We start from the raw sequence: 51,206 nt of genomic DNA, 5'->3' as shown, positions 1-51,206 counted from the left end.
TTCCAATAATGGGAAGGTCTGTTGTTTGAGCGACTTGGCGGATGAGTTTGAGGGCGACTGGAAAAACTGCAGGACCAGACATCCCACCCGTTCCATTGGCTAGGATTGGTTTTCTAGTTTTGAGGTCAAAACGCATACCGACAAGGGTATTGATCATGGTTAAGCCACTTGCTCCTGCATCTTCTGCGGCTTTGGCAATGGTGACAACATCCGTCACACTAGGAGTTAGTTTGACATAAACTGGCACATGGGAAGCTTCCACAGCTGCCTTTACCACTTCATAAGCCAAGTCAGGATCTTGCCCAATCAGAAGTCCATGATTACCGTGATCCACATTAGGACAAGAGATATTGAGCTCGATAGCTTTTACATTTGTCGCCTTGGAAATTCCTCGAGAAACGGCAGCATACTCTTGTTTTGAAAAGCCCGCAACATTTGCGATGATGGGAAGGTTTGGATATTCTCTTTCCAGCCAAGGTAACTTTTCTGCTAAAACAGCTTCTAAACCCGGATTTTGCAAGCCGATTGCATTGAGCATACCAGCAGGTGTCTCAGCTACCCTTGGAGTTGGATTGCCAAAACGGGGTTCAAGTGTCGTCGCCTTGATCATAATGGAGCCTAAAAGGTCTAAATCATAATACTTTGCATACTCTTGACCAAAACCAAAACAGCCCGATGCTGGTATGATAGGATTTTTCAAGTCCAAACCCGGTAGAGAAACTTGTAAGCGATTTGTAGTCATGACTTTCTCCTTATAACACAACTGTTCCTGTACGGAAAACAGGGCCATCTTCACAGACACGTTGACTGACTGTCTCACTATCTGGCACTTTTAGTACGCAGGCATAGCAAGCCCCCATCCCACAAGCCATACGAGATTCCAGAGATAGATAGGCTCTTGGATGATTATAAAATTTTTGATTGATGTACTTCATCATTCCAGGGGCCCCACATGAGTAGACGGCATCAAACTGACTATCCAAATCATTGATAACAACAGATACATTTCCCTTAATACCATACGAACCATCATCTGTCGTAACAAAAACCTGACCATATTGGGTCAATTCTGTTTCGAGAATAACAGCATCCTTGTTAGCAAAACCGAGGACTATTACTACTTTCACCCCACGCGCATGCAATTCCTTGGCTACCTCAAGTAAGGGTGGAACACCAATTCCTCCTCCAACGAGGAGAACTTGACTCTGATTGTCTAAATCAGACAAGTCAAAACCATTTCCCTGAGGTCCCATCACATCAAGAGTATCCCCCTGACTTAATGTTGAAAAAATGGCGGTCCCAGCACCCTCAATCCGATAAATAAGATGACACTGCTTGTTTGCCTTGTCAATAGACGAAATTGAAATAGGACGGCGCAAGAGATGGGCATCATCAGGCACGCGCAGATGAAGGAATTGGCCTGATCGCATGGCTTCAACCATCTCCCCTTCTAGGACTAATTCAAAGATTGCTGGCGCAATTTCCTCCTGAGCAACCACCTTCATGCATTCCAAACGAATGGCACCCATACGCTTTTTACATGTGGGATTCATGACTTTTCCTCCTTAAATTTAAGGGGACCAGATAAAGAAAAGACCTTGCTAATGCAAGGCCTCAGTCAGGTTAGGCTAGAACTCATGCGCACACTTAAAAAGTCCCCACAGAGAACCCCCTATCCCTTTTATCTGACACCTTGTGAGTCTCTCTGGACTCCCCTTAAAGGTTAAATTTGTATTAGTATACTCTTTCAAAGTAAAAAAGTCAAGTAGAAAACGAACATTCTACTTGACTGTACGGGATTATTTTTCACGAATGACTTCAACCTTGTAGCCATCAGGATCCTTGACAAAGTAATAGTTTGGTGGGGTTCCTGGTAGGCCTTTTGGCTCTGTAACCTCATAGCCTTTCGCGCTATGTTCTTGATGAAGTGCTTCAAGGTCAGGTGTACTGAGGGCGATATGGGCGAATCCATCTCCTACCACGTAAGGGCCGTGGTCATAGTTATAGGTCAATTCCAACTCGTAGTCGTCACCATCAAGTCCTAGATAGACAATGGTGAAGGCATAATCTGGAAAATCCTTGCGACGTAATTCTTTAAAACCAAAAGCGTCTTGATAAAATGCGATTGATTTTTCAAGGTTTTCTACTCGCAAGCAAGTGTGTAGCATTTTTGAAGCCATAGCTTTCTCCTTTATTTCTAAAAAGACTGGGACAATCCTGTTCCAGTCTTAAAAGTAATTATTTACCAAGTTTTGCTTTAGCTGCATCTGCAAGAGCTGTGAAAGCTGCTGCATCGTTAACAGCCAAGTCAGCAAGCATTTTACGGTTAACTTCGATTTCAGCCAATTTCAAACCATGCATCAATTGTGAGTATGAAAGTCCGTTCAAACGAGCTGCCGCGTTGATACGAGTGATCCACAATTTGCGGAAGTCACGTTTTTTCTGACGACGGTCACGGTATGCATAGTAGTAAGAGTTCATTACTTGTTCTTTTGCAGTACGGAACAAGATGTGTTTAGCTCCATAGTAACCTTTTGCTAATTTAAGAATACGTTTACGACGTTTGCGTGATACAACGCCACCTTTAACACGTGCCATGTTTTATTTCCTCCAAATATTTCCTAGAATTGTTTACTTACTGTTAGGCTATTATTTCAAGCGAGTAAGCATTGCTTTGATACGTTTGAAATCTCCTGAATGCACCATAGATGCTTTACGAAGATGACGACGTTGTTTCTTAGTTTTTCCGTGGAAACGGTGAGAAGTGTAAGCACGGAAACGTTTAAGTCCACCAGAACCTGTACGTTTGAAACGTTTAGCTGATGCGCGGTGTGTTTTTTGTTTTGGCATGATTTTTTCTCCTTTATTTAACTTTCTGACAATTATTTTTTGTCAGTTGCTGGCGCCAACTGCATGAACATTTGGCGTCCATCCATCTTAGCTCGTTGTTCGATGATCGCAATATCTTGTGTTGCTTCAGCAAACTCGGCTAAAACTTTTGCACCAATCTCTTTATGGGTAATCATACGACCCTTAAAGCGAATAGATACCTTAACTTTATTTCCTTTTTCAAGGAATTTACGTGCATTGCGAAGTTTTGTGTCAAAGTCACCCTTGTCAATAGTTGGACTCAGACGAACTTCTTTCACAGTAACAACACTTTGTTTTTTACGTTGTTCTTTTTGCTTTTTCTGATACTCAAATTTGAACTTACCGTAGTCCATAATTTTAGCAACAGGCGGTTTTGCTTGGGGTTGAATCAATACTAAGTCAACATTTGCACTATCAGCCAATGCTTGCGCTTCGCTGAGTGGCTTGATGCCTAGCTGTTCTCCCTCAAGACCGATCAAGCGAACTTCACGTACACGAATTTCATCATTGATGAATAAGTCTTGCTTTGCTATGGTTTTCACCTCTTTTTTATTATTAGAGAAAAACAAGAGCGGGCTCGTAATGATACAAGCCCGCACGTTATGATAGCGTTTCTTAGAAACTTTTCATCCGTAGGGCCAGGCAACTTGATGTCACAAGGCGAGAAGCTCTCACTTCTGCTTTTCTCAACTTTTATATGATACCAAGTTTTCTAGCCCTTGTCAAGATAAAAAGTCATTTTTTCAAAAAACTTTCTGTTTTCTTCTTGATGTCCGCATCAAAAAGAGAGAACCATTTCGGTTCCCTCTCTGTGTTAGTTTTTTCCTCATCTTCTGTATAGGAACACTAAGACCTATTAAAAACTTCCTTTTTACGTGAACTTCCCCATCTTTCGATAAATAGAATCCCCACTAACAAAAGGATAATCAGGCAAGGAAGTAAGACCATCCCCATACCCCAATTTAGATTGATATTATCAATTTGTTTAGGTAAGCTTCCAGATAAAATCTCTACTGAACGCAAGTAAGTAAAGGGAATCAGATGTGCAATACTCTGAAGAGGCTGGATCGTTTGGATACCAAACAATAAGCCAACAATCCCAATGAGGGAAAGAAAGAGGACGGGCATCTTTTGCTTGAAAAAGTAAGCAATCAAGTAGACGACTTCCACAATGACGATAAAGGCTAAGAAAGCTAAGAGCAAGCTAGGAAATAATACATCTTGTATCTTCCCAATAGTTACTTCTTGATTGGTTAAGCTATAGAATGGGTAGGGATAATCTAACTGTCCAAAACCACTTATCAGACTTCCCACTAGAAAAGAAAATCCACAGATTCCGATAAACAGCACGGTTACATAACTCACCCCAACTCCAAGAGAAGACAAGGCAAATGTCACTTTTGAAAAAGGATACAACTGAGCTGTGTCGAGATTATTTTGATATCTTTCTGCGAACAGTTGTGTTAGCATAAAAATAATAGCAATCACAAACAAGGTTGGGATGATAGCCTCTAAAATCCAGACAATCTGATCAATCCCGTGGGTCGGAAACTCCAAAGTATGTGCTTTTATGTTCAAGGGATACAGGGCTTGGTAAATCTTTCGTTGGCGGTCAACCGCCATTTTTAAGTCAGAACTAGCAGTCGGTTCCTTTGATAAAATTTCATAACTCTTCTCTATATCTTGCCACTGCAAATAGTAGGCTTCTTTCCAGCGTCCTTCTTTTAACAAAGCCAGAATTTCTTTCTTTTGAGTCAAAAGATTTTTTTGTATGTCTAAATTTTCTTTAGCAAATTGGTATTCCTCCGAGCTGGTGTCAGACATTTGGGAGAGTTTCGCTTCATTTTCATTGATGATTCTCTCATATTTTACAAGACGGATTTCCAACTCGCTCTCCAAGCTGTGTGAGTTTGCAGTCTGACTATTTAAATAAAAGGTAACACCAAGTACAGATGCAAATAAAAGTAAGATAATCCAATTTAAGCGACTTTTGAAAACTTTCTTTAACAAAAATAGGCTAATATCTTTCATAACGGAACCTCTTCTATCTGCCCCTGATGAATGGTTACGATGCTATCGCAAATCTCCATTAACTCCTCTTTGTAGTGGGAACTCAAAAGAACCAGCTGTTCTTGTCTATTGATTTGTGCCAGTCTATCAAAAAACTTCTGTCGATAATACTCATCTAAGCCATTTGTTATCTCATCCATGAGCCAGCATTTCGCCTGACTGAGAAAATACATGGTAATCACCAAGCGTTGCTTCATGCCTAAGGAATACTTGCGGATGGGAAGGTTGATATAGTCAGACATTTCCCAGTAGGCGATTTCATCCCCCAAGTTCAGGTCTGACTTCCAGATATTTTTTATGAGACGAAGGTAGTCCATCCCACTTAAGTTTCCATCCAGCCATTCAACGCTCTCATAATAAAATAAAGAAGGAGGGACTGCGATATTTCCACTACTAAGGGGAAGCAGCTTGCTCATAGCTCGGAACAGGGTCGTCTTTCCCGAGCCATTGATAGCAAGAAGGCCATAAATCCTACCTTTTTTAAAGGTGAAATCCGCATCTTGCAAGATGACTTGTCGCGTTTTTAAGGTAACATGAGTAAGAGTTAACATATCCAGCCCTCCTTTTTCTCACTCTTTAACGATTAATAGTTTCCTGTCTAGTAGTTAATAACCTCATAGCGAGCGTAGTTCCAGCTTCCACCAACTTTATACTCAGAATAGCTATAATAACGAGACCGTGACGGGATCCAAGCATATTGATGGTCGTGATAGTTGGTACTATATTCCCAAACAGTATTCCAATCATACCAATAACTTTTAGTAACTGTCACAGCTGCTTCACTGGACTGACAAAAACAATAGATGATAAACTCGCTAATAAAACAACTTTTGCTGATTTTTCATGTTTACATTGCATTTATATCACTACCCTTGAAAACACTTTCATTATATCGTTTTTCTCGGTATTATGCAACAGATTTTCAGTTTACTTCACCAATATATAACACTTTTCTTCCTAACGAACACTTTCGATTTGCCAACTATTCCATCCTTTAAAGCGAATAGCTCCGTTCTGATCTGTTCTATAAACTTTACTATTGATAGTTTCCAGTCGAGTCAAGGTTTCCTGATGGGGGAGTTTCGCACGATTGTTCTTGCCCATTGAGATGAGAGAAATCTCTGGGTTGAGTTTTTCTAGAAAAGCTGGATTTGATGAGGTTTTAGAACCATGTTGACCGACTTTCAAGACATCCACCTCTAAGTCAGGATATTGCTTTAAAAGATCCTTCTCTCCCTTCTCTTTCAAGTTTCCACTGAAGAGAAAGTGCTTATCCAAGAGTTTCCCATAAAGAAGGAGGGAATCACTATGACTTCCATCTCCAATCTTCCTTGGAGATAGGACTTCTAAAGAACCGCCAAAAATCGGTAAATTCTCCCCTGCTGTCACACTGCGTACCTTGGTTTGAGTCGCTTGTAGTTCTGCCACAAATTCTTTCTGTGTCAAACTTCCTTTTGATATTAAAATTTCTCCGACATGGAAAGCCTTGGTCACCTCCAGCAAATCACCAACATATTCCTTGTCTGTGTTGGTCAAGATCAGCTGGTCAATTTTGGCTACTCCGCGACTTTTTAGATAGGGAATCACGGTTCGCTGGGCATTGCTGGTCGTCGCCTTTTCTTGCCATTTTTCGATTTTCTTATCAGACTCTGCCTTGCCTCCCACGTCTATGAGAATGGTTTTCCCAGTTACATCCCGTAGGAAAATACTTTCCCCTTGCCCTACATCCAGCATGGTAATTTCATTTTCCAGTGGATACTTGGTCAAGAAAAAGAGCCCCACAATAAAGAGACTGAACCCTGCTAGTCTTTTGATGTTTTTCCTCATGTCATAGACCAAGGCTAATAAAACTAAGAGAAGAATCAAAAGCCATGCATTGGGTTGACCAAAGACCAGAGGCCTGCTTGCCAGCTGCGATACCAAGCGAATGATGTCCTCCAACCACACAAAGACAAAGTTAAACTGAGTGACTGGGTAAACAAAAGACAGAATGAATAAGATGGACAAAAGCGGTAAGAATACCACATCAAACAGAAAGGAAAAGACAAAAGTCAAAAGGATAGACCAAGGCTGAAATTCTGCAAAATAGAAGGATAGAATAGGCAATATTCCCAAAGAAATGACCAGACTTTCTCTGGCAACAGCCTTAAGCCCCTCCCCTTCTTTGCTTGTCATAGTCAAGATAAAAGCATAAGCGCAGGACAAGACCCCTCCAGCTGTCAAGAAAAAGTTGGGCATGGTGATATAGAGGACAAGCACCGTCAAGGCGAAGTTATCCAAACCCTTAACGCCATGTTGGGCCAGTAACTTTTGCAAGAGACTACGAATAACCGATGCTGAAAAACCTGTCAGACCTGCATAGATAAGGGAAAAGGGATAGGTCAGCCACTTCAACTTTTCTTGGGTCAAGCCCAATCGTAAGAGGAGTTTCTTAAAGGCATCCATAAAGAAGCCCACCTGCATACCTGATAAGGCAAAAAGGTGAATAATTCCAAGACTGGAATAGAGTTCATTCATCTCCTCAAAGTCCGTATCCAGATGTCCTAACAGAAGACCTGTCATATAGTTACGCATAGGGTCTGGAAAGTGCGTCTTGATCCAAACAATAGCCTTTCGACGTAAACTTGATAAATTTTCAGCTATATCCCAACTGCTAACCTGTTTAACTGACTGAATTCTCTTGATAGTCAGTGTCTGGTAAATCCCTAGAGTTTTCAGATAGACTTGGTAGTCAAAGCCACCAAAATTTCTCTGACCTTCTGGCTCGGAAAGTTTTCCTTCTAGTTCAATCTCATGAAGGTCTGTCAAGGCCTGAAAATGCTCTTTCTCCTCCTCGGACTGAAGTTTATAATAAACTTGGAAGGTACGGCCGTCAGCCTTACCCCGAAAGGACAGACTATCTCCATTGATCTTAATAGTGTCAGGCAAAATCCGAACCCTTTCAACAGAATCCACTAGGTTTTGACTAGCTTGTGTCTGTTGCCAAGTTTGAAACAGAAACCAAAATCCAAAAACTCCACAAATCGCTAGAACTTTTCCAGCAGATTTCCATGGAAATTGAAAAAAGAGGCAGACGAGCAAAAAAACAAAACCTAGCAGTGCGAGATAGGACGCTCCAAAAATGGCATAGTAAAGCCAGAGTAACAGAAAACTCAGATAGATTAGAGGAATAGGGGAATTCTTAATCCACTGTAACATAATCTTTTAGCTTTTCTATGGTCTTTGCGCCAATTCCAGAAACCTTCTTGAGCTCATCTACCGACTTGAATTTGCCATTTGCCTCACGATGGTCGATAATGTCCTGAGCTCGTTTTCCTCCCAAGCCTTTGACCTGCTTGAGTTCTTCCAGACTAGCTTTATTGAGGTTGACCTTCTTTTCTTTACTTGTCGAAGGAGTCGTTCCAGAAGCAGTCTGCTGACTAGCTACTTCTTCTCCCTTAGTCGGGACGTAGACCAGAGCCTCATCACTGATTTTCTGAGCTAGATTAAGTGATTTGCTGTCCGCTTCTTCTGTCAATCCACCCGCCTTCTGAACGGCATCGTGAACCCGACTGCCAAGAGGCAAGTCATAAATCCCTGGCGATTTGACAGCACCTTTGACATCTACTGTGATTAGATCTTGTTCAGGAGACTCTTCCTTTTCTTCCTTCTTGACTTCCTTTTCAGACGATGAATCCTTTGAAACGGCCGCAACTTCAGCCTGCAAATTTGTTTCTTTCACAGGTGTTTGTGAAGTTGGCTTTAGCAGGAAAAATCCGCCTAAGGCTAAACCCAAGCCAGCACAGATGACAATGATTTTATATTCTTTGATTTTCTCGATAATGACTTCCATTTTTTCTCCTCTCTTAACTTATTCGTAAGAGAAAGAAAAAACAGTCGAAAAATCTTTTCAACTGCTTATTTATTTGCAAAATAGTCTTCCTTAGTCAAGACATAATGAACCCTTGTGATAATTCGACCTGGTTCTTTATTATCCATTCTGGCATAGGGTTCTTCGTGGGAAAAACGCATACCTGATTTCTCCATGACCTTTCCTGATGCGGGATTGTCTTTGTCATGAAGGGCAGTCAACTTGTTCATTCCAATCTTCTCAAAAGCCAGTTCAATCACAGCACGATTGGCTTCTGTCGTCAATCCTTGATTCCAATATTTTTTATTGATAATGTAGCCAATGGCTGCCTTCTTAAGAACAGTATCGATCTTGTGCAAGTCAATGGTTCCGATAAACTTGCCATTGCTTTTTAGTTCGATTCCCCACCGTCCCAAGGGATTAGCCAAGTAGAACTGAGCGATGTTGTTCTTGGTTTCTTCTAAGCTTTGATTTGTTGGAAAAGTGTAGCGTGTATTTTCTCTGTCTGAGGCGTACTCAAACATAGCTTCTGCATCGTCCAAGGTTACAGGTCGGAGCAATAAACGCTCCGTTTCTATTGATGGATACTGAGCAAATTTCACAAATATTGATTCCATACTTTTTCCTCCATTAGAGCTTGATTCTCACTAGTCTAGCATAAATAAATTTGGATGACAAGTTTTTCTTGATTTTTGAAGCGGTTTCATATACAATAAAACCATCACATTTTTCATTTATGAACTGGAATGTGACAACTAAAACAATACCGTCAATTGAAAGGTAGGTTATCTCTATGTTAATCGGAATTCCAAAAGAAATTAAGAACAATGAAAACCGCGTTGCCCTCACTCCTGCTGGCGTCCACAGTTTGATCACCCGTGGGCATCATGTCCTCATCGAAACAAATGCTGGTCTCGGTTCAGGATTTACTGATGCGGACTATCAAAAGCAAGGTGCTGAGATTGTCGCTACTGCTGCTGAAGCTTGGGCAGCTGAGTTAGTCGTGAAAGTAAAAGAACCACTAGCTTCTGAATATGGCTATTTGCGAGATGATCTTCTCCTCTTCACTTACTTGCACATGGCCGCTGCTCCAGAATTAGCAGATGCCATGCTAGCAGCAAAAACAACAGGAATTGCCTATGAGACTGTCCGTGACTCCCTAGGTCACCTACCACTCCTCGTTCCAATGAGTGAGGTTGCCGGTCGTATGGCAGTTCAAATCGGTGCTCACTTCCTTACCAAACAAGCTGGCGGCTCTGGTGTCCTACTTGGTGGTGTACCGGGTGTTCCAAAAGGAAAAGTAACCATCATCGGTGGCGGTGTCGTTGGTACACATGCTGCCCGCATCGCCTTGGGACTCGGTGCTCAAGTGACTATTTTAGATATCAGTGCTAAACGTCTCTCTGTACTAGAAGAAGTCTTTGGAAACCAAATCCAAACTCTTATGTCAAATTCTTTCAACATCGAAGCAAGTGTGAGAGATGCTGATGTGGTGATTGGTGCAGTTCTCATCCCTGGTGCTAAGGCTCCAAAACTGGTGACAGACAAGATGGTCAAACAAATGCGTCCGGGATCTGTCATCGTTGACGTTGCCGTTGACCAAGGTGGTGTTATCGCAACAGCTGATCGTGTGACCACGCACGATGAGCCCGTCTATGAAAAACATGGGGTGCTCCACTATGCTGTTGCCAACATCCCTGGCGCGGTAGCTCGTACTTCAACCATCGCCCTAACTAATGTCACCCTTCCTTATATCGAAGCTTTAGCTGACAAGGGATTCCAAAAAGCAGTCACTGAAGATCAAGGCTTACGTGAAGGAGTGACAACTTACCAAGGTTACTTGACTAGTCTTCCAGTTGCCCAAGGGCTAGATAAGGATTACACTTCGATTGATGAACTTGTCTAAAGACATTAACTAATTAACACAGATACGATAAAGAGCAGCTTCATCTGAACTGCTCTTTTTGCTATTCTGTTTCTTCGTTCTTCTCTTCATTTTTAACTGGAGCTGGTTCATAGGCTCGGATAATTTGAGCGACAACTGGATGGCGAACCACATCCTTGGCTGAAAAATGAACAAAGTCAATTTGATGAATGTTCTTGAGCTTTTCTTGGGCATCAATCAAACCGGACTTGACATTTCGCGGCAGGTCAATCTGACTGATATCTCCATTGACAATCATCTTAGAATTAAATCCTAAACGAGTCAGGAACATCTTCATCTGCATGATGGTCGTGTTTTGCGCCTCATCGAGAATGACAAAGGCATCGTCCAAGGTCCGTCCACGCATGTAGGCAAGGGGCGCGATTTCGATAATTTCACGCTCCATGAGACGAGTCGTCTGGTCTTTTCCGAGAATCTGATACAGGGCATCATAAACAGGTCGAAGGTAAGGATCTACCTTCTCCTTGAGATCTCCCGGAAGAAATCCTAGACTCTCACCTGCTTCCACTGCTGGTCGAGTCAGGATAATACGCTTGACTTGCCCACGTTTAAGGGCAGTCACTGCCAAGGTCACTGCAAGAAAGGTCTTCCCTGTCCCTGCAGGTCCGATTCCAAAGGTCACATCATGCTGTTTGACACTGTCCACATAAAGCTTTTGACCCAAGGTTTTGACACGGATCGGTTTCCCAGTATTATCCTTGATGATTTCTTCTTCGTAAAGGGCGACAAACTTGTCGATTTCATCGTTTTTGACCATGCTAATAGCCGTCACCACATCTGGCGTCCCAACTGTCATCCCACGATTCACTAAAACCATCAAGGCTTGAATAACCTGACGGGCTTCCTCACAGGCAGACTCTTCTCCGATAACCTGGACAATCTCCGTACGAGCATGAATCACCACATCGAGCTCTTCTTCCATCAAATGAAGATGGCGCTCATTGGATCCAAAAAGATGAAACAAGTCATCTGGATGACTCAGTTGAATGTCTATTGAATGTTCCTTCAAATAAAGAACCTCTCTAATCCTTTTATTTCTTTTTATTATAGCAAAGAGAACAATAAAATACTAGCCTCATCTCATTGTCTCTAGTGTTCTAAGTATTCTTGCCAGATGGCGTCAAAGTCTCCTAGGTTAAAAGAGAAGCTGGCATACTCCTCCAAAAAGCGACTCACCTCATCAAAATCATCCGTGTGTTTTGGGAAGGCTGACTCTTCAAAAGCGAGGTCTGCTAGGATGGCTTTGGGACTGTTACTTTTAGGATTGCGCTCGGTCATGAGCCAAGTGTAAAATGATTTTCTCAATTCTTTCTCCTATCAAGAGTTTTTTGATGACACTTTTCTGATTCTTGAAAATTACTGAACTTAGCCTCTGATACGTAGTGGTTTATAAAATCTGTTTTCGCATCTGTATAGGCATCACGATTGTGTTCAAATTTTTTCCACAAATTTAGTTTTAATTCCTGATACGCTTGGGCGATATCTGGATGCTGGCAGAGATAATCTCTAAAATAGATCTCGTCATGATCTCCCGTCATTCGCAAATGTAGATGAAACACTTTCTCAGCAAATCCCTGCTCTGTATAGCCTTTATTTAGCGAAATCCTGTTAGGACTCTCCGACATCACTAGCCAACCATTCTTCACCAATAAATCCCTATCTCTTACTAAATCCTCTATTCTACCTACTTCTAGCAGAATATCAACGATGTTCTTAGCCCAAATATTAGGGATAGCAGTGCTACCGATATGTTCTATTCTTTTAATAACATTTGCACCTAATATTTTTTTCAGATTTTCTTTTTCCGATTCATACCAGTCTTTCCACTCTGACTTGTGCTCTACCAGAAAAATAGGAAAAAGTTGCCAGAGTTCCTCTAAACTCATTTCTTCAAGTTTCTTTATCATGTCTATAAGGCTTAAATCAACTCTGTACCAAACTGGTCTTGCTTGATTTTGCCAGCCTTCATCAAGCCACCGAGAGCTTTCTTGAACTGACCTTTAGAAATACCAAAGGTTGCTTTGATATCGTCAGGAGATGACTTATCATTTAAGGTCATGAAACCTCCATTGCTTTCCAAGTAGGTCAAAATCATCTGAGCATCATTTTCCAACATTTCAAAGGAACGTGGTTTGAGAGAAAGGTTCAAGGTGCGGTCCACTTCACGGAAACCAATGACCCGCGCATCTAACACTTGCCCCAAACGTGGCTCTGCGTAGCGCTCACTTGGGTGAATGAAACCAAGCATGTTATTCTCTGGCAGATAGACAAAGGTTCCTGACAGCTTGAGACGGTAAACAATGGCTGGCCAGTTTTGGTTCTGCATGTTGTTGTAGGCAGGACGAGCCAGACGTTGGAAATCTTCTTGATAAGCCAAGAGTCCCCAGATTCGGTCTTTCTTGTCCACTTCAAGGCGGATGTAAAGTTTATCACCCTTCTTAGGCCAGAGTTCCTTGAGCTCAGGGAGGATATCGAGTGACACAACGATTTCCTTATCAGGTAGACCGGTATCGACAAAGACACCCAAGTCCTTACGAACTTCCGTTACCGTTCCCCAGCCAAATTGGTCCTGAGTGGCAGTCACTTCTAGAGTAGTCAAGCGGAGTTTCTGCTTCATATCCGTATAGGCAAAACCTTTGACCGTATCCCCTACTGTGTGTTGACCTTCTTCCTTGGCAAGCGCATAGGTCTGACCATCCTTTTGCACAAAGTAAAAACGGTCATTTTCATCGATGATGAGTCCAACGATAAAACTTGCAAGATTTGTATTCATATTTCCTTCTTTCGAATAAAACTCAGCCAGCAATGCCAACTGAGTTTTTCTGTTTATTTTTAGACTTCCAAGATTTCTTTTTCTTTATTGGCAGTCATGTCGTCGATGTGTTTCACAGCGTCGTCTGTTACTTTTTGAATATCTTTTTCAAGAGTCTTCAATTCGTCTTCAGTGATTTCTTTTGCTTTTTCTTGCTTTTTAGCTTCGTCCATAGCATCACGGCGGATATTGCGGACAGCCACTTTAGCATTCTCACCGACCTTCTTCACTTCTTTGGCAAGGTCACGACGCGTTTCTTCTGTAAGAGCAGGGATAACCAAGCGGATCACAGAACCGTCATTAGCTGGTGTAATACCAAGATCAGAAGCGTTCAAGGCACGTTCGATGTCTTTCAATGAAGACTTGTCAAATGGTGTTACCAACAAGACACGCGCTTCTGGAATGGTAATTGAAGCGATTTGGTTAAGAGGAGTTTCGACTCCATAGTATTCTACGTGGATACGGTCTAGTAAGCTTGCGTTGGCACGACCGGCACGGATACCACCAAATTCACGAGCAAGTGATTGGTGAGACTGGGTCATTCTCTCTTTAGCTTTTTCTACAATTGCATTAGCCATAATTTTCTTATTCCTTTTCTTCGATATTGTTTGAAACTGTTGTTCCGATATTTTCACCAAATACGACACGTTTGATGTTGCCTGGTTGGTTCATGTTAAAGACAACCAAGTCAATGTCGTTGTCCATAGAGAGGGTTGAAGCTGTTGAGTCCATGATACGAAGACCTTTGTTGATAACGTCACGGTGGGTCAATTCTTCAAACTTAACGGCTGTCTTGTCTTTCTTAGGATCGGCATTGTAAACACCATCGACCCCATTTTTAGCCATAAGGATGGCATCCGCTTCGATTTCAGCTGCACGAAGGGCTGCTGTTGTATCTGTTGAGAAGTAAGGTGAACCAATACCAGCACCAAAGATAACGATACGGCCTTTTTCAAGGTGGCGAAGAGCACGTCCACGTACGTAAGGCTCAGCCACTTGTTGCATAGAAATAGCTGTTTGCACACGCGTATCAACACCAACTTGCTGCAATGAATCTGCCATTACAAGAGCATTCATCACGGTCCCAAGCATTCCTGTATAATCTGCCTGAACGCGGTCCATTCCTGCTTCTGCTGCAGGTTCTCCACGCCAGAGATTTCCTCCACCAATAACAAGGGCAATTTCGATCCCTAGACTATGAACTTCTTGAATCTCTTTTGCGATTTTTTGAACTGTTTGGATATCAATCCCTACGCCACGTTCACCTGCAAGAGCCTCACCTGATAACTTGATTAAAATACGTTTATACTTGGGGTTAGCCATTTTTACTCTCCTTTTTTTATCCTACCTATTTTATCACAATTTCTAAGATTTTTATAGTGCCATGAGCAATTCTTTCAAAAAAATTAGACAGTTAAAAACTCCTCTAAGTCCTTAAGGGCACGCTCTGCAATTTTTTCATAACGAGCCTTCTTATCACGGATACGCTCGCCTTCCAACTCCTTGATAATTCCGAAATTGACGTTCATTGGTTGGAAATGTTTGCTATCTGCATGGGTGATGTAATGAGCCAGACTTCCAATCGCTGTGGTCTCTGGGAAAATAGCTGCGCTTTCCCCCTTGAAAAGACGAGCGGCGTTAATCCCTGCAACTAAGCCTGAAGCTGCTGACTCAACATAGCCTTCTACACCCGTCATTTGACCAGCAAAGAAGAGGTTTGGCTGTTTCTTGGAACGATAGGTTTGCTCAAGAAGATTTGGTGAATCCATATAAGAATTGCGGTGCATGACACCATAACGAACAAACTCAGCATTTTCAAGACCTGGAATCATTTGGAAGACACGCTTTTGTTCTCCCCATTTGAGGTGGGTCTGGAAACCGACGATATTGTAGAGGCTACCAGCCGCATTGTCCTGACGAAGTTGAACAACCGCGTACGGTGTTTTAAATTCTCCATCACGAGGTCCTGTGTAGTCGTCTGGATACTCCAGACCCACTGGTTTCATAGGACCATAAAGCATGGTTTTAATACCTCGCTTAGCCATGACTTCAATAGGCATACAACCTTCAAAATACTTTTCTTTTTCGAAAGAATTAAGCGGAGCTTCTTCCGCATTGACCAAGGCTTCATGGAAATCCATAAATTCTTGCTTAGTCATAGGAGCGTTAAGATAGGCCGCTTCTCCCTTATCGTATCGAGACTTTAGGTAGACCTTATTCATATCGATGGTGTTGACATCGATAATAGGCGCTGCAGCGTCGTAGAAATAGAAACCATCACCATCATTAAGGGCATGAATCTTTTCAGCCAGAGCATCGCTGGTCAAAGGACCAGTAGCGACAACTGTAATAACATCTGTCGGCAATTCTGTAATTTCATCACGCACCACCTCAATCAAGGGATGGTTGGCTACTTTCTCAGTCACCATCTGTGAGAAACCATCTCGGTCCACCGCAAGCGCCCCACCTGCAGGAACACGTGTAGCTTCAGCAGATTCCAAGATGACCGAACCCAAGCGACGCATTTCTTCCTTGAGGAGCCCAACAGCATTAGTCAGGGCATCGCCACGAAGAGAATTGGAACAAACCAACTCTGCAAAATTGTCTGTTTTGTGCTGAGGTGTTGACTTGACACCACGCATTTCATAGAGTTTAACTGGAATACCACGCTCTGCGATTTGGTAGGCTGCTTCAGAACCCGCCAATCCCGCGCCGATAACATTGATATAAGATTGAGACACGACACTAATACCTCTTTGGGAGTGTGAAGACAAGATTCACATTGAAAAAGCCAATCGAACTTACGAACTTTCGAATTTCATGACTCAGGCTGAAAAAGTCCACAGGACTTTCCTCGCTTTCGAATTTCTAGGCTCGGGCTGAAAAAGTCCACAGGACTTTCCTCGCTTTCGAGTTTCTAGGCTCAGACTGAAAAAGTCGACAGGACTTTTTCACTCCCACAAATCTTTCTAATTTTTTCTTTTACTAGTATAACAAAAAAAGGGAAGAAGGCAAACTTCCCTATTTATACTCAATGAAAATCAAAGAGCAAACTAGGAAACTAGCCGCAGGCTGTACTTGAGTACGGCAAGGCGACGTTGACGCGGTTTGAATTTGATTTTCGAAGAGTATTAGTCATTTTCTTCCCAGTCGTGGTAGGCAGCGTAAAGCTGGCTTTTATTCCACTGGTAGAGTTTCGCAACTTCCTTTATGGCTTGATTTTTCTTCATACCTTGCTGGATACGAGCTTGGATTTCTAAGAACAAGTCCTCCTCGTCCTTTTCTTCCACATCCTGACTGGCACCTTCAACGATGAGAAGGCATTCGCCCTTGAGTGGCGTTTCAGCTATGCTTTCTAGTAGCTCTGAAATCTTTCCTCGTTGGTATTCTTCATAGATTTTGGTCAATTCTCTAACCAAGACTACCGAGCGGTCACCGTAGACCCCTAGCATATTTTCTAGCGTATCTGCCACACGATGAGGCGATTCATAGAAAATCTGAGTTTCTGGATAGTCTTTTTTCAAGTCGAAAAATTGCTTTTGCTGGCCTGATTTTCTCGGTAAAAAACCGTAAAAGATATGTGGTTGTGGTGCCAAACCACTGGCAATCAAGGCAGAAATCCCTGCAGAAGCACCTGGAACTGTCACTATTGCAATCTCTTCCTCGATGGCAGCCTTAACCAAATCATGCCCGGGGTCCGAGATACTAGGCAAACCCGCATCGGAAACCTGAGCAATACTTTGCCCCGCTTTCAAGAACTCAATCAAATCAGGAATTTTTTCCTTGGCATTGTGCTCATGAAAACTGATCTGCTTGGTCGAAATGTCAAAATGTTTGAGCAAAAGGCCTGTATTGCGCGTGTCCTCAGCCGCAATCCAGTCCACCTCTTTCAAAGTCTGGATAGCACGAAAGGTCATATCGTCTAGATTGCCAATCGGCGTTGCTACTAGGTAAAGCTTGCCATAGGGAGACTGCCCCTTAAAACTTTTTTGAATCTGCATGCCTACTCCCTGTACAACAACTCGTCACAGAACATACATTCCTCGTCCTGCTCTCGGCGTTGGCCGTAAAAATCATTACATACGTGAAAACCATCTTTATAGATCCGACGGACGCTTTCACGAACATGCTTGGCCTTGACGGGAGTATCTGCTTCCACCTCGCCCAAGCGTTCTCGCAACTTACTATTTTCCAAGCGAAGAGCTGTATTTTCCTCTACCAGGCTCTTGAGATTTTTCTTGATAGCTTCCACATCGGCCAAGGTCACCAATAACTGTTGGGAAAAATCGTCTAGCGCGTCAAATAATTCTTTTTTGTCCATAAAACAGCCCTTTCCTTTCTTTATCCTTTTTTGAGTTTATATTTCTTTCAAGACCAGATATTCCATGGCATTTTGAAAGCTGACATTGGCTTGCCACATTTTTCTAGCTTCTAACAAATCTTGTAGAATCATCCGTACTCTTGCTTGCAGAAGGTCCTGCCCACAGAGAACTTCAAAAATCCGTAAAACCTGATCTTGTTTTTCCTTGTCATCCGCCAAGTTGGCTAATTTAGCAACTTGCAGATAACTTTCTTTTTTCTTAGCTAATAACCAGGTCAGCAGGCGTTCACTTTCATCCACCAAGGTCCAAAAACTTGCCTGATTGGCCAACTTTTCTGCTTCAGCTCGCGATTGACTAAACTGGGCTAAAAGAGTCGCTTTTTTCTTGACTAGACCAGCTTGCTCTAATTGATGGATGAGTTTTTCTTCTTGCTTTTTAAAATGGAAAATCTGGGTCCGACTACGGATGGTCGGTAACATCTTTTCCTCATCGCTGGTCAAGAAGAAAATGTAAACTTCACTCTGGGGTTCTTCGATGACCTTGAGCAGAGAATTAGATGCGTTGGGATGCATTTTCTCCGCCTGCTCGATAATAAAAACCTGCTGCTGACTTTCAATCCCTGCTTGGGAAAACTGTCCCACCAATTCCCGTATGCGTTCTGTCTTGATGACCTGATTGACTGGCTTAATCAAGGTAACATCGGGAAATTCTTCCTGCTCAATCAGCTTGCAGTTTCGGCATTTCTCACATGGTAAAACGCCTACTTTATCCGTACAAAAAAGACTCTTAGCTAAAAATTGCGCCATTTCCAAGCTTCCAAAGAAACCCGAAAAGAGATAGGCGTGATTGAGCTGGTCTTGTTCTAGGATACGGACAAAACGGTCAAACTGGTCTGGCTGCCAAGCATTTAGTTGATCTTGTTTCATTTATCCAAGCCCATTCTGTCAAATAAGACAGCCTTGGTCGTTTCCACAACTTGCTCCAAAGGAAGACTCGCATCAATCTTGGCAATACGACTTCCTTCTTTATCCAGAAGAGAAAGATAACCTTGACGAACTTTCTTGTGCAAGTCTAAGCCTTCTAAATCCAAACGATTGACCTCGCGATCACTATTTGCAGCAATGCGAGCCAGCCCCTCTTCCACCTCAATATCAAAATAAAGTGTCAAGTCTGGTTTAAGGCCATCTGTAGCAAAGTGATTGAGCCAATCAATGGCATTGATATCTAAACCACGGCCAAATCCCTGATAAGCAACGGAACTATCGATGAAGCGGTCCATAATGACCAACTTGCCAACTTCAAGGGCTGGGAGAACTTTTTCCACCAAGTGCTGTCTACGACTGGCAATATAGAGAAGGAGTTCAGTCTTAGCATCCATCTGAGTATGACTTGGGTCCAAAATCACTTGACGAATTTTCTCCCCAATCAAGACTCCGCCAGGTTCACGGGTCGTCAGCACCTCTATTCCTTTTTCCTCTAAAATTGGGAGCAGAGCCTCTAAAACGCTGGTCTTGCCTGCTCCCTCTGGTCCCTCAAGAGAGACTAAAAATCCTTTTGACATGTCTAACTCATTTCTTTTTTTCTACCTTCTATTCTATCAAAAAAATAGGTTTTTGTGACAATCTTTTTGCGTCTTCTCCATTCAATCAACCATAAAAGAGGCTGGGAGTCATCCAACCTCTTATTTACCTAGTTCTCGTGTTCGTTTATAGGCTTGATGAACTGCGTCCATGACCGTTCCTCTAAAAGCATGTTCTTCCAGACTTGCTACACCAGCGATAGTCGAACCTCCTGGGCTACAAACTTGATCTTTCAAGACTCCAGGATGTTGCTGACTTTCAAGAACCATTTGTCCAGCGCCGACTACTGTTTGGGCTGCCAGTTTCAAAGCCGTTTCTCGTGGCAATCCTGTCTGTACACCCGCATCTGCCAAAGCCTCGATAAAGAGATAGACAAAGGCCGGTCCACAACCTGCAAGACCTGTCGCCGCATCGATTAAGCCATCCCCCAGCTCAACTAAGAGACCAGCCTTGGCTAATAATTGACAAAAGAGTTCACTGTCTTCAGCACTACAGTTTCCTGACATGGCATAACTAATCACTCCTTGCCCGATAGCAACTGGAGTATTGGGCATGATGCGAATAATTCGGTGGTGACTTGGAAGTAGTCTAGCCAGTTTTTCCAAAGTCAATCCAGCCGCCATCGAAATCAAAAGAATACTCTCTCTATTTTCAAGGATGGTCTGATATTGAGCCAGCAGTTCAGAAAACTGGGCTGGCTTTACTCCTAGGAAAATCACATCTGCTTCTGCAAATATTTCTTCATTGCTGGAAGCCTGACCACCGAAGTTGGCGATGAAAGCATCTACTTTTGCTTGACTACGATTGGCAAGGAGAATCTGAGCACCCGTCTTGGCCTGCAAAACAGCCTTAGCCAAGCTAGCACCCATATTCCCTAAGCCGATAAATCCAATCTTCATCTCTTACTCCCTTATCTGTCCGTCACCAGTAACCACATACTTGTAGCTGGTTAATTCCTTCAAACCCATTGGACCACGCGCATGCAGTTTCTGAGTAGAAATCCCCATTTCACATCCAAGACCAAATTGCCCACCATCAGTGAAACGCGTTGAAGCATTGACATAAACTGCTGCTGAATCTACTTGATCTGTAAAGTAGGCTGCAGCTTCAGCATTTTCCGTCAAAATGGCATCCGAATGATGGGTACTGTGGGCTTCAATATGCGCAACCGCTTCTTCTAAACTGCTCACAACCTTAACAGCTAGGACATAGTCTAAAAACTCAGTGTCAAAGTCTTGGGCCTCAGCTGCTTGACCTGAAAGAAACTGACTTGCTTTACAATCTAGGCGGAATTGAATCGGTTCCAGCCCAGCTTCTCTCCGACTTGTAACCAGAACTTGCTCCAAACGAGGAAGGAAACTTGCTGCCTTGTCTTCATGAACCAGTAAAACTTCCATAGCATTGCAGACAGAAGGACGACTGGTTTTAGCATTGTTGATGATGGACAGAGCCTTGTCCGCATCGGCATCCTTGTCCACATAAACATGGACAATCCCGGTTCCCGTCTCGATAACAGGTACGATAGCATTTTCAACCACAGCATTGATCAATCCAGCTCCTCCACGAGGAATGAGAAGGTCTAGATAACCCTTAGCCTTCATCATGGCATAGCTACTTTCTCGACTGGTATCTTCCACTAGTTGAATCACATCAGGATGAATGGTAGTCGTCTCCAAGCCCTTCTTCAAGGCTGTGACAATAGCATGAGCTGTTTGATAGGCATCCTTACCACTACGAAGAACAACCGCATTCCCACTCTTGAGAGCCAAGGCAGCCGCGTCAGACGTCACATTTGGTCGACTTTCATAGATAATACCAATAACCCCCATAGCCACCCGCTTCTTAGTAATAACCAAGCCATTTTCAAGCTGACTTGTTTCTAGGACTTCACCAACAGGATCTGGTAAAGCAACCACTTCACGAATACCAGTTGCCATTGCTTCTATACGTCCTGCATCCAAATAAAGACGATCCAGCATCACATCTGAGATTTTCCCCTTGGCTGCTGCCATATCAAGGGCATTGGCCGCTAAAATCTCCTCAGTTGCAGCCAATAAGTGATCAGCCATAGCTAGCAAGGCTTGGTTTTTCACTGCTTCACTTGCAGTATTGATTGATTTCTTAACAGCCTGTACCTGTTCAAATTGTTCTTGTGTACTTACCATCGTTCACCTCTAAAATTCTGTAAAGAGCAGTTGGATTTCAGGAGTGATGGAAATCCAGTCATCACGGTGAATCAAGACTCCCTTAGCTTTTTGGGAACGAAGCATATCTTCTAGGGCTGAGACGCCAAATTGGACACGTCCCTTTCCAAGAGATTGACCTGTTTCTTTATCTGCTACTGTTACAATATCGTGGTAAGAGAAGTTTCCTTCCACTTCTACCACACCCGATAAAAGGAGACTTTTCCCGTTTTTTGAAAGTGCCTCTGCAGCTCCACCATCTACCCAAATCGTTCCCTGACTTTGAGCATAGAAGGCCAGCCATTGTTTCTGGGTACGAAGTCCCTTCTCTTGCGCAACAAAGTAGGAACCATCCCTAGTTTCTTCAGCTGCCTCAATCAAGGCATCTGATTTCAAGGAAGAGCAGATATAGACCGGCACACCCGACTCCGTCGCAATAGTTGCAGCTTTGATTTTTGTCAGCATACCCCCAGTACCGTTTGACGAACCTGCTCCACCAGCCATATCAATAATCTCACGATTGATAGTCTCAATTTTCTCCAAGCGCTTGGCTGTTGGATCTGAGTTGGGATTGCCAGTATAGAGACCGTCCACATCGGTCAAGAGAACCAGGAGATCCGCCTGGACCATCGCCGCTACCTGGGCACTTAGAGTGTCATTGTCCCCAACCTTGAGCTCATCAATAACGACACTGTCATTTTCATTGATGATAGGAATCGCTCCACGATGAAGCAATACAGACAAGGCCTGATGTGCGTTCTTATAGCGACGTTTATCTACAAAATCATCCTGTGTCAGCAAGATTTGCGCAGAGACGATCTGGCGCATGAGGAGGTTGGTTGTGTATTCTTCTAGGAGCAAACCTTGTCCTACCGCAGCTGAAGCTTGTTTATCTGCAATCTTGGTCGGACGTTTTTTAAATCCCAAAGCACCAAATCCAGCGGCAACTGCCCCAGATGACACTAAAATCAACTCATGTCCAGCCTCATGCAGCATAGCTAATTGTTGGGTAATTGCCTTTACTTTACTTCTTGATAAACTCCCGTCTTCATTTGTCAAGGAGGAGGTCCCCACCTTAAAGACGATTCGTTTGTACTTCATATTCTCACTCCGATTCTTCATATTTATCCATTATAACATGAATGCTTTAAAATAGAAAAGACTTGAAATGAAAAAGGTTGAGACAAGGCATCTCAACTCTTTTATCTATTCTCATTTTTTCGCAATCTTTCCAACGTTTCTTTAAAAATTTCTGGAATATCTGCTGTGAACTCCATGGTTTCACCTGTTCTCGGATGGGTAAAACCTAGAGTTTTAGCATGGAGGAATTGTCCATGTCCTTTCAGCGTTTTTCGAGGACCGTAGACCTCATCCCCAGCGACTGGATGACCGATATAAGCCATGTGAACACGAATCTGATGAGTGCGACCTGTCTCTAGCTGCAACTCCACTAAGCTGTAATCACCAAAGCGTTCTAAGACGTGAAAACGCGTCACTGCTGGTTTCCCTTTAGCAGTCACAGCCTGTTTCTTACGGTCTTTTTCACTACGACCAATCGGCGCTTCAATCACACCGCGATCATTTGGCAGATTGCCATGAACAATCGCCCAGTATTTGCGGAGAGACTTTTTATTCTTGAGTTCTTGGGCAAGTGCTAAGTGGGCCTCATCATTTTTTGCAATCATGAGAAGTCCAGATGTGTCCTTGTCAATGCGGTGAACGATACCCGGTCGGAGAACCCCATTGATACCTGACAAGTCTTTGATATGGTACATGAGGGCATTGACCAAGGTTCCGCTAGTATGACCAGCACTCGGATGCACCACCATTCCCTGAGGTTTGTTAACAACGGCTACATCCTCATCTTGGTAGATGATATCTAGTGGCAGATTCTCAGCCACATACTCTAAAACCTCTGGTTCTGGCACATGGTAGGTGACGATATCTCCCTCTTGGACAGTGTATTTGGCTTTCTTGACTTGACCATTGACCAAGACTTGTCCAGCCTTGATTTGTTCATTAGCGAGACTGCGTGACAATTCTGTCAGATCCGACAGAGCCTTGTCTAGACGTTGCCCACCAGTTTCAATTTTTATTTCCATTTACTTCCTCTTTAAGCATTGCAATCAATAAAACAACCACACCAACTGTTAAATAGCTGTCAGCCACATTGAAAATCGCAAAGTTGATAAAGTCTAGGTGAAACATATCCACCACAAAACCTTGACTCATTCTGTCAATAAAGTTGCCCAGACCTCCCGCGATTATCAAAGTCAGTCCAAAAACCATCCAGAGAGAATCCTCCATGTGTTTATGTAGATACCAAATGGCACCTGCCATGACGACCAGTGTAATGACGGCAAATAACCACTGCTGGTCTTGTAACATCGAAAAGGCTGCCCCACGATTTTGCAGGTAGGTCAAGCTAACGAGATTGGGGATCCACGAACGTACTTCACCCATTGGAATCTGCTGGACAACATAGGCTTTAACCCACTGATCCAGCCCAATCAAAAGCAGTACAATGACTGCTACTATTCCTCTTTTTTTCATGATTTCCTCTTCTGATCAAAATATTCTTGCATGACCTCAACGAAAAGATTCCCAGCTTGACTAAGCTCCACTTCCTCACGTTTGACATAGACCATGCGGTTATCTAGATTGTCCTTGAGACGAATGACTGTGATTCCATTAACACTGTCACTATCTAAAAATCCAGATCCTGTCGCATAGGCATCCGTCCGCTCCAAAATACCATTCAAAGTAGCACGGTCCGTCACATTGAACATCTGGGAGCTCGCGCTGGTATCGACAAAGTTTTCTGAATAGTAAAGGTACTCATCCTTTTCCTGAGTAAACCGAACCGTTGGCAGATCCGCTAGGTCCTCCATGACCAATTCCTCTTTCTGTGCTAAAGGATGCCCTTCACGAAGATAAATGTGAGTCTGGAAAGGAATTAGTTCAATAACTTCTAAACCAAGCTTTTCAACCCGTTGCATGATGCCCTTTTTATTTTGGTTGTTGAGGTAGATAATCCCAATCTCACTATGCCCTTGGGCTACTTCGTCTAAGATTTGAACTGTAGTAGACTCAAAAATACGGAAATTTTTGTAGTCAGGATAGCGCTCTGAAAAAGCCGTAATGGTTGGTGGCAAGAAGTCATAGTGCTGACTAGCAATGGAAAATTCATCCTTTTCTTCCTCAGGATTGGCATATTGATTTTGAAAAACATCAAAGCCTTTGACCAATTCTTGCGCTTTCTCATAAAATTCCATTCCACGACGGGTCAAAAACGTTCCCGAACTCGTCCGACGGAAAATTTTAAAACCTAACTCTTTTTCCAAATCGCGCACAGAAATAGACAGACTCGGCTGACTAACATACATCTTTTCAGCAGCTTCACGGAAAGTACCACTATTGGCAATGGCCACAACATAGCGTAATTGTTGAATGTTCATCTTTTACCCCCAACTTCTCTATCTGTTCATTATACCATATTTCAGAATTTTTCCAAAAAAGAAAAAAGTATCCATCGCAAGTTTAAATCTAACTATTCTCTATTAAATTCAAAATGGGTATCAAAACAAAAAAATAGGCTCTCCGAAAACTCAGAAAGCCTTATTTAATGCTACTTCTAGCGATTATTTAGCGATTGGGTAAACAGAAACTTGTTTCTTATCGCGACCTTTACGTTCAAAGCGTACTACGCCTTCAACTTTAGCGAACAAAGTATCGTCTCCACCACGTCCAACGTTTACACCTGGATAGATGTGTGTACCACGTTGACGGTAAAGGATTGATCCACCCGTTACAGTTTGTCCGTCAGCTGCTTTAGCTCCAAGACGTTTCGCTTGTGAATCGCGTCCGTTTGATGTAGAACCTCCACCTTTTTTGTGGGCGAAAAGTTGCAAGTTGTTAAGAGTCATTTTTAACATAATGTTTTCCTCCGTGTTAGTTTTCTGTGATAACTCTGGTTTGGACGAACTCAGAAGAGTTCTCCGATAAGTTTGCCATACCTAAGAAAAATGATTCGAAGAATAACTGGGTCATTTCTCTCTGGTGTGAAGGAAGATCCGCTGGTATTTCAACCTTTAGATAGCCACCTTCATCTTCGTTTAATTCTAAGATTGGTTCATAGCCTGCAAATTTCTCAATGGAATTGACAAAGTTAATGGCAAGCGTAGAAACCGATGCACACACGACATCTAAGCCGTATTCGCCACTTTCGGCGTGTCCAGTAATTTCCGCACTCCTCAGCTCGCCATCTTCGGCTCTCTCAAAGACTGCTTGTATCATGTGTTCTCCTTAAAATTAAGCGTTGATCGCGTTGATGACAACTTTTGTATATGGTTGACGGTGACCTTGTTTACGGTGGCTACCTTTTTTAGGTTTGTACTTGTAAGTAACAACTTTCTTTTGTTTTCCTTGTTTTTCAACAGTTCCAACAACAGTAGCTCCAGCAACAAGTGGAGTTCCGACAACAGTGTTTTCACCACCAACAAGAACAACTTCGTTAAAAGTAACTTCTTGACCAGCTTCAACGTTCAATTTTTCAACGTAAACTGCTTGACCAACTTCAACTTTAACTTGTTTTCCGCCAGTTTTGATAATTGCGTATGTGCTCATTATGCACCTCCTATGATTTTTAGGGTTTCCCCGTGTTTTTGTGAAGACTCGCCTAGCATCGTGGGACGAACCACTTCTATCTCACAGAGTGAGTAACGATGTTCGTGCGGTTGCACAGGATTGTGCATAGTCAACTCTTCAAGTATAGCATATCTTCTTTTTTCTTACAAGTAAAATCAATCAAATTTAAGCTTTTTCTTTCCCTTTTTTCCTCCAAGAAGCAAAAAGCATACTGATGTAAAAGATGCTCATCATCAGGGGAACACCTAAAATTGTCTTCTCCTGATAGTAAATCGTCAAATAAGCTGAAAAAACAACTCCGAAGACAAAACTGCTAAGTAAGCTAACAAAAATCAAGCCTTCTCTTAGAAAAGGCGTATGCTTGGTCCGGAAATAATCTCCAAAAGCTAACATGGTTCGTTTGATATTCCCTGTCATAAAGGCATTATTATAGGCAATCCCTGACACTTCTCCAAAAGCAGTTGTCACCAGTCCCATACAAAAGGCTAAAGGTGGGACTAGGTAGATATTGTCTACTGATAAGGGAACAAAGCCAATAATTAGAGACAGGACTGCAAGTGGAATCAAGGACAAAATCGGCTTTTTAACAATTCGTAGTTTTTCCTTATACAATGTCAGAAAAAAGACACCCATCATAAAGGAAAGCAAGGTCATTACTTTGGCACTGGCATCCGAGACATTCTGCTGAATGAGTCCTACAGAAAGAAAAACCACATTCCCAGTTTGTCCAGCCACAAGGGTGTTCCCTCGCACGATAAAAGTATAGGCATCGACATACCCTGCACAAAAAGTCAAAAAAAGCGCTAGTCTCTTAGACTGACGTGATATTTTCCTTATTGGTAATAATCTCATTTTCTCCCCCTTCTCATTTCATCTACTTATCTAAATATTGTACCACTTTCTCCAAGAAATGCGTAGTCCATTTGAAAATTTTTACCATCTGTTGGATAGTCCTTCTTTTCTGTGTTATAATGAAGGAAGGATTTGAAGTCGGAAAAGGAGTATTTATGCTTAAATTAGGTGTTATCGGAACAGGTGCTATTACCCATCATTTCATAGAAGCAGCCCATGCTAGTGGAGAATACCAGCTGGTTGCAGTCTATTCTAGAAAACTAGAAACTGCTGCAACCTTTGCTTCTCAGTATCAGGATATCCAACTCTTTGATCAATTAGAAGACTTCTTTAAGCCTTCCTTTGATGTAGTCTATATCGCCAGTCCAAACTCCTTGCATTTTGTTCAAGCCAAGGCTGCCTTGTCTGCAGGTAAGCACGTCATTCTTGAAAAGCCAGCTGTCACTCAGCCAAAAGAATGGCTGGATTTGAGACAGACAGCTGAGAAAAATAATTGTTTTATCTTTGAAGCAGCACGAAACTACCACGAGGAAGCTTTTACCACTATCAAGAATTTTTTGGCAGATAAGCAAGTGTTGGGAGCTGATTTCAATTATGCCAAGTATTCTTCCAAGATGCCTGACTTACTCGCTGGAAACACTCCAAATGTCTTTTCAGACCGTTTTGCTGGTGGAGCCCTTATGGATTTAGGGATTTATCCTCTCTATGCTGCTATTCGCCTCTTTGGAAAGGCTAAGGACGCGACCTATCAGGCTCAACAGCTCGACAATAGCATTGACCTAAATGGCGACGGTATCCTCTTCTACCCTGACTTTCAAGTTCACATCAAGGCTGGAAAAAACATCACTTCCAATCTTCCTTGCGAGATTTACACAGCAGATGGAACCTTGACCCTCAACACGATTGAGCATATCCGCTCAGCTATTTTTACCAACCACCAAGGAAATCAAGTTCAGCTCCCTATCCAACAGGCTCCTCATACGATGACTGAGGAAGTTGCTGCGTTTGCACAGATGATCCAGCAACCAGACCAGACACTTTACCAGAACTGGCTGGATGATGCAGGCTCTGTTCATGATTTACTCTATACTATGCGCCAGACTGCTGGCATTAGATTTGAGGCAGAAAGATGAAAACTAAATTACCCACTGAATGGCAAGAACTGAGCGACCAACTCGGTTTCCAAGAATTTACCCCCATTCAAACTCAACTATTTGAACCCATTCTTGCTGGAGAAAACCTCCTGGGAGTAAGCCCAACAGGAACTGGTAAGACCCTCGCTTACCTCCTGCCAAGTCTTCTCAGACTACAAAAGAAAAAAGCTCAGCAACTCTTGATTTTAGCACCAAATACAGAGCTTGCTGGACAGATTTTTGACGTGTGTAAAGCGTGGGCAGAAGCTATCGGCTTGACTGCTCAGCTCTTCTTATCAGGTTCAAGTCAGAAACGCCAGATTGAACGCCTCAAAAAAGGACCAGAAATTCTGATAGGAACCCCTGGCCGTATCTTTGAGTTGATTAAATTGAAAAAAATCAAGATGATGAATGTGGAAACCATCATTCTGGATGAATTTGACCAATTGCTCGATGATTCTCAGATTCACTTTGTCGAGAAAATCTCCCACTACGCACCTCGTGACCACCAACTCATCTACATGAGTGCGACGACCAAGTTTGATCAAGAAAATATTGCACCAAACACGCGCACCATTGACCTCTCTGATCAAAAACTGGACAACATCCAACATTTCTACATGCAGGTAGACCAACGTCACCGAGTGGATATGCTACGAAAACTAGCTCATGTAGAGGATTTCCGTGGCCTGGTCTTCTTTAACAGCTTGTCAGATCTTGGAAGTGCGGAGGAAAAACTACAGTATCGCGATATCTTGGCTGTTTCCCTCGCTAGCGATGTCAATGTTAAATTTCGAAAAGTCATCTTAGAAAAGTTTAAGGACAAGCAGCTAACCCTGCTCCTTGCAACAGACCTTTTGGCACGTGGGATTGATATCGATAGCCTAGAATGTGTCGTAAACTTTGATATTCCTAGAGACATGGAAACTTACACTCACCGTGCTGGCCGTACAGGTCGCATGGGAAAAGAGGGCTATGTTATCACTCTCGTAACCCATCCTGAAGAACTTAAAAAACTCAAGAAATTCGCAAGTGTTCGTGAAATTGTCCTAAAAAATCAAGAACTCTTTATCAAATAAGGTTGGCTCTTGCCAACCTTTTTCTTATCCCCAAGTAATTTCTAATTGATAGCTGGCAAAGGGGTGCCCCTCTTGATTTTGCAGTTGATAGGCGAGCTCAATCTTTTGCCCATCCAGTTTGTAGTGACTCGTTTGAATGATAAACTCCTGCATCCCCGTTGGAGTAGGAATATAGGCCAAGCTATCACTATCCTTTAGAAATCGCATGATAGTCTTCGGGCTCGAGAAACGGGTCATCACCAGTTCTTGACCATGAAACTTGAGAACCACTTTTTCCTTTTCCTCATTATAAAAGAGTAAATAGCTAAAATCTCCCTTTTCACGCACTTCCACGTCATAGAGCTGGTCAATCACTTCCAACTGCTCATCAAACTGAATCGTATTTCGCATCCGAATCTTCACATCAAATCCTCTTTCTTGTCTCTTGTCCTACTATTTTACCAAAAAGAGCAGGATTTTGCTATAATGGTCATATGAACGAAAAAGTATTCCGTGACCCAGTTCACAACTACATCCATGTAAACAATCAGGTCATATACGACTTGATCAATACAAAAGAATTTCAACGTCTGCGCCGTATCAAACAACTAGGGACTTCCAGTTATACCTTCCACGGGGGAGAACACAGTCGATTCTCTCACTGTCTAGGAGTCTATGAGATCGCACGACGTATCACAGAGATTTTTGAAGAAAAATATCCTGAAGAATGGGATCCTGCTGAGTCTCTCTTGACCATGACCGCTGCACTCCTTCATGACCTTGGACATGGGGCCTACTCGCATACTTTTGAACATCTCTTTGATACAGATCATGAGGCCATTACTCAGGAAATCATCCAAAGTCCTGAGACAGAGATTCACCAAGTCTTGTTACAAGTAGCACCAGACTTTCCAAAAAAGGTTGCCAGCGTCATTGATCATACCTATCCTAACAAGCAGGTCGTGCAACTCATTTCCAGTCAGATCGATGCAGATCGCATGGACTATCTCTTGCGTGACTCCTATTTTACAGGAGCATCTTATGGAGAATTTGACCTGACTCGCATCCTCCGAGTCATTCGTCCTGTCGAAAATGGCATCGCCTTTCAGCGCAATGGCATGCATGCCATCGAAGACTATGTTCTCAGTCGCTACCAGATGTATATGCAGGTTTATTTCCACCCAGCAACACGCGCCATGGAAGTTCTCCTACAGAATCTCCTCAAACGCGCTAAGGAACTCTATCCTAAAGACAAGGACTTCTTTGCACGCACTTCTCCACATCTCCTTCCTTTATTTGAAAAAAATGTGACCTTGTCTGACTATCTAGCTCTGGATGATGGCGTGATGAATACCTACTTCCAGCTCTGGATGACCAGTCCTGATAAGATACTAGCCGACTTGTCGCAACGCTTTGTCAACCGCAAGGTCTTTAAATCCATCACCTTTTCACAAGAAGATCAAGACCAACTCGCAACCATGAGACAACTGGTTGAAGAAATCGGTTTTGATCCAGACTACTATACTGCTATTCATAAGAACTTTGACCTTCCTTATGATATCTATCGTCCCGAATCTGAAAATCCACGGACACAGATTGAGATTCTACAGAAAAATGGTGAACTGGCAGAACTCTCTAGCTTGTCCCCTATCGTCCAATCCCTTGCTGGCAGCCGCCACGGAGACAATCGTTTCTATTTCCCGAAAGAAATGTTGGACCAAAACAGTATCTTCGCAAGCATTACCCAGCAATTTTTACACTTGATTGAGAACGATCATTTTACCCCAACTAAGAACAAATAGAGGAAATTTATGAGTATTAAACTAATCGCCGTCGATATTGATGGTACCCTAGTCAACAATAAGAAGGAAATCACTCCTGAAGTCTTTTCTGCCATCCAAGACGCCAAACAAGCCGGTGTCAAAGTCGTGATTGCAACGGGCCGTCCTATCGCAGGTGTTGCCAAACTTCTGGACGACTTGCAGTTGAGAGACGAAGGTGACTATGTCGTAACCTTCAACGGCGCCCTTGTCCAAGAAACTGCTACTGGCCATGAGATTATCAGCGAATCCTTGACCTATGAGGATTATCTAGATATGGAATTTCTCAGTCGCAAGCTCGGTGTTCACATGCACGCTATTACCAAGGACGGTATCTACACGGCCAATCGCAATATCGGAAAATACACGGTGCACGAATCAACCCTCGTCAGCATGCCTATCTTCTACCGCACTCCTGAAGAAATGGCTGACAAGGAAATCGTCAAGTGTATGTTTATCGATGAACCAGAGATTCTTGATGCTGCGATTGAAAAGATTCCAGCAGAATTTTACGAACGCTACTCCATCAACAAATCTGCTCCTTTCTACCTCGAACTCCTTAAAAAGAATGTAGACAAGGGTTCAGCTATTACCCATCTAGCTGAAAAACTAGGATTGACCAAAGATGAAACCATGGCGATCGGGGACGAAGAAAATGACCGTGCCATGCTGGAAGTCGTTGGCAACCCCGTTGTTATGGAAAATGGAAATCCAAAACTCAAAAAAATCGCCAAATACATCACCAAAACAAATGATGAATCTGGCGTTGCCCATGCTATCCGTACGTGGGTATTGTAGCAAAAGGCAAGAATAGACGAAAACCGCTCTGGAGAGCGGTTTTTGTATGAATATATCACAATGAGAGTAAATCAATAAATTGAATTGCAGTTGTACAGTTACTTAAATCTTGAGAGTACAAAAACCCATTACCTGACTGTTGACAATATTAACAAGTTGTACAGTTACTTAAATCTTGAGAGTACAAAAACTATTAGCTGAAGAATTAAACGAACAAGGAGGTTGTACAGTTACTTAAATCTTGAGAGTACAAAAACCGAGGGGATCCAAGTTGAAAGTGACCTTGTGTTGTACAGTTACTTAAATCTTGAGAGTACAAAAACTGTACAACAAACCTGTCAGACCATCCTTGAGTTGTACAGTTACTTAAATCTTGAGAGTACAAAAACCTGGATACTCGTCAATATCTTTTTCACCAAGTTGTACAGTTACTTAAATCTTGAGAGTACAAAAACAGCCATCCCAAAAATCAGAAATGCTGCTTAGTTGTACAGTTACTTAAATCTTGAGAGTACAAAAACGTTGGGCGCTAACGTCTTGCCAACTAGATTGTTGTACAGTTACTTAAATCTTGAGAGTACAAAAACGTAGGTGCAGCCGTCTTGGGAGCAAGTCTAGTTGTACAGTTACTTAAATCTTGAGAGTACAAAAACCGATAGATAAGAAGCCAGATCCTTGTTTAGTTGTACAGTTACTTAAATCTTGAGAGTACAAAAACAATTTTAAAATCTTCAATCACACGAGCGATGTTGTACAGTTACTTAAATCTTGAGAGTACAAAAACCAATAACACTCACTGTCACGCTGTTTCCTGGTTGTACAGTTACTTAAATCTTGAGAGTACAAAAACAGTTTGAAGTTCATTAACCTCAGTAACTTTGTTGTACAGTTACTTAAATCTTGAGAGTACAAAAACCGTCTCCTTCTTCTTGTGTAGCTAAGTAGTAGTTGTACAGTTACTTAAATCTTGAGAGTACAAAAACAATCGGCCGTAAAATCGTTGAAGGTTTTCGGTTGTACAGTTACTTAAATCTTGAGAGTACAAAAACGGTTTGGTGGTGACATTGAAGAAGCTGAGCGTTGTACAGTTACTTAAATCTTGAGAGTACAAAAACTTGAGGAAGTTTTAAACAACGAGTGCTTCAGTTGTACAGTTACTTAAATCTTGAGAGTACAAAAACAGATCCCGTCATACGCCCAATTACAGTGAAGTTGTACAGTTACTTAAATCTTGAGAGTACAAAAACTCCACTGAACCACCGAAGCAACTTAACGAAGTTGTACAGTTACTTAAATCTTGAGAGTACAAAAACTACTGATTTTTTCACGCAAAGCATAACGATGTTGTACAGTTACTTAAATCTTGAGAGTACAAAAACTGTAAACTTTAAGGAACTCCGTTAGTTCCTGTTGTACAGTTACTTAAATCTTGAGAGTACAAAAACTGATTTTGCGTAGAGCTTCATCTGTCGCTGGTTGTACAGTTACTTAAATCTTGAGAGTACAAAAACATACAGACATCGAAGTATTCTATCACACTTGTTGTACAGTTACTTAAATCTTGAGAGTACAAAAACGCATCACTATCTATTACCTCAAAATTTGTAGGTTGTACAGTTACTTAAATCTTGAGAGTACAAAAACTATTGAATGATGCAGAGGCTAGCTATGTACGTTGTACAGTTACTTAAATCTTGAGAGTACAAAAACTCTCCGTGGCACCTTTGAACACTACTAATTGTTGTACAGTTACTTAAATCTTGAGAGTACAAAAACTTAACAAAAAAGGTGGTGGATTGTTTGGTAGTTGTACAGTTACTTAAATCTTGAGAGTACAAAAACACGAGAAAACAAACCGTCAGGTGTCTGGTGGTTGTACAGTTACTTAAATCTTGAGAGTACAAAAACTTGGCGTCGTAGAACGATACTCCTAACTGAGTTGTACAGTTACTTAAATCTTGAGAGTACAAAAACGAACCAATGGCTCAAGCGCCATTTCGCTTCGTTGTACAGTTACTTAAATCTTGAGAGTACAAAAACTACAAATATCAACTAATTCAAATCCATTAGTTGTACAGTTACTTAAATCTTGAGAGTACAAAAACCTCAAATTCGTCAATTTTGATTTTTGTGCCCTCAAAAACATTATAAAGCCTTAAATCTCACTCGTCAATACTATTCTTCCAAATATTTCAATAACATTGGATTGACTGATTCAATACGGAATTTTGTTTTTATTTTGTACTGATACAAATTATTCAAAATTTTTAATGCTACTTGATCTTCTACAGATAAACTCATGTGGAGAATGTCCGAGCTAAATAAATAGGATCCAATTTTTCTTAAAGAGGTTAAAAATTCTTGTTCATCAGGTATTTGATTTATTGGATACTGATTGGTAAAGCGATCATACATAAATTCTAGAGAATAAAAATGATCAACATAATCGGAAACAATATTGATTTCCTCTAAAACTTCTTTCGATACATGAAGATAACCTTCATTGGAAGGAAATGAAACAATATATAATGAATCGCTATGATTAATCAAAAACTCCATTTTCTCGCAACATTCAACAAAATCATTATAGGATAGAAAATCATCCAAATTTCGTAAGACAAGCAAAAACTTTTCAGAACTGTTCGTCGCCATAACTTCTAACATGGAAAGAAATAATAAAAACTTTGTCTTATTGTCTACAAATTCAAATGAAATATTTTTATTATTTTTCCCAAAGTATGGTAAAAAATTCTTTTGAACCAATTGATCTGTATTAAAATATTTTGCTTCGGTATGATAGATAATATCATCTATTTGAAGATTCAACTTCTGATTCAATAGAAGTGAAATCCTATCTAGATTGTCATTGATATTTTCAATTTGCTCCATTATCTCTATAGAATTAATCTTTTTCTTTATATAATCATAGGCTACTGTTCCTTTTTTATATTCCATTTGTTCAATTAAATCATTGATATTGGACACTTGAATTACACTAAATTCTGACCGGGAAACCATAATATCGTCTATTAGTATTTTAGGCTCATTTTGTTCAAATAGAACTAAATCTTCCTCACTATATTTTTTTCCTCCAAAATACCATAATAGTATCTGCCAAATATAGTATTTTAATTGCTGATCTTGACCTACAATTTGAGTAAATTGGTCAAAACTTAATGAAATATTATCCTTATACGGATGACTAATGTTCATTTTCATATAGCTACCAACTTATTATCACTGACTACTTCTTCTTGCTTTGTTTTCCCACCTATAATCAAAACCATTTCAGAAAATTGTTTCTCAGTCACTGCTAGCAAACGGACATTCCCGCTTGGTAAATTACTCTGACTTAATTTTTTATAGAATTTACTAGCAAAACTTCGATTCGGACAGGTTCTATAATAAACAGAAAACTGCAACATTTCAAAACCGTTTGCGATTAAGTCTTTCCGAAAATTACGATAGACTCTTTTTTCCTGATTTGTTTCCATTGGTAGATCAAAAAAACACAATAATCTCAATGCTTCATACCTCATTTCTTTAGCTCCATTCTATACTCGAAACTATTGGACAGTAAAATTTACTAGTATCCTTATCAGAGATACATTTTAGAAAACCTTTGACATATTTATCCATTGCTACCGTTACAGAACACGTTTCTTTCCCATAACGTATCTTTGCGTTCAGTGTATCTGTCAACGCTAGACGAAATTCATATTTCAAATACTCTTCATCTCGTAAATTTTGATAAACCCAGACATCAATAATCTGCCGAAAAGGTTCCATTAGGTCATCAACCAAGTTAAATTGATTATATTCATTCTTATGGAAAATGCCAATCAAGGGATTCAAACCGTAACCAGCAATAATACGTGCCATCTGAGCTCTCATAATCGCATAACCATAATTTAGGCCAGCATTGATGACATCCGTTTCCTGTTGTGTAAGACGTACGAATTTCTTTCCAAATAATTCATTGAAATAAACTTTAGCAGCATGGCCTTCACGATTGGTTTTATCTCCATATTCAATATGATCTTTATAGTCTGCTAATAATTGAATACAATCTATATTTTTCTCAAACATTGCAAGAACATCTTGTTGATTATTTATTTTAAAATAGGTCACTATTTGCCATAATTTGTCTTTTTGTTCCTGTGTCCACAATAATTGCTCCTGTAATTTTTTATAGGCTCTGAAATGGCCATTCTGTGAATGGTAAATTCCTGTAGGCAAGTGCTCATTATCACAGACAATTAAGGCAATATTATACTTACTTAAAGCACTTAATAATCTTAAAGTTACAACAGTCTCCCCTCCTTCCGCTACAATTATCGAAATATCACTCAGTGGAATAACATAGTCTTGACCCATTTTTTTAATTAAAAGGTTATCCAACTTCAATTGCATTTTTTCACTCTGACAGACATGCACAATTCTCCAAGTCATCGTATCTTCCTCTTTCACAAAACGAAAACACCCAGCCATAATTGACAGGGTGTTGAATTCGGCATGAAGCCTTATCTTTGTAGCTTCTGCAAGATTTAAGTAACTGTGCAAGGTGTCCCTTACAGTTACTATTATAATACATTGTACAAGCGTTTGCAACTCTTTTTTAAATATTTTTTAAAATTTGAGTTTTGGTTCGTCACCCTCTTTTTTAATGAAATGTTTATTACCTAAAATATCAGTTTTAACTTTGTAGATAGAGAGATATTTCTTTCCTAATCCTTTTATACAACGACCATTAGAGGTCATTTTAAACACTTTGATTTTTTCTTTACCTTCAAAATTACCTTTATCGTAAGGCTTTAATTCGACATAGTGATTTTGATTAGGCATTGTTCTAGATAAAAACCTAAAAATCTGTTCTTCATTATTTTTGGTATCCTTAATCAAAAGTAAGTCATTTTTATATAAGGTAAATTTGAATTCTGACTCCTTGCTAACTCCTTCTTTTTCTTTAATTTCATTATATTTATCAATAGTTATAGAATATTTCCCAGTTGCTTTCTCAAATTGTAGATCTGCATATTTTAATCCTAGCAACTCATATTTATCAGTTTGTGGATTAAAATAAACATCTGTTCTCCAAGGATATAATTGACGAAGAAGCACTTTATTATTACTATTAGAAGGAGTTATGTTAATAAATGATTCAGGAATATTTTTATCATAATATTTCATACTTTTAATTTCTGGTCCATTACCTTTTTTACTGTACTTACGAATAGGCCCATTTTCTTGTCTATATTTCTCAAAAGGATTGCAAGGGATCTCTTTATTTTTATCGTTCAATTCTTTAGAAGGATAGGTTCTTAAAATTTCTTCAATCACTTTTTCAAATGTTTGTGGATCTTTGTGATACATCAAGAATTTACTCTTATCTTTATTGTAAATTTTAATGAAAGCATCATATCCTGCTTGACTATAAATATCTTTAATCTTACCTAAAACATAAGTTTCTTCAGACTTATCTTTATCCAATTTTGCTTTTCTTGTTGCATAAATGGTTGCATCTGAAATTTTTCGATTGTATTTTGAATCTACTTGATAAGAAAACAGTATACTATCCTCAAATGTCTTGCTACGCAATGTATCAACAAAATGGTCATAAGGCGCTTTAAACACTAACTCTTTGTATTCATCATCACTTAATGAAATAATTTCTCCAGTCTCTGAATCAATGAATCGTCCTTCTTTATAAGAAATCAGAGGATTATTGTGCTTTTTCCATAATCTTAATTGACTAGAAGCAGCAATAATTAAGGCATCCACAGCATGGTGGTGATAGGTTTCACGAGATTTTTCAAGTCCCCACTTTCTTCTTAGCTGAGAGGTAAATTGTCCACGTACCACCGAAATAGTTGTATCGAATTTATGCGCTTTATAAAAATCTTGTAGAGCATTTAAAACAACTCGAGAAGAATATCGATTGTCAACTAAATTCCGTTCGATGAATTTCTGTTTCACTTCAATTTTACTAATATCTTCTTCCGTTAAAAGGTACTCTTTCTTTTTATTACCTAATAATTTAGACTCTTTTACATAAGATTTAAACTCACGGTAGGACCAACCGTCATCCATACTATCTAAAGCCTGAAACGGTGTCCGCTGTCCCTTCTCCTGGTTTGCTGTAGCTAAAACCAATACTTTATTAGATAGACTGTCATCAAACGATAAAGAAAGTGGTAAAACATGGTCAATTTCGTACTTGTACTGATTGTGAATTAAATCTGAAATTGGAATGGTCTTCCCAGTATAGAGACACTTTTCTCCCTGTTGATGCCATAAACGAATCTTAGTAGCTAATTCCTTATGCCCATGAAAAATGTTATCTGGCAGCTCTTTCTTCCCATTGTATTGAAACGCCGCTTTTTCCATAGCTGCATTTTTCTCATCTTGGTTTGCCTTTTGACGTTTTATATAATCTTTCTTAGCGTCTTCTTCGTCATTTTCACGCGCCATTTCGATAACGATATTATCAAAGATACCATATTTTTTAGTTGCTTCGTTGATTATTTTTATAGCTTGTCTGACAGATTTTGCTACTACAGGGTTATAAATTTCTTCTGTTAATTCTTTTTCATCAATATACTTGCTTCTTTTTGATGTTTCTTTAGATTTTTGTTTCCCCAATCGTGTTAGAATTGTCATCTGCTCTTCTGAAGTTTCATAGAGTTCTGGTATCAATTCCATCATGAGTTTAAGAGAAAAATTATGCCATCCCTTACTAAATAGACTGCTATTATTTTTTCTAAATTGAACCAATTCAAGTACTTGGTCTTGACTAAAAGAATCCTTTAATTTTGTGTTAATCGCTTCTTCTATACCTTCTCGTTCAGTATTTAAAGTTAAAATATGGGCAAGCTCATCTAGAACATTTCTAGACAATTCCCCAACTGAAATTGTTTCTAGCGATTGCATTTTTCGATAGACTTCAAAAGTATGCATTTCAGGTTTATTGTTTACATCAACTCGATAACCACGTATCTGATCTACTGAAGTATCAATCATTTTAGCAATGTACTTCAATAGAGTTGAGGCTCCTAATGTTTTCGCCGACTTCGCATATTCAATGATTGTTTTCTTTTGTTCCTCACTCAGTTTCTTGGTCTCTGTAGGAACTGATAAATTATTTAGATCATTTAGCAAATTAAACTCTTGAGCGGTATAGGAAGCTTTAGAAGCTCTGTATTCATTAGGATAAAATGTACATTTACCGATTAAAATACCAAAAATATTATCTAAGGTAGTACCATCTTTTCGGAAACGTCCATAATCCGTCCGAGATTTTTCATTTCCTGGTCCATGATAATATTTTCTTTTCCCTGTAAGGATTTTTAGATAATCCTCGATAAACTCATCCGTAATTTTACTATTGAATTCCTGCTGTTTTCTAAGAATTCTTTCAGCTTCCTTTTTATACGCAGATGTTGAAAAAACATTGATCAATCGGCATTTCTCACCATTTTCCACAACAGTGAAATCTCCCCTTAATTGACCATATTTTTCAAAACGCTCTAGTTGGATTTGACCTGGTGTTTGTTCAGCAAGTAATTTTCTATTTTCTTCAACTGCCTTACCATAATCAGACGATACTGTACCCCCATCCTCAGAAGCATCATCTAAATAGCTAATACCACGTCTCTTAACAATGTTCTTTAAAGCTATGAACAGCTCTTCATTCGTTAGTTGCTTATTCAAGCCATCTACACGAAGTCGATATGGATTAAGATTAATGGATACCTTAGAAAAATCAGTTAACAAACCATAGTCTTCAAATAGATCTTGAAAGCGAACACCACGGTGTTTTTTCCGACGATTTAATCGTCTAGCCTGTCTATTTTTTCTTCTTTCAACATTATTATCAGCCGTTGCAGCTGGAAAAAGTCGTGAATTCGCATGAATAATCTTTCCAGAATTTTTTTCTAGAATTCCCACTCCTACGGATGCAATACCAATATCCAATCCTAAAACTAAACCATTCATAATTATACTCCTAACCAATCATCATATTAATTAAATTTTACTCCTTACTTCCTAAAAAATCAAATCATTATATGCAATTAACTAAAATATCCTGTCTTTTTATAATTATATGCAAATTCTCCCGTTTTCATCATTGATAAAAACAAAAAAGCGTAATCTAACGCTTTTTAAGTTCTATTTTAACTTGAGTGATTTCTGAATAAAAATCAATAGTTTATATGCCCCCTGCAGGAATCGAACCTGCAACTACTCCTTAGGAGGGAGTTGTTATATCCATTGAACTAAGGGAGCTAGAGAAAAACCCTGCTGAATAAGCAGAGTTTTTTAGTCGAATTAACGACGGATTTCTTTGATACGAGCTGCTTTACCTTGAAGAGCACGCAAGTAGTACAATTTCGCACGACGTACTTTACCGTAACGAACAACTTCGATCTTTTCAACACGTGGAGTGTGGATTGGGAAGATACGCTCAACACCTACACCGTTAGAGATTTTACGAACTGTGTAGTTTTCTGAGATGCCAGCACCTTTACGTGCGATAACAACACCTTCAAAAATCTGGATACGTTCACGGTTTCCTTCGACAACTTTCGCGTGTACACGAACAGTGTCACCAGGACGGAATGATGGGATATCTGTACGAAGTTGACCTTCAGTCAAGCTTTGGATTAATGGATTCATTTTATTCTCCTATCTTTGTCAATCTTGAGGAACCTTCCTCAGCGGATAAACTGTATTTTTGTGCGTCCATTACACACAAGATATAGTTTACCAAATTTCCACCTAAAAGTAAAGAAATTTATAGCAGAATTCCTAAAAAAATCGCTAGAAAACCACCTATGTAAGTTAAAAGAAAATAGCTATAAAACACTTTCTTATCGCTTAACAGTCTTTGCAGCTCGTCATTCAAGGTTGAAAAGGTCGTCAACCCACCACAAAAACCTGTCGCTAGGATGGCATAGGCTTCCTTAGACTCCACATGATTGTAGAGTAAGCCAATCAAAAAACAACCTAGAAGATTGGCAGTTAGAGTTCCTAGTGGCAATTTAGAAGCTTGATTATAGCGGGAAAAGAAATAACGCACAAGAGCTCCGAACCCGCAGGCGATTGCAAGATAAACGATTACCATTTCTTCCTCCCCAGATAATAAGCCAATAGCAGACCTCCTCCAATACTCAAAAGTAAGTAGATGCCTAAACTAAGATAACGCCCGGCACCAAGCAGTTTCACTGCATCAAGCATTAGACTAGAAAAGGTTGTCAGGCCACCGCAAAAACCCGTCCCCAGCGCCAAAACCAAGCCTTTACTAGTTCCCTTATAGACCAGATAGCCTTTCACCAGATAGATCAGGCAGAAAATGCCCAGATAGTTGACAAGAAGGGTCCCCCAAGGAAAGTCTGGACTGACTGGTAACCAAGTGGAAATGAGATAGCGGACAAGGCCTCCCAACATAGCAGCCAAAAAAATTCCGAGCGGATAGAATTGTTCTTTTTTCATTTGATGTTTTGATCCTGATAATCACGCGAACGTTTGAGTATGTCTGAAAAAGTCGCAACAATGGTCTCCTGATAGCGCTTATCTTCTACTCGATTTTTGACTTTTTCAAAAATAACTTCTTCTCTCTTAGAATCTAAGATTGGCTTACCAGATGCTTTCTTATAAGCGACAACCCCTTCAACTAAGTGCATCCGTTCTTCTAGGAGCTTGACGATTTGGTCGTCGATTTGATCAATTTCTTGCCGAATAATATCTAAATCCATAGTGTCTCCTCCTTTATTTGAATTATTGTATCAAAAAGCTTCTAAATAGGCTAGTAAAATCACAAAAAAACTAATAAAAAAACGCACTGACTTCTTCCAGTCAGCGCAGTTTGCTTCTTATCCTACTTTTGCAGCCAATTCTTCTGCGAATTGTTCCAAGCGTTCGATGTCTTCTTCTTCGGCAGAAAGGTCCACTTTAACACACTCTGAACCTTTTTCTGCTCCTGTCGCTACAAAAACGCGATCAAAGTCATCAACAGCCTTACAGAATTCATCGTAGAAGGTATCTCCTGAACCGACCACTCCGTAGATTTTACCATTCAAGTTGAGATCTGCTAGGTCTTCATAGAAGTCCATCATCTCATCTGGCAATTCTCCGTCTCCATAAGTATATGTCGCAACGATTGCGATGTCCGCCTCCAAGAAGTCTGAAGCGTCAACAGTTGTACATTCATCCACATCGACATCCAAACCCAAATCACGCAATTTATCTGCTACAATATCTGCAATTTCTTCGGTATTACCGGTCATACTGGCAAATACAATTTTTGCTAATGCCATAACGTCCTCCTCAATTTATCTTTCTCCATTATATCATATCTTTTTCATTTTAAAAATAAAAATTCTTGTGCTACAATGAAATGAGAAAGAATTGAGGTTATTTATGGAAATTTGCCAGCAAATATTAGAGAAAATCAAAGAATACGATACCATTATCATTCATCGTCATATGAAACCAGATCCTGATGCCTTAGGGAGTCAGGTAGGTTTAAAAGCTCTTCTCACACACCATTTTCCAGAAAAGACCATAAAAGCAGTCGGTTTTAACGAACCGACTTTGACTTGGATGGCGGAAATGGATCCTGTCCAAGACAGTGACTACCAAGGAGCTCTTGCTATTATTTGTGATACAGCAAATCGTCCTCGTATCGATGATAAACGCTATGAACAAGCTGATTTCACCATCAAAATCGATCACCATCCAAATGATGATATCTATGGTGACCTATCTTGGGTGGATACAAGTTCAAGCAGCGCCAGTGAGATGATTGCATTATTTGCTCAAGAACATCAGCTGGCTTTATCTAGTGAAGCGGCACGACTTCTCTATGCAGGAATTGTCGGGGATACAGGGCGCTTTCTCTACCCGTCGACTAGTGCTCGTACATTTAGAATAGCTGGCCAGCTCCGAGAAGTTGATTTTGACTTTGCTGGATTGTCTCGTCAAATGGATACCATGAGCTTCAAGATTGCAAAATTGCAAGGCTTTGTCTATGATCATTTAGAAGTTGATGAGAATGGAGCTGCACGCGTTCTACTTACTCAAGAAATCCTGAAAGAATATAAGGTTACGGATGCTGAAACGGCGGCGATTGTCGGAGCACCTGGTCGAATCGATACTGTTAAGGCTTGGGCTATCTTTGTTGAGCAAGCTGATGGTCACTTCCGTGTGCGAATGCGCAGTAAAATCACCCCTATCAATGAAATAGCCAAACAACACGACGGGGGAGGGCATCCATTAGCCAGTGGTGCCAATTCCCATAGTCTAGAAGAAAACGAAATCATCTATCAAAAGTTAAAAAACTTGCTTAAAAACTGATAAAATACTTGCCAAACTTTTTAGAATCTGATAGACTAGTAAGGTAACAATCTATGGCTCGCAAAGAGACCATGGCAGAAAGGAAATATTGCAAAATGAAAAAAGATATCCATCCAGAATATCGCCCAGTTGTCTTCATGGACACAACTACTGGTTACAAATTCCTTAGCGGTTCAACTAAACGCTCTAACGAAACTGTTGAGTTCGAAGGCGAAACTTATCCATTGATCCGTGTGGAAATTTCATCAGACTCACACCCATTCTACACTGGACGTCAAAAGTTCACTCAAGCAGATGGACGTGTGGATCGTTTCAACAAAAAATACGGTCTCAAATAATCAACCGCATTTATTGCTTAAAAACGTTGATACAAAGCCTTTTCCAAGAAATTGGAATTGGCTTTTTTATTTTTAGTACCGTTTTTGGTACCGTCTTGGAAAACTAACCTTTTGCACTATCCAGGTAATCTACAAATTTTGTGATAGCTTTCTTCTCTCCTGCTACTGTAGAATGGCTATAAGTATCCAGGGTCATCTGACTACTTGCATGACCTAACCTTTTGGCTGCATTAACAGGATCTACACCCGTTTCAATCATCAAGGTAGCATGAGTATGTCTGAAACCATGAGGAGTTATCTTCTTCAAGCCATGTTTCCTAATAATGCGCTTCAGAACACTATTGATATAGTCCTGGTATAAAGGCTCTATCTTTCCATCTCGGCCAACAAACGTAAACATGTAATCACTATCAATCAATGGGGTAACTGACAGTTGCCCCTTTTCTCTTCTGCTCTTTTGTTTCCACTCTTTCAAAATCGAGACTGTCTCAGTATCTAAAGGGATTTGCCGTATGGAAAACCTGTTTTTAGTGCTTTTCTCAACTGCTTTCCCTTTGATTCTACCTAGATTTTTGCTGATAGAAAGTAATTGATTATCAAAATCAATATCAGACCACCTCAAAGAATACAGCTCCCCTTTCCTTAAGCCACTATAGGCCAACAAACGAAATAAGGCATAGTTTTTATAAGGCTCTTCTGCCTTAATAATAGCTAAAAACTCATGCAACTCCTCAACGCTAAAGAAGTTATCTGACTTCTTCCGCTCTCTTTTTGGGAGTATCGTTTGCTTCATTGGGTTGTCTGTAATCAATTTCATTTTCAAAGCAAAATCAAACACTTGGCTAGTATAAGATTTTACCTGTTTGATATTTCTAAAAGTCTGACCTTTTTCGGTAATAAAGTCTTGGCAGTGCCAAGGAGTAATTTTGGAAATTTTCATCTTTCCAAGAACTGGCAAGATATGGATTCTAAACAAATCATCTGTACGGACGCTTGTCGTCCTCTCTACTGTGTTTTGATACGTTTTGAACCATTCTTCAAAAACTTCATCAAAACGTCTCTCAGAGACTCTCAGTAGCCCTGAGAGGTCTCCTGACGCTTTTTTGTGGTAAATCATAGCTTCATATTGTCTAGCCTCTCTAAGGCTCTTAAAACCGCTTTTAAAGAAGTCCTGACGTTTGCCATCAATCACCCTGTAGATTCTGACCTTATAAAGATACCCTGATTTAGACTTTTTAGCCTTATATTTAATAATAGACATTCTAATTTCTCCTTTATTTTTAAGGTTTCGGAGCTTATAAAATAAAGAAATCATGATTGTCAGTTATTTATTACGCTTTTTCTCTTCTTGCCGTCTCTTGTATTCAGGAGTCTCTACCCATGCCTCCCAGACATAATGATAAGGGGAGTCTTCTGCTCCTGATTTGTTAATCAGGAAAGGGATAAGGCCTTGTTTCTCATCAGCTATAAATTCTTTAATAGCTTTAACCAAAACAGGGTTAAAGCCTTTTTTACTTGCTAGAAAATCAATGTAATCAGACAATGCCTCTGATTGATTGAGCTCTGCAAGTATAATAGCAAGATCTTCTCCAAAAGGAGTCCATTGAGTGATTTTATTTTCAATCGTACTTTTTCCCTGAAGCACTTTGGCGAAGCCTTTAAAAATTTCTTTGGCTGATCCTGGATTAACTAATACAGGGTTGTCATCAAGCCCCAGCAAATAAGGGATAGACACGCCAAAATATTCCGCTAGGATTTTAGCATTTTCTTTTTTGGGGCGTCTAAGTTGCCTTTTGTACGCTGATAAAGTTTCATAATTAATATTTATCTCCTGACTTATTTGTTTCAGGCTCTTATCACTGCTATTAATTAATTCTCCAATTCGATTTGGAGTTTTTTCAAATGGATCTAACTTACTCAACTTCATCTCTCCTTTTTTGTAATAAGATTATTTTATCATTTTTGTACAAATTTGTACAAAAATAATTGACAACGTACAAAAAAGTATGATATTATTTATTAAAACGTACATATTTGTACGTTTCGGAGCTTATAAAATTAAGAAAGGGGTCAGAATATGACAGAAAACTTTACCATTCATCTCCCAAAAGCAGCCGAAAAGAAGTTGCTTGCTCGCTACGATAACATGCTTCAGAAAGCTATCGAAAAAGCCCTTGAGGACCAGGAACTCTATAAACCTATGGTTCGTATGGCAGGCTTGTGCCGTTGGTTGGATATCTCAACGACAACGTGCATAAAATGGCAACGTGAAGGCATGCCTCACATGGTAATTGACGGAGTGACCTTGTACGATAAACACAAGGTAGCACAATGGCTACAACAATATGAAAGGTGAGAAATATGGATTACGGTGATGATTATTACTTAATACCTAAAGTATTATTTCAAGACGATTTCTATAAGGATTTGGTACCCCTTGATGTTATTGTCTATTCTGTGCTAAGAAACAAACAAGAAGAGGCAATAGAGAAAGGTTGGGTAGATGATGAAGGAAATATTTACCTAGCATATAGAATTGAGGATCTAGCAAAAAAATTTTCCTGCGCCAGAACGACTATGGTCGCTGTTTTACAACGCTTGGAATCTGTCAACTTAATTGAACGTGAACGGCAATGGAATACAAGCTATTATAACCATAACTTACCATACATGACTTATATTAACGAGGTGTAAATATGATAAAGGTTTACTTTGGAAAAGATACAGCACTTAATCAGGCCATCCAGTCACGATTGGATAGCTATCAGCTTGACTATCAAGTATTCTCAAGTGAAGATATAGATACTAAAACTCTGATGGAATGGCTTTTTAGGTCAACTGATATATTTGAACTGTTAAGTACTAAGATGTTGAAGTATAAGTTAAATACACAAATTACACTTAGTCAATTTGTTAGAAAGATTTTGAAAGACGTAGATAGATCCTTAAAGCTCCCCATTGTTGTAACAAAAGAAGCCATCTATTCGAACATGACTCCAGAATATGTTGGGACACTCTTGCCAAAAGAATACCGTAAAGCAGAACGAGAGAATTTATTTAGGAAATTTGAAAAGCTAGATGAAGGTAGACGTTTTTGGAGAAATTTTGAGATTGTGCGTAAACAATCTGAATTGCCTTGGTTTGAATTGCATAAGTTGTTATTTGCTGATGTTTCTGATGATTTAGGAGAAATGAAAAAAGCTAAAGACCGTTTCTTTAAATACAAGAAAAACAAGCAGATTCCCCCTGAAGATATCATCGAAAAAATCCTAGAAATATTTTTGATTGAAAGAGTTGACCTTTTTCAAAAATCTGTTTCAGATTTACAAAATTTCTAGTCCTAAAACAGCTATGAAAACAACTATGAAAATATTTTGAAAATGGTATTTTGAGACTAAATTTTTGAGCTTTCTCAAAATTTATAACGCGGGCTCCTCTAACAGCCCGCTATGTGCACATCTGATGTGCATTTACTACACCCATTTTTTGGCAAGTTTGACCGTAGCAAAATGAAAATGGTCCGACGGAGTCGGCTTGGGGTTGCTCCCCCAAGAATGTCATTTTACGGAGGTCTTTGCGCAGACAAAAAAGGGGCGCCGATAGGCGACCTCTACAAGAAAGGAGGTTGATTTGGAATTAAAAGTTAGCTTGGACAACATCACTATTACAGCTTATATCAAACCTATCAAACTCCTTAATCTCAAAAGTTTGATAGAAAACCATACAGCCATTATCGTCCAGACTGCTATGACTGATATGTTTAGAGCAATCACTCGGGACGGAAGTCACGTTAGACTCCTCCTAGATTACGACAAATTAAAAGGACAAGCCTTTAATGCTCGCCCTTTCAGGATAGAGTTTAACCCCAATAAACTCCGACAGATTGATATTAATATCTTAGATACAATTATACCATATCTTGAAGATATTGCAATCTCTCGAGTCGATTTAGCTTTTGATATATTTGAAGTTGATTGTAGTGAGTTTATTCTTGAAAAGAAAGGCCGCCCTACTGCTACCAAAGAATGGAGAGACCAGAATGGAAAACTAGAAACTAAATATCTAGGCGCCTCCAGGTCAGAAAAACAAATTAGACTCTATAACAAAAAAGTTGAACAATTAGAAAATGGCTCTGAGGAAGACAAGAAATTTGCTCAGCAATTCCAGCATTGGTGGCGCTTAGAATTTCAGCTCCGGAGTCGCTCTGTTGAAGAAATATTTGAGGTCATTAACTCTGTTATCTTTAAACCTTTTGTATTTGATGATTTGCCAGTTGAAACTCAGATATATCTAGTCGCATATACACGCAATAAAAATGTTTGGCAAAAATTACATAGAAATACAAGAACTAAATATAAAAAGATTTTAGAAACCTATAAAACATCTGATATTGACTATCTGAAATTGATGAAAGATTTATTAAAACATGAACGACCAATATTAGAAAAACAGCTTGCTTATTATGGGGGAAGAGAGGCAAAAAATAGCTTTCAACCGTTTGGTTGAAAATCCAGTATTAACAAGGAGTTACGAGGCCTAAAATGAGAATAAAAGACTACGCTGATAGCCTGGGAGTTAGTAGTCAATCCATCTATAAACGGATACGATCTCCAAAATATAAAGAGAGGTTGAAAGGTCATTTATACCTAGACAACCAAAAGGTTGAAAACCTTGATTTAATAGGCATTAGAATACTTGAAGATTATCATTTTGAAAATGATGTGATTAAACTTGAGAAAGAATTAGAGGAGGCTAAAGAACAAGGCAAACAACTAGAACAAGATTTGCAACTATTGAAAGGCTATAGGAAGAGTGAGCAACAAAATTTAAAAGCTTGGGCAGATTATGCTGAACGATTGGAACAACATCGATTTTACTTAATGATTGCACTCACTACTGTATCTATAGCTTTCCTTGTAGCTTTAGCCTTTGCCGTCTTCTGACGGCATTTGTCGGACAATGCGAAGCGTCCGACCCTGGGGCACTGATAGAGTGCCCTACTCGCTTCGGCGAGTATAGTCGAAACTCCTCTTGTGGCTCGAGAGGTGGTTCGATGTCGCTCCTGTATTCGGAGCGATGTGCCGTCTGCAAGACCCTTCGGAGAACGCACATTTACGGAGTAAAGTGTAGTGCGTTACACTTTACATGGAAGTCGTGCCGATCCTTCAGGAAAAAATCTACCCTATGGGTCACTTAGTCCTGGTGGCAATCTTCCGCCACCAGCTCGGCGACCCTTTGAGCCGAGAAAGGAGAACAAGCTATGAGTTACGCAGTAGCTAGGATGCAAAAAATGAAATCTGGAAATCTTGGTGGTGCCTATCGTCACAATGAACGAATTTTTGAAAATCACTCGAACAAGGATATTGACCCAGAAAAAACTCACCTAAACTATGAATTAACCGACCGTGACCGCTCTATCCCATACGATAGGCAGATTAAACAATACATCAACGATAATAAAATTTCCAAACGTGCTCTACGTAAAGATGCCGTTTTGTGCAATGAATGGATTATTACATCAGATAAGGCATTTTTTGAAAATATGAGTCCAGATCAGATTAAGAATTTTTTTGAAACAGCAAAAAATTTCTTTGCTGAAAGATACGGTAATAGTAATATCGCTTATGCTATGGTACATCTTGACGAGAGTACGCCACATATGCACTTAGGACTTGTGCCTATGCAAAATGGCAAGTTAAGCTCTAAATCATTATTTGGCAGTCGTGACCAACTGAAAGAGATCCAGGAGGCATTTCCTAGATACCTGAACGAACATGGATATAATTTGCAACGTGGGGAGTCTGATAGCAAGAAGAAACACCTCGAAACAGCAGAATTTAAAGAAAAGCAACGCTTACTAGATGATATAGCTATTTTGGAGTCTATTCAACCTTTACAGATTGAAGAAATGAAAAAAGACAAATTAGTCAGACGTACATTTGACGGAAAACTAAAAATGGATAAAGCAACCTATGACAGACTCTTTCATACAGCCTCCCAAAATGCCCTAGATAATAATAGGCTAAGGCACGAAAACAGCAAACTTGAACATCAATTACAGCAATCACTTTCTAAACAGAATAACTTAGCTAAAGAACTGATGAAGAGTGATCATATATTGTCTGAAAATCGTACGCTAAAATCAGAAGTCGATAAACTAAAACACGCAAATAAAAAACTCAATGAAAGTATAAAACGATTAGGTGAGCAATTAAATGCCGTAAATAAAAAACTTGCACTTTGGCGCAAAACAGCAAGAAATTACATGCATCCTAAAGAATTCAGCAGAATGTTACATGTCATAAATCAAATACGTCCACCAAGAATAACCATTATGTCAGTCGCTCGAAGTGTTAAAAATATGATTGAAAAAAATATATTTTAAGCACTTTATGCCGTGAAAGTCTCTTGATAACAAGCTAGTCGACTTTAGACTAAAGTCAGTCGAGTCGTCAGGCTGAAAAGCTGACGACCGATTGCCAAAGGCTAAAAAAGACTAGGTTACTTGTTGTCAAGAGAACCATGGAATAAATGAACAAGGAGAAAAAGATGAACAATATTAACAAACCTTTAGTACACAAAATTAAACAACCCGGTACATTTTCTGGAAAAATATTACTGGGTTTCCTACAGTCAGTTTTTAAGGAAATCACTGGGAACTATATACCATCAGCCTATCCACTCAGCATTATTGAGCCTTATTTTACTTCAGATGAACAGGGAGAATCGTTTTGGTCAAATGCCCTGGCTATCAATGTTTTAGAAATTCGCCTCAAGGATAACTATAACATCCATCTAATACAAAAATCACCTTATATTCTTCTTGTTATTGAGGATATTGATAGCTTTAAAACTGGAGTTATTAAACTCTTTATTGACTTACTTGACCCTGAAAAAAAGTACCTGGTTTATCGTGATTTTATCAAAACATATCGCAATATGACTCCGATTGAAAAAATCGATTTTTTCAAAAAGAAGACCGTCGAGGGAATCGCAGCTAAAAAATAAGCTGTGGTTGACTATTTAGTGAGGAGGTAACGCTATGAGAAAAACACTATTTGGTTGGATGCTTGCATTTTCTGCATTACGCTTTCTTGATCGCTCAGTACGACAGTCAACTAAAGCGCTACGACGATTTTTAAGATAAATTATATTAGTTAATAAAAATTATTATTGACATTCTCTCTTATTTATCCTAAACTATAACTAAGGATAGGATGTTTGTCGGGTGACTGGTAACAGTTTGCTCAAAGGTACTTTTTTCAAGTACAGGTGAGGTACTGCCTTCAGCTTTAGGCTGTAAAGAACCCGTGCCACCACTGGTCCTATTTGTTTCACTCTTGGATTATATTCAAGAGTTTTTTCTTGCCAAAAAAAAATCTCAAACACCTGAGACATCTTTCTTTATTTTATAAGCTCCGAAACCTTAATTTTTGGTACCTTTTTGGTACCGTCTTGGTTTAACAATACGGTATATATATAATATTTTACAGCTATATCCCTTTTAGAAACGTTGATTTAATAAGGATTTAAACACTATAGAGTATATCTTTGTAAAATACGGTCTCAAAT

58 protein-coding genes, 1 tRNA gene, 1 pseudogene, 1 CRISPR repeat array and 2 other annotated features are annotated in these 51,206 nt (G+C 40.0%); of the genes and pseudogenes, 15 read left to right on the top strand and 45 right to left on the bottom strand.

What is annotated here, in order from left to right; all coding sequences use genetic code 11:
* The 11 genes from SORDD05_RS00920 to SORDD05_RS00865 form a co-directional block, all read right to left on the bottom strand.
* Window positions 1-742: dihydroorotate dehydrogenase (locus SORDD05_RS00920; protein ID WP_061416645.1), on the bottom strand; the 742-nt coding region annotated here is incomplete at its 3' end.
* Between the two features lie 10 nt (window positions 743-752).
* A complete protein-coding gene (locus tag SORDD05_RS00915; protein ID WP_061416643.1) occupies window positions 753-1,553 on the bottom strand; it encodes a dihydroorotate dehydrogenase electron transfer subunit in 801 nt (266 codons plus the stop codon).
* Between the two features lie 246 nt (window positions 1,554-1,799).
* A complete protein-coding gene (locus SORDD05_RS00910) occupies window positions 1,800-2,180 on the bottom strand; it encodes a lactoylglutathione lyase (protein ID WP_061416641.1) in 381 nt (126 codons plus the stop codon).
* A gap of 58 nt (window positions 2,181-2,238) precedes the next feature.
* Entirely contained in the window at window positions 2,239-2,598 is a 360-nt protein-coding gene (rplT, locus tag SORDD05_RS00905) for a 50S ribosomal protein L20 (protein WP_000124830.1), read from the bottom strand.
* Between the two features lie 51 nt (window positions 2,599-2,649).
* Window positions 2,650-2,850: a 50S ribosomal protein L35 gene (rpmI, locus tag SORDD05_RS00900; protein WP_001125942.1), complete on the bottom strand. Its 201-nt coding sequence runs from the start codon at window positions 2,848-2,850 to the stop codon at window positions 2,650-2,652.
* Between the two features lie 32 nt (window positions 2,851-2,882).
* Window positions 2,883-3,413 (bottom strand): translation initiation factor IF-3, encoded by a 531-nt coding sequence (gene infC / locus SORDD05_RS00895; protein WP_000848184.1) that lies wholly within the window; start codon window positions 3,411-3,413, stop codon window positions 2,883-2,885.
* 15 nt (window positions 3,414-3,428) lie between these two features.
* Window positions 3,429-3,560, bottom strand: a sequence feature (ribosomal protein L20 leader region).
* A gap of 157 nt (window positions 3,561-3,717) precedes the next feature.
* Window positions 3,718-4,902, bottom strand: coding sequence for a hypothetical protein (locus tag SORDD05_RS00890; protein WP_061416639.1), 1,185 nt, complete (start codon window positions 4,900-4,902; stop codon window positions 3,718-3,720).
* Window positions 4,899-5,492 carry an ATP-binding cassette domain-containing protein gene (locus tag SORDD05_RS00885; RefSeq protein WP_061416636.1) on the bottom strand — a complete coding sequence of 198 codons (594 nt, stop codon included), beginning with the start codon at window positions 5,490-5,492 and terminating at the stop codon, window positions 4,899-4,901. Before SORDD05_RS00885 ends, SORDD05_RS00890 begins: the two co-directional genes overlap by 4 nt.
* Before the next feature lie 406 nt (window positions 5,493-5,898).
* A complete protein-coding gene (locus SORDD05_RS00875; protein ID WP_061416632.1) occupies window positions 5,899-8,139 on the bottom strand; it encodes a DNA internalization-related competence protein ComEC/Rec2 in 2,241 nt (746 codons plus the stop codon).
* Complete coding sequence (locus SORDD05_RS00870) at window positions 8,123-8,773, bottom strand: helix-hairpin-helix domain-containing protein (protein WP_061416630.1); 651 nt, start codon at window positions 8,771-8,773, stop codon at window positions 8,123-8,125. The genes SORDD05_RS00875 and SORDD05_RS00870 overlap by 17 nt, the downstream gene beginning before the upstream one ends.
* Before the next feature lie 65 nt (window positions 8,774-8,838).
* Window positions 8,839-9,408: a GNAT family N-acetyltransferase gene (locus tag SORDD05_RS00865; protein ID WP_061416628.1), complete on the bottom strand. Its 570-nt coding sequence runs from the start codon at window positions 9,406-9,408 to the stop codon at window positions 8,839-8,841.
* A 176-nt stretch (window positions 9,409-9,584) separates the two neighbouring features.
* On the opposite strand from SORDD05_RS00865, the gene ald reads away from it, so the two are divergent.
* Window positions 9,585-10,697, top strand: coding sequence for an alanine dehydrogenase (gene ald, locus SORDD05_RS00860; protein WP_061416626.1), 1,113 nt, complete (start codon window positions 9,585-9,587; stop codon window positions 10,695-10,697).
* Window positions 10,698-10,758: 61 nt separating this feature from the next.
* Here the strand turns inward: ald and SORDD05_RS00855 are convergent, their stop codons facing one another.
* From SORDD05_RS00855 to SORDD05_RS00775, 17 genes are all read right to left on the bottom strand, one after another.
* Window positions 10,759-11,745, bottom strand: a complete 987-nt coding sequence (locus SORDD05_RS00855; RefSeq protein ID WP_061416624.1) for a PhoH family protein — start codon at window positions 11,743-11,745, stop codon at window positions 10,759-10,761.
* 80 nt (window positions 11,746-11,825) lie between these two features.
* A complete protein-coding gene (locus SORDD05_RS00850; protein WP_004249158.1) occupies window positions 11,826-12,041 on the bottom strand; it encodes a YozE family protein in 216 nt (71 codons plus the stop codon).
* On the bottom strand, window positions 12,038-12,643 hold the full coding sequence (locus tag SORDD05_RS00845; RefSeq protein WP_061416622.1) for a GrpB family protein: 606 nt from the start codon (window positions 12,641-12,643) through the stop codon (window positions 12,038-12,040). The genes SORDD05_RS00850 and SORDD05_RS00845 overlap by 4 nt, the downstream gene beginning before the upstream one ends.
* Before the next feature lie 11 nt (window positions 12,644-12,654).
* Window positions 12,655-13,509, bottom strand: a complete 855-nt coding sequence (cvfB, locus tag SORDD05_RS00840; protein ID WP_001095456.1) for an RNA-binding virulence regulatory protein CvfB — start codon at window positions 13,507-13,509, stop codon at window positions 12,655-12,657.
* A 59-nt stretch (window positions 13,510-13,568) separates the two neighbouring features.
* A complete protein-coding gene (gene frr, locus SORDD05_RS00835; protein WP_001262235.1) occupies window positions 13,569-14,126 on the bottom strand; it encodes a ribosome recycling factor in 558 nt (185 codons plus the stop codon).
* Between the two features lie 7 nt (window positions 14,127-14,133).
* Entirely contained in the window at window positions 14,134-14,871 is a 738-nt protein-coding gene (pyrH, locus tag SORDD05_RS00830) for a UMP kinase (RefSeq protein ID WP_000002990.1), read from the bottom strand.
* A gap of 83 nt (window positions 14,872-14,954) precedes the next feature.
* Entirely contained in the window at window positions 14,955-16,289 is a 1,335-nt protein-coding gene (trmFO, locus tag SORDD05_RS00825) for a methylenetetrahydrofolate--tRNA-(uracil(54)-C(5))-methyltransferase (FADH(2)-oxidizing) TrmFO (protein WP_061416620.1), read from the bottom strand.
* 390 nt (window positions 16,290-16,679) lie between these two features.
* Entirely contained in the window at window positions 16,680-17,549 is an 870-nt protein-coding gene (rsmI, locus tag SORDD05_RS00820; protein ID WP_061416618.1) for a 16S rRNA (cytidine(1402)-2'-O)-methyltransferase, read from the bottom strand.
* Between the two features lie 2 nt (window positions 17,550-17,551).
* Window positions 17,552-17,869: a DNA replication initiation control protein YabA gene (gene yabA / locus SORDD05_RS00815; protein ID WP_000358229.1), complete on the bottom strand. Its 318-nt coding sequence runs from the start codon at window positions 17,867-17,869 to the stop codon at window positions 17,552-17,554.
* Between the two features lie 36 nt (window positions 17,870-17,905).
* Window positions 17,906-18,796 carry a DNA polymerase III subunit delta' gene (locus SORDD05_RS00810; protein WP_061416616.1) on the bottom strand — a complete coding sequence of 297 codons (891 nt, stop codon included), beginning with the start codon at window positions 18,794-18,796 and terminating at the stop codon, window positions 17,906-17,908.
* On the bottom strand, window positions 18,793-19,431 hold the full coding sequence (gene tmk / locus SORDD05_RS00805) for a dTMP kinase (protein WP_061416614.1): 639 nt from the start codon (window positions 19,429-19,431) through the stop codon (window positions 18,793-18,795). Before tmk ends, SORDD05_RS00810 begins: the two co-directional genes overlap by 4 nt.
* A gap of 120 nt (window positions 19,432-19,551) precedes the next feature.
* Window positions 19,552-20,349 (bottom strand): pyrroline-5-carboxylate reductase, encoded by a 798-nt coding sequence (proC, locus tag SORDD05_RS00800; RefSeq protein ID WP_061416612.1) that lies wholly within the window; start codon window positions 20,347-20,349, stop codon window positions 19,552-19,554.
* A 3-nt stretch (window positions 20,350-20,352) separates the two neighbouring features.
* Window positions 20,353-21,615, bottom strand: a complete 1,263-nt coding sequence (locus SORDD05_RS00795; protein ID WP_061416610.1) for a glutamate-5-semialdehyde dehydrogenase — start codon at window positions 21,613-21,615, stop codon at window positions 20,353-20,355.
* A gap of 9 nt (window positions 21,616-21,624) precedes the next feature.
* Window positions 21,625-22,734 carry a glutamate 5-kinase gene (gene proB / locus SORDD05_RS00790; RefSeq protein ID WP_061416608.1) on the bottom strand — a complete coding sequence of 370 codons (1,110 nt, stop codon included), beginning with the start codon at window positions 22,732-22,734 and terminating at the stop codon, window positions 21,625-21,627.
* Window positions 22,735-22,835: 101 nt separating this feature from the next.
* Window positions 22,836-23,735: an RluA family pseudouridine synthase gene (locus tag SORDD05_RS00785; protein ID WP_061416606.1), complete on the bottom strand. Its 900-nt coding sequence runs from the start codon at window positions 23,733-23,735 to the stop codon at window positions 22,836-22,838.
* Window positions 23,719-24,186 carry a signal peptidase II gene (gene lspA / locus SORDD05_RS00780; protein ID WP_061416604.1) on the bottom strand — a complete coding sequence of 156 codons (468 nt, stop codon included), beginning with the start codon at window positions 24,184-24,186 and terminating at the stop codon, window positions 23,719-23,721. Before lspA ends, SORDD05_RS00785 begins: the two co-directional genes overlap by 17 nt.
* The gene (locus SORDD05_RS00775; protein WP_061416603.1) at window positions 24,183-25,091 is read right to left on the bottom strand and encodes a LysR family transcriptional regulator; all 909 of its coding nucleotides are present in this window, start codon (window positions 25,089-25,091) and stop codon (window positions 24,183-24,185) included. The genes lspA and SORDD05_RS00775 overlap by 4 nt, the downstream gene beginning before the upstream one ends.
* Here SORDD05_RS00775 and SORDD05_RS10205 point away from each other — a divergent pair.
* Window positions 25,084-25,179: pseudogene (locus SORDD05_RS10205) on the top strand (AraC family transcriptional regulator); the annotation flags it as partial. The gene SORDD05_RS00775 and the pseudogene SORDD05_RS10205 sit on opposite strands and share 8 nt — an antisense overlap.
* A gap of 95 nt (window positions 25,180-25,274) precedes the next feature.
* Here the strand turns inward: SORDD05_RS10205 and rpmA are convergent.
* The 4 genes from rpmA to SORDD05_RS00755 all read right to left on the bottom strand — a co-directional run bounded on the left by rpmA (window position 25,275) and on the right by SORDD05_RS00755 (window position 27,132).
* A complete protein-coding gene (gene rpmA, locus SORDD05_RS00770) occupies window positions 25,275-25,568 on the bottom strand; it encodes a 50S ribosomal protein L27 (protein ID WP_000916509.1) in 294 nt (97 codons plus the stop codon).
* A 16-nt stretch (window positions 25,569-25,584) separates the two neighbouring features.
* Entirely contained in the window at window positions 25,585-25,929 is a 345-nt protein-coding gene (locus SORDD05_RS00765; RefSeq protein ID WP_000613705.1) for a ribosomal-processing cysteine protease Prp, read from the bottom strand.
* 15 nt (window positions 25,930-25,944) lie between these two features.
* Window positions 25,945-26,259: a 50S ribosomal protein L21 gene (rplU, locus tag SORDD05_RS00760; protein ID WP_000109141.1), complete on the bottom strand. Its 315-nt coding sequence runs from the start codon at window positions 26,257-26,259 to the stop codon at window positions 25,945-25,947.
* Window positions 26,260-26,293: 34 nt separating this feature from the next.
* Window positions 26,294-26,381 (bottom strand) — a sequence feature (ribosomal protein L21 leader region).
* A 64-nt stretch (window positions 26,382-26,445) separates the two neighbouring features.
* Entirely contained in the window at window positions 26,446-27,132 is a 687-nt protein-coding gene (locus tag SORDD05_RS00755; RefSeq protein ID WP_061416600.1) for a YoaK family protein, read from the bottom strand.
* Window positions 27,133-27,287: 155 nt separating this feature from the next.
* Here SORDD05_RS00755 and SORDD05_RS00750 point away from each other — a divergent pair, with 155 nt between their 5' ends.
* Both SORDD05_RS00750 and SORDD05_RS00745 read left to right on the top strand, forming a co-directional pair.
* Window positions 27,288-28,265 (top strand): Gfo/Idh/MocA family protein, encoded by a 978-nt coding sequence (locus SORDD05_RS00750; protein WP_061416598.1) that lies wholly within the window; start codon window positions 27,288-27,290, stop codon window positions 28,263-28,265.
* Entirely contained in the window at window positions 28,262-29,344 is a 1,083-nt protein-coding gene (locus tag SORDD05_RS00745; protein ID WP_061416596.1) for a DEAD/DEAH box helicase, read from the top strand. Before SORDD05_RS00750 ends, SORDD05_RS00745 begins: the two co-directional genes overlap by 4 nt.
* Before the next feature lie 24 nt (window positions 29,345-29,368).
* Here the strand turns inward: SORDD05_RS00745 and SORDD05_RS00740 are convergent, their stop codons facing one another.
* Window positions 29,369-29,746 (bottom strand): YwiB family protein, encoded by a 378-nt coding sequence (locus SORDD05_RS00740; RefSeq protein ID WP_155718799.1) that lies wholly within the window; start codon window positions 29,744-29,746, stop codon window positions 29,369-29,371.
* 71 nt (window positions 29,747-29,817) lie between these two features.
* Between SORDD05_RS00740 and SORDD05_RS00735 the strand changes: the two genes are divergently transcribed.
* Window positions 29,818-31,125, top strand: coding sequence for an HD domain-containing protein (locus SORDD05_RS00735; RefSeq protein WP_061416592.1), 1,308 nt, complete (start codon window positions 29,818-29,820; stop codon window positions 31,123-31,125).
* Window positions 31,126-31,134: 9 nt separating this feature from the next.
* Entirely contained in the window at window positions 31,135-31,941 is an 807-nt protein-coding gene (gene yidA, locus SORDD05_RS00730) for a sugar-phosphatase (protein ID WP_061416589.1), read from the top strand.
* Between the two features lie 89 nt (window positions 31,942-32,030).
* A CRISPR array of direct repeats spans window positions 32,031-34,046; the repeat unit is 36 nt; unit sequence GTTGTACAGTTACTTAAATCTTGAGAGTACAAAAAC.
* A 70-nt stretch (window positions 34,047-34,116) separates the two neighbouring features.
* On the opposite strand, the gene csn2-St is transcribed toward yidA, so the two are convergent.
* The 10 genes from csn2-St to SORDD05_RS00680 form a co-directional block, all read right to left on the bottom strand.
* Window positions 34,117-35,160, bottom strand: a complete 1,044-nt coding sequence (csn2-St, locus tag SORDD05_RS00725; protein ID WP_061416588.1) for a CRISPR-associated protein Csn2-St — start codon at window positions 35,158-35,160, stop codon at window positions 34,117-34,119.
* Window positions 35,157-35,480: a CRISPR-associated endonuclease Cas2 gene (gene cas2, locus SORDD05_RS00720; protein ID WP_061416585.1), complete on the bottom strand. Its 324-nt coding sequence runs from the start codon at window positions 35,478-35,480 to the stop codon at window positions 35,157-35,159. Before cas2 ends, csn2-St begins: the two co-directional genes overlap by 4 nt.
* A gap of 4 nt (window positions 35,481-35,484) precedes the next feature.
* On the bottom strand, window positions 35,485-36,393 hold the full coding sequence (gene cas1 / locus SORDD05_RS00715) for a type II CRISPR-associated endonuclease Cas1 (protein WP_061416583.1): 909 nt from the start codon (window positions 36,391-36,393) through the stop codon (window positions 35,485-35,487).
* 177 nt (window positions 36,394-36,570) lie between these two features.
* The gene (gene cas9, locus SORDD05_RS00710; protein ID WP_061416581.1) at window positions 36,571-39,936 is read right to left on the bottom strand and encodes a type II CRISPR RNA-guided endonuclease Cas9; all 3,366 of its coding nucleotides are present in this window, start codon (window positions 39,934-39,936) and stop codon (window positions 36,571-36,573) included.
* Between the two features lie 219 nt (window positions 39,937-40,155).
* Window positions 40,156-40,227, bottom strand: a tRNA-Arg gene (locus SORDD05_RS00705).
* A gap of 42 nt (window positions 40,228-40,269) precedes the next feature.
* Complete coding sequence (gene rplS / locus SORDD05_RS00700) at window positions 40,270-40,617, bottom strand: 50S ribosomal protein L19 (RefSeq protein ID WP_001068669.1); 348 nt, start codon at window positions 40,615-40,617, stop codon at window positions 40,270-40,272.
* A 118-nt stretch (window positions 40,618-40,735) separates the two neighbouring features.
* Window positions 40,736-41,065: a fluoride efflux transporter CrcB gene (gene crcB / locus SORDD05_RS00695; protein ID WP_061416579.1), complete on the bottom strand. Its 330-nt coding sequence runs from the start codon at window positions 41,063-41,065 to the stop codon at window positions 40,736-40,738.
* Complete coding sequence (gene crcB / locus SORDD05_RS00690; protein ID WP_061416578.1) at window positions 41,059-41,433, bottom strand: fluoride efflux transporter CrcB; 375 nt, start codon at window positions 41,431-41,433, stop codon at window positions 41,059-41,061. Before crcB (SORDD05_RS00690) ends, crcB (SORDD05_RS00695) begins: the two co-directional genes overlap by 7 nt.
* Window positions 41,430-41,696, bottom strand: coding sequence for a chorismate mutase (locus tag SORDD05_RS00685; RefSeq protein WP_061416576.1), 267 nt, complete (start codon window positions 41,694-41,696; stop codon window positions 41,430-41,432). Before SORDD05_RS00685 ends, crcB (SORDD05_RS00690) begins: the two co-directional genes overlap by 4 nt.
* Window positions 41,697-41,813: 117 nt before the next feature.
* Window positions 41,814-42,257 carry a flavodoxin gene (locus SORDD05_RS00680; RefSeq protein ID WP_001162125.1) on the bottom strand — a complete coding sequence of 148 codons (444 nt, stop codon included), beginning with the start codon at window positions 42,255-42,257 and terminating at the stop codon, window positions 41,814-41,816.
* A 103-nt stretch (window positions 42,258-42,360) separates the two neighbouring features.
* On the opposite strand from SORDD05_RS00680, the gene SORDD05_RS00675 reads away from it, so the two are divergent.
* Together SORDD05_RS00675 and SORDD05_RS00670 are read left to right on the top strand one after the other, a co-directional pair.
* The gene (locus SORDD05_RS00675; protein ID WP_061416574.1) at window positions 42,361-43,296 is read left to right on the top strand and encodes a DHH family phosphoesterase; all 936 of its coding nucleotides are present in this window, start codon (window positions 42,361-42,363) and stop codon (window positions 43,294-43,296) included.
* Window positions 43,297-43,391: 95 nt separating this feature from the next.
* Window positions 43,392-43,634: a type B 50S ribosomal protein L31 gene (locus tag SORDD05_RS00670; RefSeq protein WP_000710762.1), complete on the top strand. Its 243-nt coding sequence runs from the start codon at window positions 43,392-43,394 to the stop codon at window positions 43,632-43,634.
* 103 nt (window positions 43,635-43,737) lie between these two features.
* Here the strand turns inward: SORDD05_RS00670 and SORDD05_RS00665 are convergent, their stop codons facing one another.
* A complete protein-coding gene (locus tag SORDD05_RS00665) occupies window positions 43,738-44,895 on the bottom strand; it encodes a tyrosine-type recombinase/integrase (protein WP_061416572.1) in 1,158 nt (385 codons plus the stop codon).
* Between the two features lie 63 nt (window positions 44,896-44,958).
* A complete protein-coding gene (locus SORDD05_RS00660) occupies window positions 44,959-45,555 on the bottom strand; it encodes a helix-turn-helix domain-containing protein (RefSeq protein WP_061417772.1) in 597 nt (198 codons plus the stop codon).
* A 156-nt stretch (window positions 45,556-45,711) separates the two neighbouring features.
* Here SORDD05_RS00660 and SORDD05_RS00655 point away from each other — a divergent pair, with 156 nt between their 5' ends.
* The 7 genes from SORDD05_RS00655 (at window position 45,712) to SORDD05_RS00625 (ending at window position 50,642) form a co-directional block, all read left to right on the top strand.
* Window positions 45,712-45,990, top strand: coding sequence for a hypothetical protein (locus SORDD05_RS00655; RefSeq protein WP_061416570.1), 279 nt, complete (start codon window positions 45,712-45,714; stop codon window positions 45,988-45,990).
* A gap of 5 nt (window positions 45,991-45,995) precedes the next feature.
* Window positions 45,996-46,328, top strand: coding sequence for a replication initiator protein A (locus SORDD05_RS00650; RefSeq protein ID WP_061416568.1), 333 nt, complete (start codon window positions 45,996-45,998; stop codon window positions 46,326-46,328).
* Window positions 46,329-46,330: 2 nt separating this feature from the next.
* Window positions 46,331-46,972, top strand: coding sequence for a hypothetical protein (locus SORDD05_RS00645; RefSeq protein ID WP_061416566.1), 642 nt, complete (start codon window positions 46,331-46,333; stop codon window positions 46,970-46,972).
* A gap of 292 nt (window positions 46,973-47,264) precedes the next feature.
* The gene (locus SORDD05_RS00640) at window positions 47,265-48,140 is read left to right on the top strand and encodes a replication initiation protein (RefSeq protein WP_061416564.1); all 876 of its coding nucleotides are present in this window, start codon (window positions 47,265-47,267) and stop codon (window positions 48,138-48,140) included.
* A 35-nt stretch (window positions 48,141-48,175) separates the two neighbouring features.
* Entirely contained in the window at window positions 48,176-48,577 is a 402-nt protein-coding gene (locus SORDD05_RS00635) for a hypothetical protein (RefSeq protein WP_001220478.1), read from the top strand.
* Between the two features lie 317 nt (window positions 48,578-48,894).
* Window positions 48,895-50,019 carry a MobV family relaxase gene (gene mobV, locus SORDD05_RS00630; RefSeq protein WP_061416562.1) on the top strand — a complete coding sequence of 375 codons (1,125 nt, stop codon included), beginning with the start codon at window positions 48,895-48,897 and terminating at the stop codon, window positions 50,017-50,019.
* A gap of 164 nt (window positions 50,020-50,183) precedes the next feature.
* Window positions 50,184-50,642 carry a hypothetical protein gene (locus tag SORDD05_RS00625; protein ID WP_231077309.1) on the top strand — a complete coding sequence of 153 codons (459 nt, stop codon included), beginning with the start codon at window positions 50,184-50,186 and terminating at the stop codon, window positions 50,640-50,642.
* The last annotated feature ends 564 nt before the right edge of the window (window positions 50,643-51,206 follow it).

The organism is Streptococcus oralis (assembly GCF_001578705.1).
GTDB classification, from domain to species: Bacteria; Bacillota; Bacilli; order Lactobacillales; family Streptococcaceae; genus Streptococcus; species Streptococcus oralis_J.
The sequence above is the reverse complement of the archived record's forward strand: the minus strand, read 5'-3'. Positions and strand labels throughout refer to the sequence as shown.

Bases quoted from the DNA above. Each gene is read 5' to 3' on its own strand.
- SORDD05_RS00915 (WP_061416643.1), bottom strand. From the start codon at position 1,553: ATGAATCCCACATGTAAAAAGCGTATGGGTGCCATTCGTTTGGAATGC.
- SORDD05_RS00910 (WP_061416641.1), bottom strand. From the start codon at position 2,180: ATGGCTTCAAAAATGCTACACACTTGCTTGCGAGTAGAAAACCTTGAA.
- rplT (WP_000124830.1), bottom strand. From the start codon at position 2,598: ATGGCACGTGTTAAAGGTGGCGTTGTATCACGCAAACGTCGTAAACGT.
- rpmI (WP_001125942.1), bottom strand. From the start codon at position 2,850: ATGCCAAAACAAAAAACACACCGCGCATCAGCTAAACGTTTCAAACGT.
- SORDD05_RS00890 (WP_061416639.1), bottom strand. From the start codon at position 4,902: ATGAAAGATATTAGCCTATTTTTGTTAAAGAAAGTTTTCAAAAGTCGC.
- SORDD05_RS00885 (WP_061416636.1), bottom strand. From the start codon at position 5,492: ATGTTAACTCTTACTCATGTTACCTTAAAAACGCGACAAGTCATCTTG.
- SORDD05_RS00875 (WP_061416632.1), bottom strand. From the start codon at position 8,139: ATGTTACAGTGGATTAAGAATTCCCCTATTCCTCTAATCTATCTGAGT.
- SORDD05_RS00870 (WP_061416630.1), bottom strand. From the start codon at position 8,773: ATGGAAGTCATTATCGAGAAAATCAAAGAATATAAAATCATTGTCATC.
- SORDD05_RS00865 (WP_061416628.1), bottom strand. From the start codon at position 9,408: ATGGAATCAATATTTGTGAAATTTGCTCAGTATCCATCAATAGAAACG.
- ald (WP_061416626.1), top strand. From the start codon at position 9,585: ATGTTAATCGGAATTCCAAAAGAAATTAAGAACAATGAAAACCGCGTT.
- SORDD05_RS00845 (WP_061416622.1), bottom strand. From the start codon at position 12,643: ATGATAAAGAAACTTGAAGAAATGAGTTTAGAGGAACTCTGGCAACTT.
- cvfB (WP_001095456.1), bottom strand. From the start codon at position 13,509: ATGAATACAAATCTTGCAAGTTTTATCGTTGGACTCATCATCGATGAA.
- frr (WP_001262235.1), bottom strand. From the start codon at position 14,126: ATGGCTAATGCAATTGTAGAAAAAGCTAAAGAGAGAATGACCCAGTCT.
- pyrH (WP_000002990.1), bottom strand. From the start codon at position 14,871: ATGGCTAACCCCAAGTATAAACGTATTTTAATCAAGTTATCAGGTGAG.
- rsmI (WP_061416618.1), bottom strand. From the start codon at position 17,549: ATGCAGATTCAAAAAAGTTTTAAGGGGCAGTCTCCCTATGGCAAGCTT.
- yabA (WP_000358229.1), bottom strand. From the start codon at position 17,869: ATGGACAAAAAAGAATTATTTGACGCGCTAGACGATTTTTCCCAACAG.
- SORDD05_RS00810 (WP_061416616.1), bottom strand. From the start codon at position 18,796: ATGAAACAAGATCAACTAAATGCTTGGCAGCCAGACCAGTTTGACCGT.
- tmk (WP_061416614.1), bottom strand. From the start codon at position 19,431: ATGTCAAAAGGATTTTTAGTCTCTCTTGAGGGACCAGAGGGAGCAGGC.
- proC (WP_061416612.1), bottom strand. From the start codon at position 20,349: ATGAAGATTGGATTTATCGGCTTAGGGAATATGGGTGCTAGCTTGGCT.
- SORDD05_RS00795 (WP_061416610.1), bottom strand. From the start codon at position 21,615: ATGGTAAGTACACAAGAACAATTTGAACAGGTACAGGCTGTTAAGAAA.
- proB (WP_061416608.1), bottom strand. From the start codon at position 22,734: ATGAAGTACAAACGAATCGTCTTTAAGGTGGGGACCTCCTCCTTGACA.
- SORDD05_RS00785 (WP_061416606.1), bottom strand. From the start codon at position 23,735: ATGGAAATAAAAATTGAAACTGGTGGGCAACGTCTAGACAAGGCTCTG.
- lspA (WP_061416604.1), bottom strand. From the start codon at position 24,186: ATGAAAAAAAGAGGAATAGTAGCAGTCATTGTACTGCTTTTGATTGGG.
- SORDD05_RS00775 (WP_061416603.1), bottom strand. From the start codon at position 25,091: ATGAACATTCAACAATTACGCTATGTTGTGGCCATTGCCAATAGTGGT.
- rpmA (WP_000916509.1), bottom strand. From the start codon at position 25,568: ATGTTAAAAATGACTCTTAACAACTTGCAACTTTTCGCCCACAAAAAA.
- SORDD05_RS00765 (WP_000613705.1), bottom strand. From the start codon at position 25,929: ATGATACAAGCAGTCTTTGAGAGAGCCGAAGATGGCGAGCTGAGGAGT.
- rplU (WP_000109141.1), bottom strand. From the start codon at position 26,259: ATGAGCACATACGCAATTATCAAAACTGGCGGAAAACAAGTTAAAGTT.
- SORDD05_RS00755 (WP_061416600.1), bottom strand. From the start codon at position 27,132: ATGAGATTATTACCAATAAGGAAAATATCACGTCAGTCTAAGAGACTA.
- SORDD05_RS00750 (WP_061416598.1), top strand. From the start codon at position 27,288: ATGCTTAAATTAGGTGTTATCGGAACAGGTGCTATTACCCATCATTTC.
- SORDD05_RS00745 (WP_061416596.1), top strand. From the start codon at position 28,262: ATGAAAACTAAATTACCCACTGAATGGCAAGAACTGAGCGACCAACTC.
- SORDD05_RS00735 (WP_061416592.1), top strand. From the start codon at position 29,818: ATGAACGAAAAAGTATTCCGTGACCCAGTTCACAACTACATCCATGTA.
- yidA (WP_061416589.1), top strand. From the start codon at position 31,135: ATGAGTATTAAACTAATCGCCGTCGATATTGATGGTACCCTAGTCAAC.
- csn2-St (WP_061416588.1), bottom strand. From the start codon at position 35,160: ATGAAAATGAACATTAGTCATCCGTATAAGGATAATATTTCATTAAGT.
- cas2 (WP_061416585.1), bottom strand. From the start codon at position 35,480: ATGAGGTATGAAGCATTGAGATTATTGTGTTTTTTTGATCTACCAATG.
- cas1 (WP_061416583.1), bottom strand. From the start codon at position 36,393: ATGACTTGGAGAATTGTGCATGTCTGTCAGAGTGAAAAAATGCAATTG.
- cas9 (WP_061416581.1), bottom strand. From the start codon at position 39,936: ATGAATGGTTTAGTTTTAGGATTGGATATTGGTATTGCATCCGTAGGA.
- rplS (WP_001068669.1), bottom strand. From the start codon at position 40,617: ATGAATCCATTAATCCAAAGCTTGACTGAAGGTCAACTTCGTACAGAT.
- crcB (WP_061416579.1), bottom strand. From the start codon at position 41,065: ATGGTAATCGTTTATCTTGCAATCGCCTGCGGGTTCGGAGCTCTTGTG.
- crcB (WP_061416578.1), bottom strand. From the start codon at position 41,433: ATGAAAAAAGAACAATTCTATCCGCTCGGAATTTTTTTGGCTGCTATG.
- SORDD05_RS00685 (WP_061416576.1), bottom strand. From the start codon at position 41,696: ATGGATTTAGATATTATTCGGCAAGAAATTGATCAAATCGACGACCAA.
- SORDD05_RS00680 (WP_001162125.1), bottom strand. From the start codon at position 42,257: ATGGCATTAGCAAAAATTGTATTTGCCAGTATGACCGGTAATACCGAA.
- SORDD05_RS00675 (WP_061416574.1), top strand. From the start codon at position 42,361: ATGGAAATTTGCCAGCAAATATTAGAGAAAATCAAAGAATACGATACC.
- SORDD05_RS00670 (WP_000710762.1), top strand. From the start codon at position 43,392: ATGAAAAAAGATATCCATCCAGAATATCGCCCAGTTGTCTTCATGGAC.
- SORDD05_RS00665 (WP_061416572.1), bottom strand. From the start codon at position 44,895: ATGTCTATTATTAAATATAAGGCTAAAAAGTCTAAATCAGGGTATCTT.
- SORDD05_RS00655 (WP_061416570.1), top strand. From the start codon at position 45,712: ATGACAGAAAACTTTACCATTCATCTCCCAAAAGCAGCCGAAAAGAAG.
- SORDD05_RS00650 (WP_061416568.1), top strand. From the start codon at position 45,996: ATGGATTACGGTGATGATTATTACTTAATACCTAAAGTATTATTTCAA.
- SORDD05_RS00645 (WP_061416566.1), top strand. From the start codon at position 46,331: ATGATAAAGGTTTACTTTGGAAAAGATACAGCACTTAATCAGGCCATC.
- SORDD05_RS00635 (WP_001220478.1), top strand. From the start codon at position 48,176: ATGAGAATAAAAGACTACGCTGATAGCCTGGGAGTTAGTAGTCAATCC.
- mobV (WP_061416562.1), top strand. From the start codon at position 48,895: ATGAGTTACGCAGTAGCTAGGATGCAAAAAATGAAATCTGGAAATCTT.
- SORDD05_RS00625 (WP_231077309.1), top strand. From the start codon at position 50,184: ATGAACAATATTAACAAACCTTTAGTACACAAAATTAAACAACCCGGT.